The 56336-nt window shown below is 56.0% G+C and carries 59 protein-coding genes and 1 riboswitch (1 of these 60 running past the window's edge); of the genes, 30 read left to right on the forward strand and 29 right to left on the reverse strand.

Going from position 1 to position 56336, the window contains the following annotated elements; all coding sequences use genetic code 11:
* Positions 1-33 precede the first annotated feature (33 nt).
* The gene (locus NP603_RS16565) at positions 34-1473 is read right to left on the reverse strand and encodes a UbiA family prenyltransferase (RefSeq protein ID WP_256611999.1); all 1440 of its coding nucleotides are present in this window, start codon (positions 1471-1473) and stop codon (positions 34-36) included.
* Positions 1474-1767: 294 nt separating this feature from the next.
* Here NP603_RS16565 and NP603_RS16570 point away from each other — a divergent pair, with 294 nt between their 5' ends.
* Together NP603_RS16570 and NP603_RS16575 are read left to right on the forward strand one after the other, a co-directional pair.
* Positions 1768-2529, forward strand: coding sequence for a pentapeptide repeat-containing protein (locus NP603_RS16570; protein ID WP_256612000.1), 762 nt, complete (start codon positions 1768-1770; stop codon positions 2527-2529).
* A 12-nt stretch (positions 2530-2541) separates the two neighbouring features.
* On the forward strand, positions 2542-3933 hold the full coding sequence (locus NP603_RS16575; RefSeq protein ID WP_256612001.1) for an amino acid permease: 1392 nt from the start codon (positions 2542-2544) through the stop codon (positions 3931-3933).
* Positions 3934-4329: 396 nt separating this feature from the next.
* Here the strand turns inward: NP603_RS16575 and NP603_RS16580 are convergent, their stop codons facing one another.
* Positions 4330-4482, reverse strand: a complete 153-nt coding sequence (locus NP603_RS16580; RefSeq protein WP_256612002.1) for a hypothetical protein — start codon at positions 4480-4482, stop codon at positions 4330-4332.
* Between the two features lie 269 nt (positions 4483-4751).
* On the opposite strand from NP603_RS16580, the gene NP603_RS16585 reads away from it, so the two are divergent.
* Positions 4752-5468, forward strand: coding sequence for a YebC/PmpR family DNA-binding transcriptional regulator (locus NP603_RS16585; protein ID WP_256612003.1), 717 nt, complete (start codon positions 4752-4754; stop codon positions 5466-5468).
* A 3-nt stretch (positions 5469-5471) separates the two neighbouring features.
* Here the strand turns inward: NP603_RS16585 and NP603_RS16590 are convergent, their stop codons facing one another.
* From NP603_RS16590 to NP603_RS16625, 8 genes are all read right to left on the reverse strand, one after another.
* Positions 5472-6062: an LOG family protein gene (locus NP603_RS16590; protein WP_256612004.1), complete on the reverse strand. Its 591-nt coding sequence runs from the start codon at positions 6060-6062 to the stop codon at positions 5472-5474.
* Positions 6063-6363: 301 nt separating this feature from the next.
* Positions 6364-6831 carry a CBS domain-containing protein gene (locus NP603_RS16595; protein WP_256612005.1) on the reverse strand — a complete coding sequence of 156 codons (468 nt, stop codon included), beginning with the start codon at positions 6829-6831 and terminating at the stop codon, positions 6364-6366.
* Between the two features lie 181 nt (positions 6832-7012).
* The gene (locus NP603_RS16600) at positions 7013-7585 is read right to left on the reverse strand and encodes a M48 metallopeptidase family protein (RefSeq protein WP_256612006.1); all 573 of its coding nucleotides are present in this window, start codon (positions 7583-7585) and stop codon (positions 7013-7015) included.
* Positions 7576-7848, reverse strand: a complete 273-nt coding sequence (locus NP603_RS16605; protein WP_256612007.1) for a DUF5710 domain-containing protein — start codon at positions 7846-7848, stop codon at positions 7576-7578. Before NP603_RS16605 ends, NP603_RS16600 begins: the two co-directional genes overlap by 10 nt.
* Before the next feature lie 150 nt (positions 7849-7998).
* Positions 7999-8154 carry a hypothetical protein gene (locus NP603_RS16610; protein ID WP_172680373.1) on the reverse strand — a complete coding sequence of 52 codons (156 nt, stop codon included), beginning with the start codon at positions 8152-8154 and terminating at the stop codon, positions 7999-8001.
* A 151-nt stretch (positions 8155-8305) separates the two neighbouring features.
* Positions 8306-8785, reverse strand: a complete 480-nt coding sequence (locus NP603_RS16615) for a cupin domain-containing protein (protein WP_256612008.1) — start codon at positions 8783-8785, stop codon at positions 8306-8308.
* Positions 8786-8795: 10 nt separating this feature from the next.
* Positions 8796-9620, reverse strand: a complete 825-nt coding sequence (murI, locus tag NP603_RS16620; protein WP_256612009.1) for a glutamate racemase — start codon at positions 9618-9620, stop codon at positions 8796-8798.
* A gap of 94 nt (positions 9621-9714) precedes the next feature.
* Entirely contained in the window at positions 9715-10770 is a 1056-nt protein-coding gene (locus NP603_RS16625) for an NAD(P)-dependent alcohol dehydrogenase (protein ID WP_256612010.1), read from the reverse strand.
* A gap of 172 nt (positions 10771-10942) precedes the next feature.
* Here NP603_RS16625 and mutY point away from each other — a divergent pair, with 172 nt between their 5' ends.
* The 3 genes from mutY to NP603_RS16640 all read left to right on the forward strand — a co-directional run bounded on the left by mutY (position 10943) and on the right by NP603_RS16640 (position 12953).
* Positions 10943-12010, forward strand: coding sequence for an A/G-specific adenine glycosylase (gene mutY / locus NP603_RS16630; protein ID WP_256612011.1), 1068 nt, complete (start codon positions 10943-10945; stop codon positions 12008-12010).
* The gene (locus tag NP603_RS16635) at positions 11994-12266 is read left to right on the forward strand and encodes an oxidative damage protection protein (RefSeq protein ID WP_256612012.1); all 273 of its coding nucleotides are present in this window, start codon (positions 11994-11996) and stop codon (positions 12264-12266) included. The genes mutY and NP603_RS16635 overlap by 17 nt, the downstream gene beginning before the upstream one ends.
* Before the next feature lie 141 nt (positions 12267-12407).
* Positions 12408-12953, forward strand: a complete 546-nt coding sequence (locus tag NP603_RS16640; protein ID WP_256612013.1) for a globin family protein — start codon at positions 12408-12410, stop codon at positions 12951-12953.
* Between the two features lie 41 nt (positions 12954-12994).
* Here the strand turns inward: NP603_RS16640 and NP603_RS16645 are convergent, their stop codons facing one another.
* From NP603_RS16645 to NP603_RS16655, 3 genes are all read right to left on the reverse strand, one after another.
* Complete coding sequence (locus NP603_RS16645; RefSeq protein ID WP_256612014.1) at positions 12995-13531, reverse strand: hypothetical protein; 537 nt, start codon at positions 13529-13531, stop codon at positions 12995-12997.
* A gap of 36 nt (positions 13532-13567) precedes the next feature.
* The gene (gene lpdA / locus NP603_RS16650; RefSeq protein WP_256612015.1) at positions 13568-14983 is read right to left on the reverse strand and encodes a dihydrolipoyl dehydrogenase; all 1416 of its coding nucleotides are present in this window, start codon (positions 14981-14983) and stop codon (positions 13568-13570) included.
* Positions 14984-15192: 209 nt separating this feature from the next.
* Positions 15193-16287, reverse strand: coding sequence for a phosphatidylinositol-specific phospholipase C (locus tag NP603_RS16655; protein WP_256612016.1), 1095 nt, complete (start codon positions 16285-16287; stop codon positions 15193-15195).
* Between the two features lie 669 nt (positions 16288-16956).
* Here NP603_RS16655 and NP603_RS16660 point away from each other — a divergent pair.
* Positions 16957-17961, forward strand: coding sequence for a caspase family protein (locus NP603_RS16660; protein ID WP_256612017.1), 1005 nt, complete (start codon positions 16957-16959; stop codon positions 17959-17961).
* 67 nt (positions 17962-18028) lie between these two features.
* Here NP603_RS16660 and NP603_RS16665 read toward each other — a convergent pair whose 3' ends face one another.
* The 3 genes from NP603_RS16665 to NP603_RS16675 are packed head-to-tail and all read right to left on the reverse strand — an operon-like array spanning position 18029 to position 18856.
* A complete protein-coding gene (locus NP603_RS16665) occupies positions 18029-18376 on the reverse strand; it encodes a YkgJ family cysteine cluster protein (protein WP_256612018.1) in 348 nt (115 codons plus the stop codon).
* Positions 18377-18400: 24 nt separating this feature from the next.
* On the reverse strand, positions 18401-18562 hold the full coding sequence (locus tag NP603_RS16670) for a hypothetical protein (RefSeq protein ID WP_256612019.1): 162 nt from the start codon (positions 18560-18562) through the stop codon (positions 18401-18403).
* A 30-nt stretch (positions 18563-18592) separates the two neighbouring features.
* The gene (locus tag NP603_RS16675; protein WP_256612020.1) at positions 18593-18856 is read right to left on the reverse strand and encodes a hypothetical protein; all 264 of its coding nucleotides are present in this window, start codon (positions 18854-18856) and stop codon (positions 18593-18595) included.
* 923 nt (positions 18857-19779) lie between these two features.
* Here NP603_RS16675 and hisC point away from each other — a divergent pair.
* From hisC to NP603_RS16695, 4 genes are all read left to right on the forward strand, one after another.
* Entirely contained in the window at positions 19780-20859 is a 1080-nt protein-coding gene (gene hisC, locus NP603_RS16680) for a histidinol-phosphate transaminase (RefSeq protein WP_256612021.1), read from the forward strand.
* A 131-nt stretch (positions 20860-20990) separates the two neighbouring features.
* Positions 20991-21590: a ubiquinol-cytochrome c reductase iron-sulfur subunit gene (gene petA / locus NP603_RS16685; RefSeq protein WP_256612023.1), complete on the forward strand. Its 600-nt coding sequence runs from the start codon at positions 20991-20993 to the stop codon at positions 21588-21590.
* The gene (locus NP603_RS16690) at positions 21587-22984 is read left to right on the forward strand and encodes a cytochrome b (protein ID WP_256612024.1); all 1398 of its coding nucleotides are present in this window, start codon (positions 21587-21589) and stop codon (positions 22982-22984) included. Before petA ends, NP603_RS16690 begins: the two co-directional genes overlap by 4 nt.
* A 3-nt stretch (positions 22985-22987) precedes the next feature.
* The gene (locus NP603_RS16695) at positions 22988-23710 is read left to right on the forward strand and encodes a cytochrome c1 (RefSeq protein WP_256612025.1); all 723 of its coding nucleotides are present in this window, start codon (positions 22988-22990) and stop codon (positions 23708-23710) included.
* Positions 23711-23794: 84 nt separating this feature from the next.
* Here NP603_RS16695 and ftsH read toward each other — a convergent pair whose 3' ends face one another.
* Positions 23795-25708, reverse strand: a complete 1914-nt coding sequence (gene ftsH, locus NP603_RS16700; RefSeq protein ID WP_256612026.1) for an ATP-dependent zinc metalloprotease FtsH — start codon at positions 25706-25708, stop codon at positions 23795-23797.
* A gap of 583 nt (positions 25709-26291) precedes the next feature.
* On the opposite strand from ftsH, the gene lexA reads away from it, so the two are divergent.
* From lexA to NP603_RS16715, 3 genes are read left to right on the forward strand one after another with little or no spacing between them, the layout of a single operon-like run.
* Positions 26292-26921, forward strand: a complete 630-nt coding sequence (gene lexA, locus NP603_RS16705) for a transcriptional repressor LexA (protein WP_256612027.1) — start codon at positions 26292-26294, stop codon at positions 26919-26921.
* A 12-nt stretch (positions 26922-26933) separates the two neighbouring features.
* Positions 26934-27083 carry a hypothetical protein gene (locus NP603_RS16710; RefSeq protein ID WP_157198033.1) on the forward strand — a complete coding sequence of 50 codons (150 nt, stop codon included), beginning with the start codon at positions 26934-26936 and terminating at the stop codon, positions 27081-27083.
* A 45-nt stretch (positions 27084-27128) separates the two neighbouring features.
* Positions 27129-27452, forward strand: a complete 324-nt coding sequence (locus tag NP603_RS16715; RefSeq protein ID WP_256612028.1) for a YqfO family protein — start codon at positions 27129-27131, stop codon at positions 27450-27452.
* Between the two features lie 18 nt (positions 27453-27470).
* Here the strand turns inward: NP603_RS16715 and NP603_RS16720 are convergent, their stop codons facing one another.
* Entirely contained in the window at positions 27471-28625 is a 1155-nt protein-coding gene (locus tag NP603_RS16720) for a PilT/PilU family type 4a pilus ATPase (RefSeq protein WP_256612029.1), read from the reverse strand.
* A 160-nt stretch (positions 28626-28785) separates the two neighbouring features.
* Here NP603_RS16720 and NP603_RS16725 point away from each other — a divergent pair, with 160 nt between their 5' ends.
* The 8 genes from NP603_RS16725 to NP603_RS16760 all read left to right on the forward strand — a co-directional run bounded on the left by NP603_RS16725 (position 28786) and on the right by NP603_RS16760 (position 37940).
* Complete coding sequence (locus tag NP603_RS16725) at positions 28786-31398, forward strand: sensor histidine kinase (protein ID WP_256612030.1); 2613 nt, start codon at positions 28786-28788, stop codon at positions 31396-31398.
* Positions 31395-32027 carry a response regulator gene (locus tag NP603_RS16730; RefSeq protein ID WP_256612031.1) on the forward strand — a complete coding sequence of 211 codons (633 nt, stop codon included), beginning with the start codon at positions 31395-31397 and terminating at the stop codon, positions 32025-32027. Before NP603_RS16725 ends, NP603_RS16730 begins: the two co-directional genes overlap by 4 nt.
* Positions 32028-32194: 167 nt before the next feature.
* Positions 32195-33238: a tRNA (5-methylaminomethyl-2-thiouridylate)-methyltransferase gene (locus NP603_RS16735; RefSeq protein WP_256612032.1), complete on the forward strand. Its 1044-nt coding sequence runs from the start codon at positions 32195-32197 to the stop codon at positions 33236-33238.
* Positions 33235-33459, forward strand: coding sequence for a sulfurtransferase TusA family protein (locus tag NP603_RS16740; protein ID WP_256612033.1), 225 nt, complete (start codon positions 33235-33237; stop codon positions 33457-33459). The genes NP603_RS16735 and NP603_RS16740 overlap by 4 nt, the downstream gene beginning before the upstream one ends.
* A gap of 605 nt (positions 33460-34064) precedes the next feature.
* Positions 34065-34601, forward strand: coding sequence for a hypothetical protein (locus NP603_RS16745; protein WP_256612034.1), 537 nt, complete (start codon positions 34065-34067; stop codon positions 34599-34601).
* A 104-nt stretch (positions 34602-34705) separates the two neighbouring features.
* On the forward strand, positions 34706-35218 hold the full coding sequence (locus tag NP603_RS16750) for a hypothetical protein (protein WP_256612035.1): 513 nt from the start codon (positions 34706-34708) through the stop codon (positions 35216-35218).
* 560 nt (positions 35219-35778) lie between these two features.
* A complete protein-coding gene (gene argJ / locus NP603_RS16755) occupies positions 35779-36993 on the forward strand; it encodes a bifunctional glutamate N-acetyltransferase/amino-acid acetyltransferase ArgJ (RefSeq protein ID WP_256612036.1) in 1215 nt (404 codons plus the stop codon).
* An 8-nt stretch (positions 36994-37001) separates the two neighbouring features.
* Positions 37002-37940 (forward strand): Nudix family hydrolase, encoded by a 939-nt coding sequence (locus NP603_RS16760; RefSeq protein WP_256612037.1) that lies wholly within the window; start codon positions 37002-37004, stop codon positions 37938-37940.
* A 40-nt stretch (positions 37941-37980) separates the two neighbouring features.
* Here NP603_RS16760 and NP603_RS16765 read toward each other — a convergent pair whose 3' ends face one another.
* The 8 genes from NP603_RS16765 to thiC all read right to left on the reverse strand — a co-directional run bounded on the left by NP603_RS16765 (position 37981) and on the right by thiC (position 46289).
* Positions 37981-38766, reverse strand: a complete 786-nt coding sequence (locus tag NP603_RS16765; protein ID WP_256612038.1) for a class I SAM-dependent methyltransferase — start codon at positions 38764-38766, stop codon at positions 37981-37983.
* 25 nt (positions 38767-38791) lie between these two features.
* Positions 38792-39007 (reverse strand): DNA gyrase inhibitor YacG, encoded by a 216-nt coding sequence (locus NP603_RS16770; RefSeq protein ID WP_256612039.1) that lies wholly within the window; start codon positions 39005-39007, stop codon positions 38792-38794.
* A complete protein-coding gene (gene zapD / locus NP603_RS16775) occupies positions 39007-39780 on the reverse strand; it encodes a cell division protein ZapD (protein WP_256612040.1) in 774 nt (257 codons plus the stop codon). The genes NP603_RS16770 and zapD overlap by 1 nt, the downstream gene beginning before the upstream one ends.
* The gene (gene coaE / locus NP603_RS16780; protein WP_256612041.1) at positions 39777-40388 is read right to left on the reverse strand and encodes a dephospho-CoA kinase; all 612 of its coding nucleotides are present in this window, start codon (positions 40386-40388) and stop codon (positions 39777-39779) included. The genes zapD and coaE overlap by 4 nt, the downstream gene beginning before the upstream one ends.
* A gap of 3 nt (positions 40389-40391) precedes the next feature.
* Positions 40392-41258, reverse strand: coding sequence for a prepilin peptidase (locus NP603_RS16785; protein ID WP_256612042.1), 867 nt, complete (start codon positions 41256-41258; stop codon positions 40392-40394).
* A 59-nt stretch (positions 41259-41317) separates the two neighbouring features.
* Positions 41318-42535 carry a type II secretion system F family protein gene (locus tag NP603_RS16790; RefSeq protein ID WP_256612043.1) on the reverse strand — a complete coding sequence of 406 codons (1218 nt, stop codon included), beginning with the start codon at positions 42533-42535 and terminating at the stop codon, positions 41318-41320.
* A gap of 2 nt (positions 42536-42537) precedes the next feature.
* Positions 42538-44253: a type IV-A pilus assembly ATPase PilB gene (pilB, locus tag NP603_RS16795; protein ID WP_256612044.1), complete on the reverse strand. Its 1716-nt coding sequence runs from the start codon at positions 44251-44253 to the stop codon at positions 42538-42540.
* A gap of 167 nt (positions 44254-44420) precedes the next feature.
* Positions 44421-46289, reverse strand: a complete 1869-nt coding sequence (thiC, locus tag NP603_RS16800) for a phosphomethylpyrimidine synthase ThiC (RefSeq protein ID WP_256612046.1) — start codon at positions 46287-46289, stop codon at positions 44421-44423.
* Positions 46290-46322: 33 nt separating this feature from the next.
* A riboswitch (TPP riboswitch) is annotated at positions 46323-46428 on the reverse strand.
* Between the two features lie 153 nt (positions 46429-46581).
* On the opposite strand from thiC, the gene recD reads away from it, so the two are divergent.
* Positions 46582-48222, forward strand: coding sequence for an exodeoxyribonuclease V subunit alpha (recD, locus tag NP603_RS16805; RefSeq protein ID WP_256612047.1), 1641 nt, complete (start codon positions 46582-46584; stop codon positions 48220-48222).
* The gene (locus NP603_RS16810; protein ID WP_256612048.1) at positions 48219-48632 is read left to right on the forward strand and encodes a hypothetical protein; all 414 of its coding nucleotides are present in this window, start codon (positions 48219-48221) and stop codon (positions 48630-48632) included. Before recD ends, NP603_RS16810 begins: the two co-directional genes overlap by 4 nt.
* On the opposite strand, the gene ispB is transcribed toward NP603_RS16810, so the two are convergent.
* Positions 48629-49633 carry an octaprenyl diphosphate synthase gene (ispB, locus tag NP603_RS16815; protein WP_256612049.1) on the reverse strand — a complete coding sequence of 335 codons (1005 nt, stop codon included), beginning with the start codon at positions 49631-49633 and terminating at the stop codon, positions 48629-48631. The two genes, NP603_RS16810 and ispB, sit on opposite strands and share 4 nt — an antisense overlap.
* A 203-nt stretch (positions 49634-49836) precedes the next feature.
* Between ispB and rplU the strand changes: the two genes are divergently transcribed.
* From rplU to proB, 4 genes are all read left to right on the forward strand, one after another.
* On the forward strand, positions 49837-50148 hold the full coding sequence (rplU, locus tag NP603_RS16820) for a 50S ribosomal protein L21 (protein WP_256612062.1): 312 nt from the start codon (positions 49837-49839) through the stop codon (positions 50146-50148).
* 18 nt (positions 50149-50166) lie between these two features.
* Positions 50167-50424, forward strand: coding sequence for a 50S ribosomal protein L27 (gene rpmA / locus NP603_RS16825; protein ID WP_256612050.1), 258 nt, complete (start codon positions 50167-50169; stop codon positions 50422-50424).
* 78 nt (positions 50425-50502) lie between these two features.
* Positions 50503-51561, forward strand: coding sequence for an Obg family GTPase CgtA (cgtA, locus tag NP603_RS16830; RefSeq protein WP_256612051.1), 1059 nt, complete (start codon positions 50503-50505; stop codon positions 51559-51561).
* Positions 51548-52669 carry a glutamate 5-kinase gene (proB, locus tag NP603_RS16835; RefSeq protein ID WP_256612052.1) on the forward strand — a complete coding sequence of 374 codons (1122 nt, stop codon included), beginning with the start codon at positions 51548-51550 and terminating at the stop codon, positions 52667-52669. Before cgtA ends, proB begins: the two co-directional genes overlap by 14 nt.
* 44 nt (positions 52670-52713) lie before the next feature.
* Here proB and apbC read toward each other — a convergent pair whose 3' ends face one another.
* Positions 52714-53805, reverse strand: a complete 1092-nt coding sequence (gene apbC / locus NP603_RS16840; RefSeq protein ID WP_256612053.1) for an iron-sulfur cluster carrier protein ApbC — start codon at positions 53803-53805, stop codon at positions 52714-52716.
* Positions 53806-54155: 350 nt separating this feature from the next.
* Here apbC and NP603_RS16845 point away from each other — a divergent pair, with 350 nt between their 5' ends.
* Entirely contained in the window at positions 54156-55499 is a 1344-nt protein-coding gene (locus NP603_RS16845; RefSeq protein WP_256612054.1) for a L,D-transpeptidase family protein, read from the forward strand.
* A gap of 101 nt (positions 55500-55600) precedes the next feature.
* Here NP603_RS16845 and NP603_RS16850 read toward each other — a convergent pair whose 3' ends face one another.
* The gene (locus tag NP603_RS16850; RefSeq protein ID WP_256612055.1) at positions 55601-56233 is read right to left on the reverse strand and encodes a PilZ domain-containing protein; all 633 of its coding nucleotides are present in this window, start codon (positions 56231-56233) and stop codon (positions 55601-55603) included.
* A gap of 95 nt (positions 56234-56328) precedes the next feature.
* On the opposite strand from NP603_RS16850, the gene NP603_RS16855 reads away from it, so the two are divergent.
* Positions 56329-56336: the beginning of a transglycosylase SLT domain-containing protein gene (locus NP603_RS16855; protein ID WP_256612056.1), read on the forward strand. It continues 583 nt past the right edge of the window; 8 of the gene's 591 nt are visible here — the first part of the coding sequence; its start codon is at positions 56329-56331; its stop codon lies beyond the right edge, outside the window.

Consider the following 56336-nt stretch of genomic DNA (forward strand, 5'->3'; position numbering starts at 1 on the left):
GCTGCCTACGGCAATCAGTAGAATATGCATGGATTATCCCCAATTCAGAAATCTTGCTGCCAACGTGGCAGCGATCATCGCTGCGATCGTCACTCGACTGCCAAAATCGCGCACGGCAAATACTAACGGATCGTCATCCATCTCACCACGCGAAGTTTTTATCCACAAGCGAGAAAGCCAATAAGTAATGCCAACTGCCACCAACCATAACCCGTTCGGCGTCGCATATCTGGCTTGAGTCTCATTGGCGCAAATGAATAGTCCGAATACGACTACCGAACTTAGAGCCGAACCGACTCCCAACGGCCACAAGACCACCAAATCCGAAACCTGATAATCCCGACCATTGGTGCGTGACCGGCCTTGCTGTTCGAGTATTAACAACTCAGAGCAACGTTTGACCAATGCCAAGCTGAAAAAAATAAAAACGGAAAAGGCCAGCAGCCAGAAGCTTACTAAGACATCGGCCGCAACTGAACCGGCAAAAATGCGCAGGCTATACAGCAGGGATAACACCAGAACATCAATCAAGACATAGGTCTTCAGGCACCAGGTATAGCTGGTTGTGACGATCAGATACACTACCAAGATACTCATAAACGCAAGGGAAACTTTAAAAGCCAGCAACAGCCCCAACGAGAGAAATGCTGCCGCAACCACAAGACCTTGAATCAATGGCAGGCTCCCACAGGCGAACGGTCGCGATTTTTTGCGCGGATGCCGCCGATCGCTTTCCAGATCCCACATATCGTTTCCCATGTAGGTTGCCGAGGCTGCCAGGGAAAACGCAAAAAAACCGCAGAGGGCCATCGCTATCTTTTCATACTCCCGGAATGAAAAAGCCGTCAACAGCGGCACGAACAGTAACAAGTTTTTCAGCCACTGGTGAACCCGCATGGCCCTGATCCACAGATAAAACCGGTTACCGGTTTCAAAAAACTCGCGTTCGACGCTGCAGGTTGCTCGGACTACTCTGGCAACCCGCGCCGGTGAGTTAACCAAAATCGCAGCTTGAGCTTGTTGCCAAATCGGCAAATCCGCCCCGCTGTCGCCAGCGTAGACGAATTCGGGACCAACGCTGCTCTGAATTGCCGCAAGTTTGACACGCCCTTTCAAATTGACCGATCCATCACTCCCAAGAACCATGTCGAAGAAACCCAAATGAGCCGCAACTCGCTCTGCAACGGTTTTATGAGCCGCAGTCGCCAATATAAGATGCCGGCCGGTGTTCTTCGCGGCCTGCAGATACTCCAAAAGATCATCTCGGTAGGGTAAAAGCCGCACATCTAACTCGACAGAGTTGGCAATTCTGGATTTAAAGTAGGCTCGACCTGAGAGCAACCAAAACACCATGAGAATCAAGCACAGCGGCTTCCGCTTGAGAAGCAGAATAATCGATTCAACCAGGGTATCGGTTCGAATCAGTGTCCCATCCAAATCCACTACCAACGGCGCAAGGGCTGAATTAGTCACGTTAGGTTCCTGTTGCAGTTAAATGAGAGCCGGCCTTGAGCATCCCGACGGCTTGCCCGCACATGTTAACATCATCCCCGAGAGCCCCCACCGCCGCTCAATTGAATGATGCGAGCCCGGCCTGTCGACGCGCCTTCTGGAATCAAGGCCGCATAAAATTTCCGATTGAGTCTTCTGACCACCCTGTTACTATCCGGGTTTAAGCTGAGAGGACCTGAAACCTTGCAAAACTACTTGAATGCGAGGCTCGAGGCAGATGACTTAAAACCTAAAGCAAACTCTCCGGAGGCTTTCATGCATGGCTTACGAAAAACAAACATTTGGCTGGCTTTTTATCTCATAGCGGGTGCCAATTCAATACAAGCAGCCGAACTTAATCGAGCCCAAGTCGAGCAACTGCTCGCAAAGGCCGACAAGCAGCACCCGGCCGACCTGCGACGAAAGGATCTGACCGATCTGGACTTGTCCAACCTGGATTTTCGCAACGCCGACTTGTGGGGTGCGGATCTCAGACGTTCGAATTTGAACAAATGTAATCTGCAAGGCCTGACGCTAGACCTGACAGTGATGACCCGCATCCAGCTAAATGGCGCCAATCTGGCCAATACCAGCATTTTCGGAGTCAGTCTGATGCACGCTGACCTCAGCAACGCCGATATGAGCGGTAGCCGGGTCGTGGCGATCATGGACGGCGCCAACCTGAGCAACGCCAATCTCAGCAACGTGCAGTGGGCTGCCGACATGAAAAATCAATCGATGGGTTTGATGCGCGCCAGCTTGAAGGGTGCCAACCTAAGCGGAGCCAATTTACGCAACGCCCAACTCGGCCGAGCCATGTTGAAACATGCCAAATTAATTAAAGCCAATTTGCAAGATGCCGATCTGTATTCCGCCGAAATGGATGGCGCCGATATGACCGGTGCCGACCTAAGCAATGCCAATTTTGCCGAAGCAAAATTGCACGACGCAATTTTTACCGGCGCGATTTTGCAAGGCACCCGCTTCGACGGCGCCAAAAATCTGCCCGACTCCGTCAAATCCGCCCAAACCAAATAACCGAGATCTCCCATGCAAATTCCCAAGCAACTGCTGCAGCGTAAATCGGTCGACGCTTTGACCGATGTCGAGCACGGCCTGAAACAAACTCTGAACGCCAAAGACTTGACCGTTCTCGGCATCGGTGCGGTCATCGGCGCCGGTATCTTCGTGCTGACCGGCATCGCCGCGGCCAAATATGCCGGCCCGGCCATCGTCGTCTCGTTTATTTTGGCAGGTATCGCCTGCGGACTGGCGGCGATGTGTTACAGCGAATTGGCGTCGATGATCCCGGTGTCCGGCAGCGCCTACAGCTACGCCTACGCAACCATGGGCGAACTAATGGCCTGGATCATAGGCTGGGATTTAGTACTGGAATACGCACTGGCCAGCAGCACCGTAGCGATCGGCTGGGCCGGCTACTTGACTAGTTTCCTCGACGCGTTAGGCCTGCATCTACCCACTTATCTAACCACCGCTTATCTCGCCAACCCCGAAACCGGCTTCGTCAACCTGCCCGCCGCCGCAATCATTCTGCTGCTGACCGGCTTATTGGTGCTTGGCATCCGCCAATCGGCGATCTTCAATTTCGTCATGGTACTGATCAAATCGGCGGTGATCGTGGTCTTTATCGTTGCCGGCGCCGGCCATGTCGACACGGCGAATTGGTCTAATTTCGCACCGTTCGGCTTCGGCGGCGTCTTGACCGGAGCCGGCGTGATTTTTTTCGCTTACATTGGTTTCGATGCGGTATCCACCGCGGCCCAGGAAGCGATTAATCCGCAACGCGACGTCCCGATCGGCATCATCGGCTCGTTGGCGGTCTGCACCTTACTCTACATTTTGGTCGCCGGCGTACTGACCGGCATCATTTCCTATACCGAATTGAATGTACCGGCACCGATTGCACTGGCGGTCGATCATGTCGGCATGGGCTGGCTGTCGCCGATCATCAAAATCGCCGCCATCGCCGGCCTGACCTCGGTAATGCTGGTTCTGCTGATGGGCCAAAGCCGGATTTTCTTCTCGATGGCCAAAGACCAACTGCTGCCGCCTCTTTTCGCCCAAGTCCACCCGAAATTTCAAACCCCCCATTTATCGACCATCCTGGTTGGTGTGGCCGTATCCTTGCTGGCCGGATTCATGCCGATCGAAAAACTTGGAGAATTGGTCAGCATAGGCACCTTGTTCGCCTTCGTACTGGTCTGCGGCGGGGTCTGGATCCTACGCAACAGCCACCCGGAAATGGAACGCCATTTCAAATGCCCGGCGGTACCGTATGTGCCGATTGGCGGGATTTTGGTGTGCTTGAGCTTAATGGCGGGCCTGCCAATGGATACCTGGATCAGGTTGTTGGTTTGGCTACTGCTAGGGTTTTTGATTTATTTTGGGTATGGGGTGAAGCATAGCCAATTGCGGGAATAAAGCGGAATCGCCGGCGCTGGGTCAACGCCCTCGCGTTGCGGACGCCGTTGGCCGAGAGAGTCTAACGGCCCGACACCCATAATTTTCTGTGGAGCAAGAACGAATTCTCGCCGAGCCAGTCGCTAAAGGCAGCGAAACAGGCCGCCGATATCTAATATCGCCCGAAGCCTCGAAAACCGGCGGAGAAGCCACGTTCAATAAATTTCCAGGAGTTATTCCCAATGTCTGGCGGCATACTCCTGCCAAACGGCTGTTCGAAAAGGTCGGTTTTTGATCGGTGTCCGGTCTGCCAAGTATGGGGCAGACCAGACGCCTGCTGGAAATGATGGTGACAACCCGGCGCCGAGGAACCGGCAAGGGGGGCCGGCCGTTGGTTACGCGGAATTCATGCAGAAATTAGTAACGAAAATCCGGTAAAAATACCGATTTTGCCTTCCAGTTGTCGCTCCAGCGCTTGTAGGCCTCCCTGGCGGAATGGCCCGCGCCGATCGCCAGCGGGCAAGAGCAAACCCAGATATGTTTGATCAACTTCATCTTCGGTTTAGTCATGAGCAGATACTCCGTGTTATTTGCAATTTGTTCGGGCGGCATTCTGGCCGCACTGTCTTACAAATTGCTTAACGAAACGGAAAAAACGCCGACCTCTGTTCCGCGCCCGCCGGTAGCCGGTTGGCGAGCACACTCGACTGAATCGCTCGCCGCATCGCGGTTTCCGGCAACGGACACGCTTGAGGCGCCGAGTTAAAAGTTCCCCTGGTTAAAAACTGCCTGTAAAATCCGCGGACTTCATTACCGCGATTACCCGGAGCAGCGCAATCATGGGCAGAGCCTATCAAAACCGAAAAGTATCGATGGCCAAAACGGCCGACGCCAAAACCAAGATTTACAGCAAATACGGCCGCGAAATCTACGTGGTCGCCAAGTCCGGGGGCGTCGACCCGGCCGGCAATCTGACCTTGCGCGGTTTGATCGACCGAGCTAAGAAGGACCAAGTACCGTCCCACGTCATCGAGAAGGCGCTGGACAAGGCCAAGGGCGCCGGCGGCGAGGATTTCGCCCCGGCGCGTTACGAAGGCTTCGGTCCCGGCGGCTGCATGGTCATCGTCGACTGCCTAACCGACAACCCGAACCGTACCTTTAACGACGTCCGGCTTTGCTTCACCAAAACCAAAGCCAAGATCGGTACGCCGGGCACGGTCGGCCATATGTTCGACCACTCCGCGATTCTGGCTTTCAAGCACGACGACGAAGACGCTGTTTTGGAAGCCCTACTGAATGCCGACGTCGACATCAGCGACATGGAAAACGACAACGGCAAACTCACCGTTTTCACACCGCATTCGGATTATTTCAAGGCCAAGCAAGCCCTGTTGGACCTGCTGGGAGAGATCGACTTCGAAGCCGACGAGATTCAGTTTTTGCCGAAGGGATCGACACCGATCGGCGGAGACGACGTGGCGATGTTCGAAAAATTTCTGGATATGTTGAACGATCTGGACGACGTGCAAAACGTCTACCACGACGCCGAGTACTAAAGTTCAAGTCTGGCTGCGATCAAGCCAATGCTCGCCCGCCGGCGCCCGGTAGCCGGCGTAGCGATCTAGCAAAACCGCCGGCTCGGCTTCCACCATCAACATCGCCCGCTGCTGCGGCTTGACGAATTGTTCGGCGGCGACATGGTCCAGGAATCGAATTAGCGCATCGTAATAACCGCCGATATTCAGCACGCCGCAGGGTTTGTCGTGAAAGCCGAGCTGAGCCCAGGTCCAGATTTCGAACAGTTCTTCCAGCGTGCCGATACCGCCGGGCAACGCGACAAAGCCGTCGGCCAGTTCGGCCATCCGCATTTTGCGTTCGTGCATCGACGCCGTGACGTGCAGTTCGGTCAACCCGGGATGAGCCACTTCCTTGGTCGCCAGCGCTTGCGGAATCACGCCTACCACCTGGCCGCCGAGCTGTAACACCTGGTCCGCAACAATGCCCATCACGCCGATGCCGGCGCCGCCGTAAACCAAACGCAAATCGCGCTCGACCAGGGCTTCGGCCAGTTGCCGGGCGCCGGCGGCGTAAATTTCGCTACGGCCCGGACTGGAACCGCAGTAAACGCAGATACTGCGAATGACAGCCATTTTTCAAATCCCAAAATTGATTGTCCGCGCAAAAACGGGAGCAATGACCCGGGACACCTGGCCGGGCAGACGACGGTTAGCCACCGTCGTCGGGCTTATCGCTATCGCGGTTTTCCTTGGCCAAGACTTTGGTTGCAAAAAACAAACCGCCGACCAAGGCCAGCACCATCACCACCTCTAGCAACATTCTCATCATAACGGCGACCTCTTGGCTGAAGCTGACGAGACGGCACCCGGGCGGATGCCGCAGCCGAAGTTTTAGACTTCGGCCAAGCCGCTGTCAACCATTGCAGCAACAGGGTTATGCGCCGGCGTTACCCTGTTTCAGGTCCTTTTCCAGTTGTTCGTGCGCTCGCTCCAATTTGGCGAATACCCGCAAAATGTCGGTTGCCGAGAGAATGCCGACCAATTTGTCTTTCTCGACCACCGGCAGCGCGCCGATGCGGTGGTCGGCCATCATCGCCGCCGCGGCCGAAGCGGGGGTGTCGGGCGTCACGGTGTAGACACCGCGGTGCATTATGTGTACGACTTTTTGCGAGACCACATGCAACTGGGTGTTGTCCTTGTTGGCCTCGACGGCGTTGGAATTGCTTTTGGGGCCCAGAGCCTTATACAAATCGCGATCCGAGACGATACCGACCAGCTTACCTTTCTCGACCACCGGCAAATGGCGGATTTTTTCGTAGTGGATCAGGAAAAACACCCGGTCGATCAAGTCGTGGGGTTCTACGGTAAATACCTTGGTGGTCATCAATTCCGAAACTAGCATGTCGTTCTCCGATACGGGTTCAAGCTTATAAAAATTATTGGGTTATGGCTATCAAACCGGCTCCGATATCCCTGGCGCTCGGTTCGGTCTGAGTTTTCGCCGGGCCCCATACTCCAGGGTCACGCCGGCGAAATCTATTTCAAGGCCGAGCGGGTAATGGTCCGAGCATCGGCGACGAAAATCAAGCGCCGTTGCCGACGCCCGGCCGATACAGGGGGCCGAGCGCGTCCAAATGCGTCAGATACAGACGCATATCGAACTCCATCTGCCGATACCCGGGCTGCATATGCTCGCAAAGCTGGTAAAACGCCTTGTTGTGCTGCTTTTCGCGCAAATGGGCCAATTCGTGGACGACGACCGTGTCCAGCACCGGCAACGGCGCGATTTTGAAAACCGATCCGATGCGGATCTCGTTTTTGGATTTCAACCGCCCGCCCTGTACCCGCGAAACCGTGCTGTGTAAGCCCAAAGCCTGATGTTCGATATCGATCTTATCGTCGTACACGATCTTGCCGAGGGGAGCGGATTGTCGCAGGAAGCGGTTTTTCAAATCCATCGCATAGGTATAAAGCGCTTTGTCGGATTTGATGTCGTGGGCCAACGGATATTTTTGCAACAGAATTGCGGTCAGGCGACCGCTATCGAGCAAGCGGCCGACTTGATCCAGCACGTCGGCCGGATAGCCGGCCAGGTATTTCAGCGGCGGCATGCGCTGCAATCCAAAACCGTCAGCCAGCGCACCGGTCAGTCCCATGGAGGCGCGTCGCCGTCGTAAGCGACGAAGTTACTATCGGCCGGCAGGGTGATATTGGTCGGCGACACAGCGACAGTCGGTGCCGAATACGCCTTGACAGCGCCAGGCTCCGCAGGCGTCAGCCATTGGCCGAACGGCTCCGGGTCCTTGCCGGCCGGCACATACCATTTCTTGTTGGCGGCATCCCAACGCGCTCCAAGCGCTTTGGCAGCGTCCTTTTGGGCATAAGGTACGTTCAAGTAGGTTTTAGCGGCCGCTGTCATACTGCACGCGGCGAAGTGAAAGTCTCAATCATGCCGGCATTGTAAATGATTGGCCGCACAAGCCAAACCGCCAATCGTCGGGTTGGCGCAATCCTTTCGCCCGCGACACGAACCGGTTGGTCAAAACCGAACCGCGCCGGTAACAACCGCTCAGTCTTTCTGATTTTTCCGGTTTATGTTGATATTGCTGGCAAAGGTGGTCGTCGCGAACAACAGCGACGAAATGATGAATTCGCCGGACAAGAAACCGACGATTCCGGTGATGAAGGCCAAACCATTCAAAATGTCTTTTTGTACGTTAGTCATGGTCTACTCCAAAAGTTGAACACATGGCTAGACTATAGGGACGACCTGTTTAATTAACAATAGCGCAAAAAACAGACACATTGTTTTTCAATACAAAACAAACGCGCCAATTCCGCCGCATCCCGCTCCAGCGCTGCGGTTCCGTAAGGATTTAGTAAGGCGTTCCGTCTTTACGGGCGAAACGCCAGCGGCCTTCGACCCATGCCGCCTGCAAATCGTCGTCCGGATATTGGACCGAATCGCCGGGACTGCGGTTGCCGATTTCCAGATATTGCACCGGCTGCTCGGTTCGGTTCAGCAGATGGTGGGCATCGCCGCCACCGGCCTTGAATCCGGCGCACATACCCGGTGCCAGCGGCGTTTCGCCGGCATCGGTCACCAGCGTCGGGTGGCCTTGCAGCACATAGATGAATTCGTCTTGGTGCGCATGCGCATGCCGTAACGCCGAACGGGCGCCAGGTTGCAAAGTGGTCAGATTGACGCCGAAACGGCTCAAACCGAACAAGTCGCCGAGCGCGCGCTTTTCCCGGCCCGCCATCTGCGCATCAAAGGGCGCTGGATACGACGAGGCCTGGGTTCTGGGAGCAACGGCCTCGGCGAGAACGGCTATAGAGCTATCGGGGTTCCGCATATTCGTGCTGCTAGCCGGTGGCTGCGATTGGCCTGACCTGCACTGGCTCGACCACGACCGAACTGCCCCATAACGCGGAAACCACCGCGCTGGCGCTGGAGCCCGCCGCGCTGGAAAGGAAACGGGTCCGTGCCGGGTCCGGCCGGGAAGCGGGTGCGCGTTGGTTGCCCAGGCGCCGCGCCAATTCCTTGGCCACGGCGATGGCCGGATCGATGATAGCCCGATCGGGACCGACGATTTCTCTGACCAGCGGCAGCAAAAACGGATAATGGGTACAGCCCAAGACAATGGTATCGGCCCCGGCCGCCAGCAGCGGCGCCAGATAGGCTTCCAGCAAGGCTCGGCTGGCGGGGCTATCCAACTCGGCTTTCTCCACCTGCTCCACCAAGCCGGGGCAGGGCTGTAACAGAATATCGATGTCTTGGCCGTAAGCCGCGCACAACCGCGCCACGTTGGCGCTGGCCAGGGTTTGGCGAGTGGCCAGCACGCCGACCACGCCGGATCGGGTCATCCGCGCGGCGGGCTTTATCGCCGGCTCTATCGCCACCACCGGCAGCGGGCACCAGGCGCGCAGTTTCTCGATCGCCACCACGGTAGCGGTATTGCAGGCGACAACGATGGCCTTGACTCCCTCGTCCAGCAAAAAGCCGGCAATGGCCGCCGCCCGGTCTTCGATAAACCCGGCATCGCGGTCGCCGTAAGGCGCGTAACCGGAATCGGCCACGTACAGCAAATCTTCCGCAGGCAACTCGGCGCGAATCGCCCGCAACACGGACAAACCGCCGACACCGGAATCAAATACGCCGATAGGAGCGTCGGCGGCCGAGATACTCATGACAGAACAAGTTGCAAATTTGAATGGATAATCGCTAAAACAAGTAACTATACCAGCATCGCGGTAGCAACCGCTGCGGCGTCGACACCCCGGACTAACGTACCGCCGCCAGCGTCGCCATATCGATCACGAACCGGTATTTGACGTCGCTTTTCAGCATCCGCTGATAGGCGTCGTTGATGCCGGCCATTGGAATCAGCTCTATGTCGGAGACGATGCCGCGCTCGGCGCAAAAATCCAGCATTTCCTGGGTTTCGCGGATGCCGCCGATCAAGGACCCGGCCAGCACGCGTCGCTGGAATATCAGATTGCCGATATTCGGCGCCGGATGCGGCTTTTCCGGCACGCCGACCAGACACATCACCCCGTCGCGTTTCAGCAACGCCAGGTACGGATCCAGGTCGTGCGATGCCGCCACTGTATTCAATATGAAATCGAAGCGCTTCTGGTAGCCGCGCATCGCGTCCGGATCGCTAGAAACCACCACGTCGTCGGCGCCGAGCCGCCTGGCATCGGCCTCCTTGTCTGGCGAGGTGGTGAACAACACCGCCTCGGCAGAGAACGCCTTGGCGAATTTCAGCCCCATATGCCCCAAACCGCCCAAACCGACGATGCCGACCCGGTGGCCGGCGTCGATCCGCCAGCGCCGTAAAGGCGAATAAGTGGTGATGCCGGCGCAAAGCAACGGCGCGGTTGCCGCCAAATCGAGTGCAGGCGGTACCCGTAACACGAAATCCTGATCCACCACGATCTGATTTGAATAGCCGCCGTATGTCATTTTGCCGGTGTGCGGATCGGGACTGTTGTAGGTAAAAACTGCGTTTTCGCAAAATTGCTCCTGATGATCCAGGCAATCCGGACAGGAGCGGCAGGCATCGACCATGCATCCGACTCCGACCCGATCGCCCGGGCGAAACGCAGAGACCTCGGCGCCAACCTCGGTCACTCTACCGACGATTTCGTGACCCGGCACGATCGGAAAACTGCTGCCGTTCCATTCGTTGCGCGCCTGGTGCAAATCGCTGTGGCAGACGCCGCAGTAAAGAATTTCGATCAATACGTCGCGCGCGCCAGGCGTACGCCGCTCGAACTGGAACGAACGCAGCGGCGTCAGCGAGTTGTAGGCGGCATAACCATAACTTTTCAGCATCTCGGAGTCTCCTGATTCGAATCGGGCAAGCTGGGTAAACAGCGGATTTTTACCACAAATCCCGCTGCGGCAGGGCGGAAGCCTGGCCGGCCCCAACAAACAACGCCGCAACGGCCGACTCCGGTTCGTGCTAACGTAACGGCGATATCCGCACCAAACTCCGGTTACATCCATGTCTCCCGACCAATTCCAACGACAGCTACTGGCCTGGTTCGATAGCCACGGCCGCAAGGATTTGCCCTGGCAACGCGAAATCAGCCCTTACCGAGTCTGGATTTCCGAGATCATGCTGCAGCAGACTCAGGTTGCCAGCGTGATCGGTTATTTCGAGCGCTTCATGGCGCGCTTCCCGTCGGTGCAAAGCCTGGCCGCCGCCGAACTGGACGAGGTGCTGCAATACTGGTCCGGACTGGGCTATTACGCTCGCGCCCGCAACCTACATAAAGCCGCGCAAATCGTCGCGGCCGGCGGCGGCGAATTTCCGCAAACGCTGGCCGGCATGTGCGAATTGCCCGGCATCGGCCGCTCGACCGCCGGCGCCATTCTCAGCATCGCCTGCGGCCAGAGCCAGCCGATTCTGGACGGCAACGTCAAACGGGTACTGGCCCGCTACCACGCCGTGCCGGGCTGGCCGGGGGAAGCCCGCGTCGCGGAGCGGCTGTGGCAAATCGCAACGCAGTACACGCCGTCGCAGCGCACTGCGGCATACACCCAGGCCATAATGGACCTGGGCGCCACGCTGTGCACCCGCAGCAAACCTGTGTGTGCGATCTGCCCGGTCGCCGCCGGCTGCCAAGCCCGACAACAAGGCCTAACCCGCGAATTGCCGCAAGCCAAGCCGCGCAAGACCTTGCCGGTAAAGCAGAGCTATTGGCTATTGCTGCAAGACCCGGCAAAGCGGATCCTGCTGGAAAAGCGACCGCCAACCGGTATTTGGGGCGGCTTGTGGAGCCTGCCGGAATTCGACGACATCGCCGCCGCCGGCGACTGGTGCCGGCAGCATGGCTGGATGGTAAAGGCTCCGCAGGTTTTGTCGGCCGGGCGCCACACTTTTTCGCATTACCACCTGGATTACACACCGTTGCTGGCCGGCTTGGAAAACCCCATAAACAATGTTATGGAAGCAGACCGGGCGGTTTGGTATAAAGCCGCCGACTTTGCATTACTTGGCTTGCCGGCACCGGTCAAGCGCCTGCTGCAACAACATTATCCCGAGGATTATTATGACGAGAATGGTTAAATGCGTGAAACTTGGCATCGAAGCGGAAGGGCTGGATGCGCCGCCGTTTCCCGGCCCGAACGGCCAGCGCATTTTCGAGCACGTCTCGAAACAGGCTTGGAAAGACTGGCTGGCGATGCAGACGATGATCATCAACGAGCGCCGCCTGGCCAGCTTCGACCCAGCCGCGAAAAAGGTATTGGAAGCCGAACGCGAGAAATTTCTGTTCGCCGGCGGCTTCGAAATGCCGGAAGGTTACGTGCCGAAAAAAGATTGAGCCGACCATCGAAACGCCGAGCTTCCGACTCGCAAGCATTTTGCACAGGTTTTGCACAAACAACCCCTGTGCATACATTTGACAAGAAAGACGCAACTGGAACACTGGCGACGGTTACACCAACCGTGCCAGGAGACACCCATGAGCGCAACCGTAGCCCCGCAAGTCCAGTCCATGCGCGCCGCTCTCAGCGACGACAACTGGGTCGGCCGCATCGTCGACGTGTTTTACGCCAAGATGCTCGACGACTACCGCATCAACCGTTTTTTCTTCTCCCGCCCGGCCACGGAACAGGCCTCGGCGCTAAAAGCCTATCTTGCGGCTTATTTCAGTACTTTCAATAACAAGGACGAAAAGGTCATGGCCGCGCTGGACCACTACTTTACGGTGGCCTTCGCTCGCAGCAATACCAAGTCCGGTCCGGCCGGCGGCGCAGATTTCGCTTTCTCGCGGGATATCGCCGGCGGGCAGGAAACTAAAACCATCAAACTGCTATGCCCGGCGCACAGCTTTTTGATCAAGCTCGGCCCGGACGATTTTCATTACGACATCGTGTTGGAGCATCTCAACGCGGCGCTGCAACAACTGAATGTGGCCGACGATCTGGCCTACCAAATGCTGGCGCTGGCCGAAAAAGGCAGAAACGCTTTGTTGGGCCGCGCCAGCAAAAGCAACAGGACCGCCTAGCCGTCGGTAAACCCAACAACGCCGCTCGGCGATGAGGCATTTCAGCGCAGAATGTCGTCGCCCAAGGTTCTGGCGTAGTCTTCCGGGAAGGCGGTCTGAATATGGATTTGTTCGCGGCCGCTACCCGGCAATTTGCAGACCAGGATAAACAACTGCACGATATAGCCGTCGCCCTTATGAGTGGATAGCCAATCGAACGACATTTGGGCGCCTTTGGCTTTGGGGCGAAACACAGTAAATATGTCGAAATCCCGCCCCTTGCGCAGCACCACGCCGCGAATTTCGACTTTCTTGCATTGCGGATCGTTGAGCTTGGCCAACTCGATCTGGCCCGGCACCGAATTCAACACCTCGTGCACGGCCTGAACCAGATGCTTGCGCGAACCGAGCAAAATCGAATCTTTCGCCGGCAACTTGGCACCGCCGCGCGAGAAGAAATCCCGGCGCGCCTCGGTGTGTAACGAGATGGCGTGACCGGGCTTGGCGACAGCCGCCGCCAAGTCTGGCCGCGGCCGACGCTCGCTGTCGCACAATATCCGATTAACTTCGTCCAGACCGTAGGGACGGTTGTAAGCCATCGCTTGACTACTTTCCGAAACCGGCCGGCTCGAACTTTACTTCTTCACATACAAGTCGGTGATCGTGCCTTCGATCATCTCCGCCGCAAAGGCAAAGGTTTCCGACAAGGTCGGATGCGGATGGATGCTGAGGCTGATGTCGGTGGCATCGGCGCCCATTTCCAACGCCAACACCGCTTCGGCCACCAACTCGCCGGCGCCGGGGCCGGTAAAACCGGCACCGAGGATGCGTCCCGTGGCTTTGTCGGTCAGGATTTTGGTCAAGCCTTCGCTACGGCCCAAGGCCAGCGATCGGCCAGATGCGGCCCAAGGGAAGGTGGCTTTCTCGTATTCGACGCCCTGTTGTTGAGCCTGGGTTTCGGTCAAGCCCATCCAGGCCACTTCCGGGTCGGTGTAAGCCACCGACGGAATCGTCAATGCATCGAAACCGGCCTTGTGGCCGGCGATGGTTTCGGCGGCGATTTTGCCTTCGTGAGTGGCTTTGTGGGCCAGCATCGGGTTCCCGACGATGTCGCCGATCGCAAAAATATGGCTGACGTTGGTGCGGCCTTGCTTATCGACCGGAATGAAACCGCGTTCGTCAACCGTAACGCCGGCTTGCTCGGCGGCTATCAATTTGCCGTTCGGCCGGCGGCCGACCGCGACCAACACCGCGTCGAAAGTTTCGCTTTCCGGCGCGCCCTTGCCTTCCATCGTGACTTTAATGCCGGCATCGGTCGGCTCCATGGCCTTGACGCTGGTTTGCAGCCACAAATTGTCGTATTGCTTCTTGATCTTGCGCTGCAGCGGCGTAACCAGATCCTTGTCGCAACCGGGAATGATCTGATCCATCAACTCGACCACGCTGATTTTCGAACCCAATGCATGGTAAACCGTCGCCATTTCCAGGCCGATGATGCCGCCGCCGACGATCAGCAATTTTTCCGGGACGCAGTTCAGATTCAAGGCGTCGGTAGAGTCCCAAACCCGCGGATCGTCGTGCGGGAAGCCGGGAATTTTGGTCGGCTGCGAGCCGGCGGCGATGATGGCATTATCGAAGGTCACAGTCTGGGAGCCGGACTCGTTGCTGACCGTCAGGCTGTTGGCGCCGGCGAATTTGCCCTCGCCGTGAATCACGGTGACCTTGCGTTGTTTGGCCAATTTGGCCAGACCGCCGTTCAGGGTTTCGGTAACGCTCTGCTTCCAGCTTCTGACTTTGTCCAGATCGATTTGCGGCTTACCGAAACTAACGCCGTGCGCGGCCATGTCCTCGGCTTCGTGGATGATTTGCGCGACGTGCAACAACGCTTTGGACGGAATGCAGCCGACGTTCAGACAAACGCCGCCTAATACCGGATGGCGTTCGACCAAGACCACTTGCTTGCCCAGATCGGCGGCGCGAAACGCGGCGGTATACCCGCCCGGGCCGCCGCCCAAAACCAGAACTTCGGCGTGAGTTTGTGTATTGCTCATGAAATGGAACTCCCTGAATGGTGAAATCGGTTACCGCCGCCTTCGGCAAGCTGGCACATAGCGTATGCGACGATTTTACCGGTTACCGCGCAGGATAGAAAATTAATCGGCCCCGGCCAAGAATCCGCTGATTCGGCAGGGGCGATTGGCTGGGAATTCGGGACGGTAGCCGCAGCTCGGTCGACCTGCGGCGCGTGTTGCCAAAGACCCTATTTATTCATCGCGATGATGTTGTTAATCAAGCTCTTGCCCGGAAAATCCATCATCACCATACCGACCCGCTTGCTGACCCGGATATTGATATTCAGGGTTTGGTAAACCTGATTCAATGCTGCGTAATTGGCACGCAGATTTCGCAAAAATTGGCTGCTCAGCGGATTGGTGCCGAGAAAGGCGATCGAACACAGCTTGCCCAGGCAATTCACCCGCGGAAAATCCGGATAGGTGTTGGGATTGGTCAACGTGGTCAAGCCGGTCATCAACTGCGGCGCATCGGTTTGCGGCGAACTTTTGCCGCTGGCGGCGAAGTACGGAAAACCGCCGGTGGAACCGGTCAGACAGCGGTTAATATAGATTTTGTCCTGGTCGCCACTGGCGGCAGCCATGAATTGGGTCTTGGCCTTTTCCCAAACCCCGTACAAGTCCCAATTGCTATTTAAAGGGCAATCGTCCGGCGCGGTACCCTGCCGCTCCAGCTCCTTAAAGTTGATACCCTGCCGGGTCGATTCCGCGAAGTTTTGCAGCAGCACGACCTTGCCGCGTACCGAACCCAGCGCCGGATTGAAGCTGCCGCCGGGTTGCCAGAACAGGCCGGGATATTTGGCGGTAATCGCGTCGTAGGTCTGACGGAATTCGCGGGTATTGCCGGTCGGAGTCGATTCTTCCTTGACCCGCATCACCACGGTTTCGCCGGGGTGTTGGGTCAAAAACGCCTGCACCACGTCGAGCACGTCGGTAAAACCGGCTTTTTGGTAAACCGATCCGTGGTAAATCAAAAAATTATCGTTAACGTGGCGGCAACGGATATCCAATACCCGAATGCCGGCTTCGAGTTGTTCGCGCAAATCCATGGCTTGGGTTTGCGGAATATCGCCGCCGTACAAAGACATCGTATCGTGAGTGCCCGGTAAGGATAGCTGGCTTAGTTTCAGCGTATCCGGCAATTCGGCCAGCCAATCCGGGTTATAGGCGCCGCTATCGGCGTCGTGGGAATATGCTTCGCGGTCGATTGCGGTGGCGGCTTCGGCGTTGACGGCGATCAGGCCGGCGATGGCTAATGCGGTTAATGTGACGGTGAATTTCATGGCTATCTCCTGGTTACGGTTATCGAGTGCCGAAGTTCAACTTCGGTTAACCGATAACAGTCAAACCGCGTGCCAATTCATCCGAATCATGGCAAGGCATTGATTTATTTTGGCTAATTTAAAATTAGCCGCCAATTCTTCCGAGAGTTAGTTAATTCAAAAATACGACATATCGTAAATCCACCGTATATCGTATCGGGTTTCCAAAAGAGGCCGAGGGAAAATACCATGCTCAATTTGACAGAACTAGTCAAAAGGGTATGCAATTTGGACTCTCGTTTATATTCGTACCGTTCGTGGATCAGTTTTCGGCAATCTATCTGAATTTTACTGATAAAAATAAACAATACCGGTTTTAGGTGCGCTATATTTATTCAATGCCCAATAGCAAGAAATTTCATAAGTTATGGCATTAAAAACAAATTCGCCGCTAATCACGAAACAGCACTGCCTAGGAAACATATCGACCACTCTCGATGCCCTTAAAATTACTCAACTGCCCCAATATTCAATTGCTGTTTTTTTATTTTACACAAACAACTGTATGCAGCCATGTATAAATTATCATCGATTCGTTCATTTATATTGATTGGAGCTATAATATGTTTAGGAGCAGTTGGATGCATCGCGTACCAGCATGGTTATAGCACCGCTCGGTATACAAATCTAATGCTCCCTACCTCATCCGAATATGGCGCAGATCGCCTGCGACTGGAGCGAGGCTATGATTCTACTGTAGACACAATTATAAATGCGGTAGGCACCCCTTCTTATATTCTGGTTAATTCTCGAACTGAGCTGAAAATTTTCTATATTCAACTTGATAGAGCTTATGCGTTTAAGCGCAGCTTTTTACCCGAAGGGCAAGTTTCGGTAATCCAGGGCATTCCAGACGAATATATAACCCAATTTCTCCCTATCGATCAAAATCTTCTAAAGAATCTAAGATCATCGGCAAAATCACAAGTCGGTATTTCACAGGTGGACACAACGGCTCCGAATCGATTCGCATTAATAATTGGCAATAGCAATTATCAAAAAGGAGCGACTTTACGTAATCCTGCCAATGATGCGCAAAGTATTGCCACCGCCCTTAAATCGCTGCATTTCCAAGTAATTATCAAGGAAGATGCAACCAAACGTGAAATGGATGATTCAATTCGCAATTTCAGCGAGAAACTAAACGGCGATGATATAGGCCTTTTTTACTTTGCCGGACATGGCATGCAAGTCGAAGGTGAAAATTATCTAGTTCCAGTTGATTCATATCCAAGTAATATTGCCGATGTTCAGTACATGACAGTACCAATGAACTGGATACTAAAAACTATGGAGGCGGCAAAAAACGGGGTAAATATAATTATTTTCGATGCGTGCCGTACCAATCCATTTCCTCAATCACAAAGATCGGCAAGTCGAGGATTAGCCCTAGTATCGGAAGTTCACGGCTCACTGATCGCTTTCTCCACATCTCCCGGCAAAGTTGCAGAAGATGGAAGTGGGCACAATAGTCCTTATGCCAAAGCCCTAATTGAGTATGTACAGACCCCAGGAGTTTCAATCGAACAAATGTTCAAACAAGTTCGTATCTCTGTTATGAACGATACACACGGCTACCAAACCCCCTGGGAGCTATCCTCTTTAGTTAACGATTTCTATTTTGCTGGGCGCTAATTTCAGATGCAGAGAACCTGGCAACTCAGCCCCTAGACACACAGTTTCTCGAAACCGCGACACATCATTATTTCAACGCTGGGGTTTCAATCTCCTCGTTTGGGAGAACCGAGGAAGCGCAGGTAAACCATTCCGTCAAGGCCCAGGTTTCGCCCATGGCCTGCAGCCGGCGGTCGACAGCGTCGTGATTGCCCCAAACCACATCGTTCAGCGCGCCGTGGCCGACTTGAGTTTCGATGTCTTTGCAATACAAGCCCTTATCGCGTTGAACGTAGAAACCGTAAGTGCGGCAGGCGACCGGGCGCTGGAGATAGACGCGGCAACTGCCGGTAGCGCGATCGAGCATGGGGCAGACGATAGGGCGGACGCTTTGTTCGGCCAGCGCAGCGACGTCTCGCGCTATCGTCCGCAACATTTCGCCGGGGAGCGAGACCAGCCCCTAGGCCAGTAGCCGCCATTCGGCCTGGCTGAGCCTCGGAATTTCGGCCAAACGGTGGCAGCAACCCTGGCAACCTTGCCGGCACAGCCATTCTGGCCGTTCGGCGCGGATAGCATCGACCCTGGCGTCGATGTCGGCGTGCAAGCGTTCGAGCGGCGTCATCGGCAGTTAAGGTAATAGCGGGCGGCCTGGTTATTGCGCTACGTCGTCGCCTGGCCCCGCCTCGGCGGCAGTCGGCCGACTGGTGCCAAGCTGTCGATTTTTCCATTTGGCGTACAAGTAAGCCATGCCGGAAACGGTGCCGGCCACCGTCGCCACCGTTCCCAGGATCGGCGCGGCGGTGACGATTAAAGGCGGGCTGACGATACCCAACCAGACGCCGACCGCAGTCAACCCGGTGGGTGCCGCGACGACTGCGCCGGCGGCGGCGATACCGGCCGCAACGCCGGTTGCCATAGAAACGCTTTCGGTCCGGTTAGCGAGTTTTTCGGGATCCATTTGCTTAACCTGCTGTGCTATGGGTTGGATTTGGCTTTCGGGGGTAAGCCGGTACGGCTTCCCATTGTGGTCCGGCCGCGAAAACCCTGTCAATGCACCTTACCCATACAGCTTTCTGCAAAGCGCTTTAAGAAACATTGCGGTCACCGGGCCGCTATTTGTCTGCTGCCGCTCCATGATCGAATGCCGGTACAATGCCAGTTTGAAGGCCCCATCGTTCCGGCAGGGATGCCCTTCGCGCTCCAACGGATGCCGTAAACGAAACACCATGGTCGCGATTGCTCCCCTTGCCCTGGCGGATAGCACACCGGCAATCCCTATCGTTATGGCGACTTGATCTTATTATGAAAGTTCTGTTTTAACCCTTTGGCATAACAAACGCCAAGCTGTTGATTCTATGACGGCAAACTTATCGGCTCATCACCGTTCGCACGGCATGCTCCTCATCGAGCATGGGTGCGTTTTTGTTCCGCTTCGTCGCCGAACTCCTTGTAAAAACTCCGGGAAATCTTGGCCATCGCCCTCGCAATCTACTCCGTCAGTTTGGCGGCGCCGGTGCCGTGGACCGTCATTCTTATCGGGATTCTGCATGCCAAGCTAGTTGTCGAAAACCATTTTGCTTCCCTCTCGGCTCAGCCGTACCTGTGCTGCAGACCCTTCGATTGCGCCAAATTTTGGCGTCCGCAAAGCGGCCGACGGTGCTAGAATGGTGAGGTTGGCCCGCGCCGCTGCGGGCGAATCACGTCAACGGGGACGCTGGATGGCTGGTTTGCAAGGTTATGCTTTCGTCCCTCGCTTTGTTAAAATCCGCCGACTTTTTGCCCCGCGGCTGCCCGGTTCACAGCCAATGCCGCCCGTTTCAACTCCGCCGGATTTACACTATGCCGCTCCCACCGCTTGAAACTCTGTTCCGCCGCGAAGTACTCGCGATGTCGGCGTATCATGTCGCCGACGCCAGCAATTACATCAAACTCGACGCGATGGAAAATCCCTACACTTGGCCGGCAGATATCCAACAAGCCTGGCTGGAACACCTGAAGTCCTGCCCTTTGAACCGCTATCCGGACCCGGAAGCCAAGGCTCTGGCGGACGCCGTGCGCCGCAGCAACGCCATTCCGGATGCGTCCGCCATCCTGCTTGGCAACGGTTCCGATGAGATCATTCAAATTCTGCTGATGGCCCTGCCCAGCACGGCTGCCGTGTTGGCGCCCGAGCCCGGCTTCGTCATGTATAAACAAATCGCCCTCAGCCTGGGTTTACGCTACCGGGGCGTGCCGCTGGCGGCAGAAAGTTTCGATCTCGATTTGCCAGCCGTGCTGGCCGCGATCGAAGCCGAAAAACCGGCAGCGATTTTCCTGGCCTATCCGAACAACCCGACCGGCAACCTGTTCGATCCCGCGGCGATCGAAGCCATACTGGCCGCCGCGCCGGGAGTAGTGGTGGTGGACGAAGCTTATGCGCCGTTTGCCGACGCCAGTTTCATCGAACAGTTGCCGCAACACGACAATCTATTGGTAATGCGCACCGTTTCCAAGCTGGGCCTGGCCGGTTTGCGGCTGGGTTTTCTGGCCGGTCCGCCGGCCTTGCTGGAACAACTGAACAAGGTCCGCCTGCCTTACAACATCAACTGCTTGACCCAGGCCACGGCCGGTTTCGCGCTGGAGCATCCTCAATTTCTGTTGGACCAGACCCGGCTGATTCGCGAGCAGCGCAGCGTCGTGATGCAGGCCTTGCAAGCGATCGATTCGGTCAAGGCCTACCCCAGCGCGGCCAATTTCATTTTATTCCGCACGCTGACGAAACCGGCGGATGCGGTATTTGCCAGCTTGAAGCAGCATGGAGTGCTGATCAAGAACCTGTCTCCGCAAGGCGGATTGCTGGAAAATTGCTTGCGGGCAACGATAGGCAAACCGGAAGAAAACCAGGCCTTCCTGCAAGCCCTCAAAGCCGCGCTAGCCTAGGCCGGCAGGCGCCGCAGCCCCGGCGCAATAACAGTTTCAATAAACAGTGCCAGTAAGGTATATTTGCCAAACAATTATAAAAATTGATGTAGCTCTAAAAAATACATCGTCACGCAACAGGAGTATGTTCTATGAATCAAGAAGGCGTCGATACGTCAAAGCGCCAATTTCTGACCTCGGCGCTGTCGGTGGTTGGAGCCGTGGGTGCCGGTTATCTGGCGGTGCCCTTCCTCTCACAAATGCAGCCCAGCGCCAAAGCCATGGCGGCGGGCGCGCCGGTCGAGGTCGACATCAGTAAAATGGAACCCGGCCAGTTGATCCGGGTGGCTTGGCGCGGCAAACCGGTATGGATCCTGAACCGTACCCCGGAAGTGCTGACGACGCTGGCCACGCTGGACAGTAAACTGGCCGATCCGGTATCCAACGAATCCCTGCAACCCGATAACAGCAAAAACCCGGTGCGTTCGATCAAGCCGGAGATTTTTGTCGCAATCGGCCTGTGTACCCATTTGGGCTGCTCGCCCACCTTCCGCCCGGAAATCGCCCCCGCCGATTTAGGCAACGACTGGAAAGGCGGTTTCTTCTGCCCCTGCCACGGCTCCTGGTTCGATTTGGCCGGACGCGTGTTCCGCGGCGTACCCGCGCCGACCAATCTGGAAATTCCGCCCTACCGGTATGAAACCGACAATCTGATCGTCATCGGCGAAGACAGCGAGGCTAAAGCAGCATGAAGCAAAAAATGAATCAATACAGCGACTGGCTGTTGGAGCGCTTTCCACTCTCCGATTTGTGGAACGAACACATGGCGCATTACTACGCGCCGAAAAACTTTAACATCTGGTACTTTTTCGGCTCGCTGGCGCTGTTCGTTCTGGTTAACCAGTTCGTCACCGGCATCCTGCTGACGATGAACTACAAACCGGACGCCAAACTGGCGTTCGACTCGGTCGAATACATCATGCGCGACGTCAACTGGGGCTGGCTGGTGCGCTACATGCACTCCACCGGCGCCTCGGCGTTCTTCATCGTGGTTTATCTGCACATGTTCCGCGGCTTGGTTTACGGCTCGTTCAAGCAACCGCGCGAATTGATCTGGATCTTCGGCATGCTGATTTTCGTCTGCTTGATGGCCGAAGCCTTCATGGGCTATCTGCTGCCGTGGGGTCAGATGTCTTATTGGGGCGCGCAGGTAATCATCTCGCTGTTCAGCGCAATTCCGGTGATCGGCGACGAATTGTCGCTGTGGATACGCGGCGACTACGTGGTATCCGATGCGACGTTGAACCGCTTCTTCGCATTCCACGTCATCGCCGTGCCGCTGGTTTTGCTGATCCTGGTGTTCCTGCACATCGTCGCGCTGCATGAGGTAGGTTCTAACAACCCGGACGGCGTCGAGATCAAGAAAAACCTGAACTGGAAAGGCAACCCGATCGACGGCATTCCGTTCCATCCTTACTACACCGTCAAGGATATCGTCGGCGTCGGCGTGTTCATGTTCTTCTTCGCCACGGTGATTTTCTACATGCCGGAAATGGGCGGCTTCTTCCTGGAACACGCCAACTTCATTCCGGCCGATCCGTTGAAAACACCGGAACATATCGCCCCGGTCTGGTATTTCACGCCGTTTTACGCGATTTTGCGTGCGGTGCCGGATAAGTTCGCCGGCGTCATCGCCATGGGCGGCGCCATCGTCGTGCTGTTCATGCTGCCTTGGCTGGACCGCAGCCCGGTCAAATCCATCCGCTACCGTGGCGGCCTGTTCAAAAAAGCGGTGCTATTGTTCGTCATCGCCTTCTTGGGTTTGGGCTATCTGGGCACGCAACCGGCCACGCCCGGCGCGACAATGGTAGCCCGGGTATTCACCGCGGTTTATTTCGGCTTCTTCCTGTTGATGCCGTTGTATACCCGTTGGGAAAAAACCAAGCCGGTACCGGAGCATCTGACTCCGCAACCGACGCTGGAAGACAGGATTCCGGCAATCAAAGCCTTGATCGAAGAAGTGGTGGAAGTCCGTCAGGTTCCCGATAATTTGGGCGGTACGATTCCGAAAAAAGGCCCGAACTGGCCCGGTATTCAAGCCGTGCTGATTCGTTTTGCAAAAAACCTGAAAAAGAGCCTGGACTAAGCCATGAAAAAGACACTCTACACTCTTTTGTTTTTGCTGCCTTTCAACGTACTGGCCAGCGGCGGCGGTATGAAGTTGGACAGCGCCGATATCGACCTGAGCGACATCCAATCCCTGGAACGCGGCGCCAAACATTATGTGACCTACTGCTTGGGCTGCCATTCGGCCAAACACATCCGCTACAAACGTATCGCGCTGGATTTGAAACTGGACGAAGCGGAAATCCTGAAAAACGTCGCTCCGCTTGGCGCCGGCATCTACGATCAGATGCATTCGGCGATGAACGCGCACGACGCGGAAAAATGGTTCGGCACCACACCGCCGGATTTATCGCTGATCGCCCGCTCTCGCGGCGCAGATTGGCTGTATAGCTATTTGCGTAGCTTCTACAACGATCCGTCGAAACCGTTGGGCGTCAATAATGCGGTGTTCAAAGATGTGGGCATGCCCAACGTGTTCTGGCAGTTGCAGGGCACGCAAGCCGCCGAAATCCATAAAGTGGAAGGCCAGGACGTAGTCACCGGTTTACGGCTGGAACAACCGGGACAATTGTCGCCGAAAGAGTTCGACAAATTGGTCAACGACCTGGTCAATTTCCTGGTCTACGTCGGCGAACCGGTACAACTGGAACGGCAGCAAATGGGTAAATACGTGCTGTTCTTCATCTTGATGTTCATCGTCTTGGCCTACCTGCTGAAGAAGGAATACTGGAAAGACGTGCACTAAGCGTCGGCCCCGGAGCGCAAAAAACCGGTATCGGCTACCGATACCGGTTTTTTTATGCCTTGCTTTCGGGCTAAACCGGCAACGCTAATCGGCCTGGAACGGACGCCGACCGAAGGCGGGCACTCCAGGTAGTGACCCGGCCGACCCCGGATCGCTCCAAACAGTACTGGTTTTACCGGTTTTGGCCCGATCGAGCGCAGCCTTGGGAGGCGCGATTTTTTTACCGCCCATCAATTGGTCGATCTGGCCTTTATCCAGAGTTTCCCAATCCAACAAGGCCTGAGCCATGTTGTGCAATATGTCGATATGCGTTTTCAGTATGGTTTCGGCGCGTTGGTAATTGCCGGACAGCATTCGCCGGATTTCCTTGTCGACGAACAAGGCCATCTGCTCCGACATCGGTTTGGCTTGCGGCCCGAAATAGCCGCTATCGCTGTCGCCGCAATCCATCGGCCCCAAGCGGTCGGACAAACCCCATTTGGTCACCATATTTCGCGCCAGTTGGGTGGCACGCTGGATATCGTTGGAAGCGCCGGTGGTGACTTTATCCTTACCGTAAATCAAAGCCTCGGCAATCCGGCCGCCGAACAGGCTGGAAATTTGCCCTTCCAGTTTCGCCTTGCTCGCGCTGTATTGGTCGCGTTCCGGAAGGAACATCGTGATGCCCAGCGCGCCGCCGCGCGGCATGATGCTGACTTTGTAAACCGGGTCGTGTTCCGGCACCAGCCGGCCGACGATGGCGTGGCCGGCTTCGTGGTAGGCCGTCATCAACAGTTCTTCCCGGCTCATGATCATCGTGCGTTTTTCCGCACCCATGATGGTTTTGTCGCGCGCCTTGTCCAGGTCGTTCATGGTCACTTCCCGCTGGTTGTTGCGAGCGGCAAACAACGCGCCTTCATTGATCAGATTGGCCAATTCGGCACCGGAAAATCCGGGGGTGCCGCGCGCCAGAGCGTTGATGTCGACGTCGGCGGCCAGCGGAACCCGGGCGGCATGCACTTTCAAGATTTGCTCGCGGCCTTTGATGTCCGGCAAGCCGACCTGCACCTGGCGGTCGAAGCGGCCTGGCCGCAGCAAGGCTTTGTCCAAAACGTCGGCGCGGTTGGTGGCGGCGATAACGATAATGCCCTCGTTGCCGCTGAAACCGTCCATTTCCACCAACAATTGGTTCAATGTTTGTTCGCGCTCCTCGGTGCCGCCCATGTTACCGCTGCTGCGGGCCCGACCCACCGCATCGATTTCGTCGATAAAAATGATGCACGGTGCGCGCTTCTTGGCATTGTCGAACAAGTCGCGGACGCGCGAGGCGCCGACACCGACGAACATTTCGACGAAATCGGAACCGGAAATCGAGAAGAACGGCACGCCCGCCTCGCCGGCAATGGCTCTTGCAATCAAGGTTTTACCGGTGCCGGGAGGTCCGACCATCAATACGCCGCGCGGAATTTTGCCACCCAGCGCTTCATATTTCCCGGGATCTTTCAAGAAATCCACCAACTCCGCCACTTCCTGTTTGGCTTCTTCGGCGCCGGCCACATCGTCGAAACGCACCTTGACCTGATCCTCGGTCATCAATTTGGCCCGGCTTTTGCCGAAAGCGTTTTGGCCGCCGGCACCCTGCTGCTGCTTGCGCATGAAGTAAACCAAGACGGCAATCAGCAATAGTGTCGGGATCCACGAATAGAAAATTTGCAGAAAGCTCATTTCGTTTTCCGGCCGCTCGACCTTAATCTTGACGCCGTATTCCAGCAGATCGTCGATCATCCGCGGATCGCCCGGATTATAAGTACTGAACTCGCTACCGTTATGGCGCCGGCCGTTGATGGAACGACCGTCGAGTACGACCTCCGCCACCGATTTGCTACGGACATCGAGAATGAAATCGGAATAAGACTCGTCGTTTTGGTTGCGGTAGGCGGAAGATGTCGGATTGAAAGCGGCAAACAATGCAATCGCGATACCGGCCAGTACGAACAGCGGAATGAGGATTTTTTTCATGGTAGGCCTCCTGATGAGGATGCAAGCCGCGGCAGCGGCGGAAAAACAGCCGACCTTCTGAGCCGTCGATTGTTTATCCCTATCATGCAAATTTCAGTCCAGGCTCGCGATTGGTGCGTATTCCCTTAACAATTCCGCGCTATCGTAGCTTTCGCCAGCGGCCAGTCGCACTTTGGGTTAGGCGTTACGCCCGGTATCGGCGCTATCGGATCGGCCGGCCTGATAGCGCTGTCGAAGCTGCACCGGGCGCCGCACGCCCGGATATCCGAGCTCCCGCGACAGCCATGGTCCATTCCGGATAACGTACCGTCGTCGCTTGCCGTCGGCCACAATCGCCCCAGCGTAAAACCATCAATCCGCGGCATCCCCAAACCGGGCAACTCCGAACCAAAATGGTGCAACGCAGCCGGAGCCGCTCGCATTCCGGCCAGCCTTGTCGCATTTGCGACAATTTCGTCACCCTCTGCACGACTTTTGCCACCCTGGTTTGCTGCAAAACGGACAAAGATTGGCAACCGAAAAAATAATTTGTTTTGCATTTGTTTTATGTGTATTATTTTTTCAAAACAAATACAGAACAAATATGAGCCTGACCCGTAAACAACAAGAAATTTTCGACTTCCTGCTGCAAAACCAGGATCAGTTCAACCATCCGCCAACGCTGGAGGAACTCTGCGCGGCGATGGGTTTGAAATCGCGCGGTTCGCTACACAGCCAGATCAAGGCTTTGATCGACGCCAATCTAGTCGAAGCGCCGGAGCGCAAACAGCGCGGCATCCGTTTGACAGAATTCGCCAAGACGCTGGCCAAGCCGGCCGAGCAATCCGATCTATTGCCGTTCGTCGGTTACATCGCCGCCGGCAAGCCGATCGAAGCCATCGAAAACATTGCCTACATGGCGGTACCGGAGCAGTTGAAAACCGGCAAATCCTGTTACGTGTTGCAGGTCAAGGGCGATTCGATGTTGGAGGAAGGTATTTTCGACGGCGACTGGGTCGTTATCGAACAACGCAGCCACGCCCGTAACGGCGAGATTGTCGTGGCCTTGGTCGACAAAGCCGAAGCCACCTTGAAATTCATTGAGCAATATCCGCACGAAACCTTGCTGATACCCGCCAATTCCACGATGCAGGCCATGCGCTACAAACCCGAGCAAGTGGAAATCCAAGGCGTATTGGTCGGGCAAATGCGGAGTTATACCCACCACCATTAATGAGGAAACGTTATGCCGCGCCAATCAGTCCATATGCGAGACCAAAAAGCCAACCAATTAGCCATGCACATTCGTGCCGACCGCCAGGCGGCACTGAACATGATCGAGGAAATCACGCTGGTCATCGTGTTGTGGGGCGTATTTCTGCTGGCGGCCGGCTGATGCGGTTTGCCGATAGCGGGTTTCGCCGGGAGCGGCCGGCGCGCAATGTATAAACTTTGTTTCTACGCGCCGGCCAGCCACGTCGAAACCATCAAACAAGCCTTGTTCGAAAAGGGCGCCGGCCATTTCGGCGATTACGACCGCTGTTGCTGGCAAATGCTGGGCCAGGGCCAGTTCCGCCCGTTAGCCGGCAGCGAGCCGTATCTCGGCACGATCGGTCGGCTGCAAACCGTCGCCGAGTACAAGGTGGAAATGGTGTGCGCCGACCATGTTATCAAAACCGCCGTGCAGACCCTGCTGGCCTGCCATCCCTACCAACAACCAGCCTACGAAGTTTATAAAATTCTGAATCCGGAAGATTTGCCATAACCCGGCCGCTACGGGGCATCAATGGCCTTCGTCGCCGTCCTCGCCTTCCTTCTTGCTGATCTCTTCCAACGCCAGACTACCGAGCGCTCCGGTTTGTTTGGTGGCCGACCCCAAACCCTCGCTCAAATTGATTTTCAGCTTCAGATTGTTCGGCGAATCGGAATTGCGCAGCGCTTCTTCCAACGAAATCACGCCGCTTTTGTACAGCTTCAACAGATGGCTGTCGAAGGTCTGCATACCGATATTTTCCGACTTTTCCATCGCTTCCTTGATGGCGTGAATGTCGCCCTTGTGGATCAAATCGCTGACCAGTTTGGTACCCAACAGGATTTCGATCGCCGCGACCCGCTTGCCGTCTATGGTCGGCACCAGGCGTTGCGAGACGAAGGCCTGCAAATTCAACGACAAATCCATCAACAATTGCGGCCGGCGTTCTTCGGGAAAGAAGTTGATGATCCGGTCCAGCGCCTGGTTGGCGTTGTTGGCATGCAAGGTCGACAGGCATAGATGCCCGGTTTCGGCAAACGCCAACGCATGCTCCATCGTTTCCTGGCTGCGGATTTCGCCGATCAGGATCACGTCGGGCGCCTGGCGCAGCGTATTCTTCAACGCGTCCTCGTAGCTCAGCGTGTCCACCCCGACTTCACGCTGGTTGACCAACGAGCGCTTATGCGGATGCACGAATTCGATCGGATCTTCGATGGTGATGATATGGCCCGACGAATTGCTGTTGCGGTAATCGATCAAGGCCGCCAACGAGGTCGATTTACCGGAGCCGGTGCCGCCGACGAACAAAATCAGGCCGCGCTTCTCCATGATTTTGTCTTTCAAAATCTGCGGCAAACCCAGAACATCGGCATTCGGAATATCCACCTTAATGTTGCGAATTACTAAGGCGTAACAGTTGCGCTGTTTGAAAATATTGACCCGGAATCGGCCGATACCTTCCTCGGTAATGGCCAGATTCATCTCCGGCACGTGCTCGAAACTGGCGCGCTGCTCGTGGTCCATCACGCTGTCGGCGATTTGCTTGATCCGCTCCGGGGTAAGCTTGACGTTTTCCAGCGGCTTCAGGGTACCTTGGAATTTGGCGGCCGGCGGCGCGCCGGCCGTCAAATACAAATCGGAACCGTCGTGCTGCACCAGGATCTTCAAATAGTCTCTAAATTCCATACCGGCCAATCTCGCGTTGAAAAATGTCCAAAGTTTAGGCCAATCGGCCGACAAGTGAAGCCCGCCAAGCACCGACCCGGCCGAATCGCTGCGAGAAATTCCTTGCCCGCGCCGCCGATTACTCGTTTATCCTTGCGGTTTTTGCAATGCTGCCAACGCCATGCCCCACACCCGATTTAAGCTGAATGACCCGTATGCCGAAATCGACTGGCTATACGGCATCGTCGCGAGTATCGACGATGCCGTGTTGGTACTGGCCGCCGATCGACGCATTCTGTACGCCAATGCCGCCGCGACGGAACTATTCGGGTTTGCTGACGCCGATTGGGAGTTCATCGGCGATTGGCAACCACCCCTGTTTTACCCTGATCGGATGCAGCGGTGCAACATCGGCGAATTGTTACTCCAGGTTGCGGCCACCCCGGCGGCTGCAATCGATCTCTGCCTAGCCACATCGAACGGTTCCAGCAAGCCGCTGTCGCTGAAAATTCGCCGGCTCGACAGCCGGCAAGGCCAAGCCCAATTGTTATTGTTTTCGTCCCGTTCGCCAAGTCCGCCTCTTCCGCCAGCTGAATCCGCCGCAGAACTGCTGGAACACAGCCCAAATTTGAGCGCGGTGCTGGATCACATGCCGGCCATGATCGGCTACTGGGACCGCGATCTGCGCAACCGCTTCGGCAACACCGCCTACGAGGAATGGTTCGGGTTTACGCCGAGCAGCATGCTCGGCAAGCACATCCGCGAGGTGATCGGCGACAAATTGTATGGGTTGAACAAGCCTTATCTGGATGCGGTGTTGGCAGGCGAACCTCAGTTTTTCGAACGCACCATCGTCGACGTTTCCGGCAGAGAGCGCTATACCCAGGCAGCCTACTTGCCCGATTACGCCGACGGCCGGGTCAACGGTTTTTTCGTACTGGTGACCGATGTAACCGAATTGAAATCCGCACAAAAAAGGATCAGCGAATCGGCCGCCAGCCTGCGGGCGATCTACGACAACCTGCCGTTCCTGGCCTGGATGAAAGACCGCGACGGCCGTTACCTGCAAGCCAACAAGCATTGGTTGCAAGCGGTCGGCATCAATGAACTGCAGGCCCTAGACGGTATTACCGATTACGACATCTGGCCGCGAGAACTCGCCGAACATTACCTGGCGGTGGACCGGGAGGTCATGCAGAACCGCCGGCAAATTCAGCTCACCGAACCCGCATTCGACGCCGGCCGCGAAACCTGGACCGAAACCATCAAATCGCCGGTGATCGGCGAAAACGGCGAAGTGCTCGGCACCGCCGGCCTAGCCAGAGACATTACCGACCAACGCATCGCCGAAGAAACGCTGCGCAACTACAGCGAGCGCTTGCGCCTGGCTACCCAGGCCTCGGCGATCGGCATCTGCGAATGGGACATCGGCAGCGGCCAGGCCGACTGGGACCCGCGCATGTACCAGATATTCGGTATCGCGCCAGGCACGCCGATAAACTACGACATCTGGGCGGAACTTGTCGTCCCGGAAGACTTGGCGCGCTGCAAAGCCAAACTGCGCAAATTGATCCACCACAAGCGCGAGCAACATTGGGAATTTCGCATCCGGCGCAGAAGCGACGGCGCCTTGTGTTACATCCAGGCAGCCGCGATCGTCGGCAGTTGCCCTAACGCTTCGCAACAAAAAATCGTCGGCGTCAATATCGATATCACTCGTTACAAGACCATAGAAAATGCATTGCGCGATAGCGAAGCTCACTTGGCGCAAGCGCAGGCGCAGGCGCATCTTGGCAGTTGGCGGCTGGACGCCGACCGGGCTTCCTTGCATTGGTCGGACGAAAATTACCGGATATTCGGTACCCCGCTTGGGACCGAAGTGACTTACCAACACTTTTTGTATTGCGTACATCCGGACGACCGAGCATTTGTCGATTGCGCCTGGCAGGCGGCAATGGAAGGCGCATCTTACGACATCCAGCACCGCATTCTGGTTAACGGCCAGATCAAGTGGTTGCGGGAACGGGCCGAGCTGGATTTCGACAGCCAGGGCCGATTTTTGCGTGCGGTGGGCACCTCGCAAGACATTACCGAATTGAAAGAGATAGAACGCGACCTGGAACACTCGCGATACCGGCTGCGACAACTCTACGCCCGCCGCGAAACCGCTCGCGAAGAGGAACGCAAACGCATCGCCCGCGAAATACACGACGAACTCGGCCAGATGCTAACTGCGCTGCGCATGCAAATTTCGCTGATGCGGCTGCGCTTTGCCGGCGACAACGCCGCGCTGGCGGAGAAGATTCAGGATACGATGGTACTGCTTGACAAAACCATCGAAGTCACCCGCGACGTAGCAACCTCGCTGCGACCGTCGGCAATTGAAATGGGCATCGTCCCGGCACTGGAATGGCAAATCAGAAAATTCTCCGACCAGTCAGGCATCGCTTGCGATTTCATCCATCCCGAACAAGGACTGGAAATGGACGAGGAATGCGCGATGGCGGTATTCCGCATCGTCCAGGAATCGTTGACCAACGTGCTAAAGCATTCCGGCGCGGATCGGGTTAAAATCCGCATCGATATCGAAGCGAGCCATTACTTGGTGGAAGTTTTCGATAACGGCCGCGGTTTCGACGCATCGGACGCCAGGAAAACCCAATCGTTCGGTTTGATCGGCATCCAAGAGCGCGCCATCATGCTCGGCGGCGTAACCGAAATACTCAGTACCCCAGAGGCAGGCACCGCCGTTCGCGTCAGAATCCCGGCCGCCCTAAACAGAAACGTCTTATGATTCGACTGGTGATAGCCGACGACCACGCCATCGTGCGTAGCGGGCTCAAACAATTGTTCGCTCTGAATGCGGACATCGAAATTAGCGGCGAAGCCGAAAACAGCGAGCAACTGCTGGACTGCCTACGACACTGCGCAGTGGACTTGGTTCTGCTGGATTTGAACATGCCCGGCCCGGGCGGTTGCGAGGCGATCGGACGGATTCGGCGGGAATTCCCGGCTTTACCGATACTGGTGCTGAGCATGCACAACGAACTGCAAATCGTCGGCTTAGCATTGAAGGCTGGCGCCAACGGCTACCTGACCAAGGACAGCGATCCGGAAACGCTGATGGCCGCAATCCGTAGAGTCGCGGCCGGCCAGCGCTTCATCGATCCCAAACTGGCCGAGAAAATCGTGTTCGCCGACGAAGCCGAGACCGAAAAAAAACCGCACCAGAAGCTATCGGCCCGCGAGTTTCAAATCATGCAATTGCTGGCCAGCGGCAAGGGCATCAACGAAATCAGCCAGGAACTGGGGATCAGCAACAAAACCGTCAGTACATACAAATCCCGTCTGTGCGATAAGCTGCAAATCAAAAATACGGCGGAATTGATCCGTTATTACGACGCCCAAGTCTGGCAGCCGTAACCCAGGCCATCCGCTCGCCTTCCGCGCTCGGCCCGGCGACGCGGCAACGGCTACATTCGCAAGCCCTTGTTATGTGTGGGCTTTTACAACCCGTCGCTGCACTCGACCTAACCCGGAACGCCCAATCCACAGTATAATGCTGCGTTTTTTCCGTTAATCCCCCCGTTATGAGTCAACAACGAAAAGCCGTGGCGCTGATTTCCGGCGGCCTGGATTCCATGCTGGCCTGCCAGACCATCATGAACCAGGGCATCCATGTCGAAGGCATCAACTTCTTTACCGGATTTTGCGTCGAAGGCCACACCCACGCCATCCGCAAGCAGGACGCCGACAAGGTCAAGCGTAACAACGCGCTGTGGGTAGCCGAACAACTCGGCATCAAGCTGCACATCATCGATATCATCGAGGAATACAAACAGGTGTTGCTGAACCCCAAACACGGCTACGGCGCCAATCTGAACCCGTGCCTGGACTGCAAGATCTTCATGGTCAACAAGGCCAAGCAGTGGATGCAGGAAAACGGCTTCGATTTCATCATCACCGGCGAAGTGGTCGGCCAACGGCCCATGTCGCAACGCAAGCAAACCATGCCTATCGTTGCTGCCGAATCCGGAGCCGACGACCTGCTGGTGCGGCCGCTGTCGGCGCAAAATCTGCCCGCCACCTTGCCGGAACGCGAGGGCTGGATCAGCCGCGACAAGATGTTCGGCTTCAGCGGCCGCTCCCGCAAACCGCAAATGGCTTTGGCCAAAGAATTCGGTTTTGCCGACTACGCCCAACCGGCCGGTGGCTGCTGCTTCCTGACCGACGAAAGTTATTCGTTAAAATTGACCGACCTGTGGCAGGCCCGCGGCAAACGCGATTACGATCTGGACGACATCATGCTGTTGAAAGTCGGCCGCCATATTCGCCCGCGCCCGCATTTCAAGATCATCGTTGCCCGCGAGGACGGCGAGGCCCGCTTCATGAGCGGCTATAAAAAAGAGTTCGTCAGTATGCATTGCGCCAGCCACCGCGGGCCGTTGGTGCTGATCGACGGCGAAGTCGGCGAAGACGATTTGGCCTTGGCCGGGCAAATCCTGGCGCGTTACGGCCAGGGCCGCGACGCCGAACAAGTCGAAGTGACGATACGCGACCGCGCCGGCGCCGAACGCAATATTTTCGTCAAACCGTTGCCGGCCGAGCAAATCCGCGAGGAGTGGTTCGTATGAGCGAATTCACGTTAAACGCACGCCGGCTGCTGTGCCCGTTGCCGGTGATCCGCACCCAGGACAAGGTCAAGAGTTTACAGCCCGGCGACATATTGACCGTGGAATGCACCGATCCCGGCGTAATGCAGGACATTCCGGCCTGGTGTCGGATTAATGGGCATCAGGTGTTGGAGACTCGGGCGGGTGATGGGGAGTATGTGGTTGTTTTGGAAGTGGGTTGAGTTGTTTGCGGTTGTCTGACTATTAACCCGGCCTTTAAACAACTTTCGCCTTTTGCCCTTGAGGGTGCTGAACGAAGGCCGTCATTCCGGCATGGATTGCCAGAGCCCTAGACCACGAAGCGAATCTAGGCTCCATGGACGGTCGAAGCCCGCCATCCATGGCACTGGATACCCGGTCTTGTGCCCTTTGGGTAGCCCGGCTGGTATGACGGCTTTTCTTCTAATCTGACAAAGTAGAATTAGAGCCGAGTTAACAATTGAGTCGCTATCGCGACGGATTTTTTTAATGTCGGTTCGCGGACCGACAACCGCGATACTTTTCTTTGCTTGTCCAAAGAAAAGTATCCAAAAGAAATGACACCCGGACGCCGCTTATTCCCTGCGCTCCTCGCTTTCGACGGGGATCGACAGAAGGGGCTCCTGCCCCTCTGTCGATGTGCGGCATCCATGCCGCACCCCTGCGGGCTATTCCCGCCGAAAGCTCCGGTGCTCGGCGCGGCATACGGGGAAAACCCTCGCTATAAAAAGCAACTGTTTTATTTGTTGATTTGGATGACATACAGTAACTATCTAATAACGTGTTAGTCGTCTTTTGGAAAGTAAGCATGGCTTTTGATTCACACCCCCCAGAATTAGAATTATTTATTGAGAAAGCCGATAAGCTTGAAAATAGCGGTTTTGTGAAAAAAATAAAAGAAGAATTCACTTTGGATATAAGCATTGACTTATCCCGTGAAGACCCATTAAACATCAGAAGCATCAGGCCAAACCAAGAAAATATCGATGCCTTTATATTGACTTTCCGGTTTTTCATACAAGACAATGAAGCAACTTCAATCAGAAACTTACAAAAATTTTTTGATTCTGAATTTGTAACTAGTGAAGAGAAAAATAAGTTCAATTCTGCACGAAACAATCTGAATTCCTTCCTGTCGGAAAGCACTAACTTGATATTCAAAGACGAAAATATTTCAAACCAAATGTTAATGGATATATTTATATATGGCGAGCTGTCTCATGCCAAAAAGTCGAAAAAGGAAAAGTTTGATTTATGGATGAGCAGAGACGATGCGCAAGAATTCTTCTGGCATAAATTTTCACATTTTTGCAATCAATTCAATATATTAAGAATATTCTTTTAACTGTAATAGCAAGAAATAAAAATTCCTAAGATTGCGCTCAAAGGGAAGCTCGGCTTCGCGCCCCTTAGCTTTACGTTAAGCGAACCAAAGAGGACAGACACATCATGGCTTATCGATTCCAAATTTCCGCAAATTTATTGACTTGGCCACGAAAATGCGCCTGTTGTGGTGATTCGGCAGATAAACATCTTAAAGCATCAGCATCAAGAACGACTGGAAAAAGGGTTCGTACAACTAAAACTTCTTGGTGGGAAGTACCATATTGTTCGTCTTGTTTAAACCATAAAGCAAGCTTTGAGAGTGCCGGCAGTTGGCTTTTAGCTGGTTTTCTGTTTGGAATTGTTACTTGGTATTTTGCTGCAAGTGCGTCGAACAGTGGTCTGATAGGTTTTATTGCTGGAGTGATACTTTTGTTGTTGAGTTTTTGGCCTTATAGGCAAGCGGTAAAGGTTGCTAAATTAAAAATGAAGCCGGGGTGCTGTTCGCCAGGTGCTGCAGTGCAATACATTGAATGGCACGGGACCATGCATACTTTCGTTTTCAAAAACAAGTCATACCTTGATAGCTTCCTGAGTAGTAATTCTGGAAAGAAAAGGTCTGACATAAAAGAAATATAAAGGGAGTGGATTAGGAGTTTACTTTCTGGCCTAACCATCGCATCAACTCGGACTACCCAATATGCTACGTTGTGGACAGCAAGTAGCCTCGATGGAACGAAGTGGAATCGAGGGCAATTGAAGTCGTCAATTCCTCGATTTCGTTTCACTACATCGAGGCTACATTTACGGACAATCAAGGTGGCCTTCAAATTCCGGGATGGTTTTGTCCCGTATGCCGCGCCGAGCACCGGAGCTTTCGGCGGGAACAGCCCGCAGGGGTGCGGCATGGATGCCGCACATCGACAGAGGGGCAGGAGCCCCTTCTGTCGATCCCCGTCGAAAGCGAGGAGCGCAGGACAAATCGGCAGGATAGCCGATTTGCATGCATTGCACCCGTAGGGCGAGGCACATGGATGTGCCGAGTGAGCTAAGCGACGTCCGGGTCGCCTTTTCTTTGGATACTTTCTTTTGGCGACGCAAAAGAAAGTATCGCGGCTGTCGGTCCGCGAACCGACATTAAAACACTCGTCGCGATAGCGACACAAACTAAAGCGACTAATCAAAATCAGGTTACACCAATGGCAGTAGGACAAATCGACTTCCCCACCATGCATGCCGTAAAAGGCATCAAACTCGGCTCCAGTAACGCCGGCATCAAACAAACCGTGCGCGACGACATCTTGGTCATCGAAATGGCCGAAGGCGGCAGTTGCGCGGCGGTATTCACCCAAAACGCCTTTTGCGCGGCGCCGGTACAGGTCGCCAAGGCGCATTTGCCGATGAACCCGCGCTGGCTGCTGGTCAATTCCGGCAATGCCAATGCCGGCACCGGCAAACAAGGCTTGCAGGACGCTTTTGCTTGCTGCGCCGGTTTGGCCGGGGAAGTCGATGCGCTGGCGCAGCAAGTGCTGCCGTTTTCGACCGGCGTGATCGGCGAACCTCTGCCGGTGGAAAAACTGGCGGCGGCGCTGCCGGCCGCGGTCGCCAATCTGGCGGAATCGCACTGGGACCGGGCGGCGCGAGCAATCATGACCACCGACACCTTTCCGAAAGGCGCATCGTTGAAGCTCGACATCGGCGGCCATCCGGTCGCCATTACCGGCATTTCCAAAGGCGCCGGTATGATCCAGCCCAATATGGCGACGATGCTGGGCTTTATCGCCACCGACGCCAAAATCGAGCAGGGTCTGCTGCAAGAGTGCCTGAATACGGCGGTCGAGCAATCGTTTAACCGGATCACCGTCGACGGCGATACTTCGACCAACGACGCCTGCGTGGTATTGGCCAGCGGCTGCAGCGACGCGCCGGAGATTCTGCCGGGCAGCGAGCATCTGGCGACGTTCAGCGCAGCCTTGGCCTCGGTCTGCAAACGGCTGGCGGAGTTGATCATTCGCGACGGCGAAGGCGCCACCAAGCTGATGCGCATCATCGTCGAGCAAGCCCACGACAGCGGCGAAGCGCTGCAAGTGGCAAAAACCATTGCCCATTCGCCGCTGGTCAAAACCGCGTTCTTCGCCAGCGACCCGAACTGGGGCCGGATATTGGCCGCCGTGGGCCGGGCCGGCGTCGAAAATATGGAGTTGGAGAAAATCGAGATTTACCTGGGTACGGTCTGCATCGTCGAAAACGGCGGCCGCGCGCCGTCTTACACCGAACAGGACGGCCAGCGGGTCATGAGCCAGCAGGAAATCGACGTCACGGTGCGTTTGGGCCGCGGCACGGCCAGCGAACAGGTGTTGACCTGCGACTTCTCCTACGATTACGTCAAAATCAACGCCGAATACCGCACTTAATTCCGCCCATGCTCCAGCCAAATAACGTGGTTCACGTCGCGGTCGGCGTCGTTCGCGACACGTCCGGCCGGATACTGATCGCCCGACGCGCTCAACACGCCCACCAGGGCGGCTTGTGGGAATTTCCCGGCGGCAAGCTGGAACCCGGCGAGCCGGTGCTGCAGGCTCTAGCCCGGGAATTGGAGGAAGAGGTCGGGATTCGGGTCGCCGCAGCCGAGCCTTTGATCAAAATCCACCACGATTACGGCGACCGCCGGGTGTTGCTGGACGTCTGGAACGTCAACTCGTTCAGCGGCGAAGCCCGGCCCTGCGAAGGCCAGGCCATGCAATGGGTTAGCGCCTACCAGCTTTCCGACTTCGCCTTTCCGGCCGCCAACCTGCCTATCATCGCCGCCGCGCGGCTGCCGGCGTATTACGCCATCCTGGAAGGCGCAGATGCGGAATCGATCGTGACGAATTGCCGACGCATAATCGACAGCGGCGTCAAATTAGTGCAATTCCGGGCCAAAACGCTAACCGCAAACGACAAACAAACCGTGCTCGAACGGGTATTGCAACAATGCCGGCACCATGCCGTCGAAGTGCTGGTCAATGCCGATCTGGATTTGGATATTAGTCAGGCGCAAGGCATCCATTTGAGCAGCCGGGCGTTACTAAGACTGGATCGACGCCCGGCCGGAATGCGCTGGGTCGCAGCGTCTTGCCACACTGCAGCGGAACTGCAGCATGCGCTGGCGATTGGGGTCGATTTTGCGGTGTTGGCGCCGGTCATGCCGACCGCATCGCACCCCGACACGCCGCCTTTAGGCTGGCAACGCTTCAGCGAACTGCTGGAGAACGCCAACTTGCCGGTCTTCGCTTTGGGCGGATTGAGCCGGCAGGATTTGGTGCGGGCGCAAGCCGCCGGCGCTCAGGGTATAGCCGGCATCAGCAGCTTTTTGGCTTGAAGCGGCCTCACGGCCGCTAATGCCAAATCGGGCCGGCCGGCTAACCGCGCCGGGACAGGCGATTGCCGATTTTTCTGCCGGCCCTGCGCAGTTCCTTGCCGATGGAAGCCAGCAACGCACCGGGCGACCGGTTCATCTTTTCCCGTAACGTCCGGCCGCGCTTTTTCGCGACTTCGTACAGCTCGGGATGCACGCAATTCATAAACGCCAAATTCTCCAGTTCATGAAAGCCCTTACCAAGCAAGTCCCGGTACAACGGATGGGCTTTGTTCACGTACAGGAAGGTGTTCTGTACATAGCAGGTATCGATGCCGGCTTTACCCCAGAACACCGGCCGGAACAGATCGAAAATCGCGTAGCCGCGCTGGCGGAACATCGCCCCCCAATCGCTATGCATACGTTCGTTAATATGGTTGGTCCCGCCCTGGCCAAGGTAGGCCGCACCGAACAACACCACGTCGGATAAGGCCGCCAGCGACTCGACGAAATTTTCCGACACGGCCGGTTCCAGATGCTCGGCCACTTCCAGCGACATTGCCAACTCGAATCTTTCCGGCACGGAAACAGTTTGGTTCAGATCGACCGGATTGAAGCGGATTCTGGCGTCGACCATATTCTGCTGGCTATTCCAGACGCCATCGTAGCCCACCACTGTTTCCGCGCCCAAATCCGCTGCCGCCTTCAGCCAGGTGCCGGCACCGCAGCCCAGATCGACGACCGAGCGCGGCGCATGGAAACCCCAGAGGTAACCGAGATATTGTTCGGCCGACAGCAAGCTGCCGGTCTTTTGCGAATCGTAAAAGGCTTGGTCGTAGTACTGCTTCATCGGTCTTTATGTTGCTGGAGTGAAATTAAAACGGCTGACCGTCGTCGGCATCCGACCGGCCGGGAGTTTCGTTATCCCAGACCGGCGGACCGGGAATCTTGTGCGCTTCGGTCGCCCAATCGCCAAGGTCGATCAACTTGCAGCGTTCCGAGCAAAACGGTTTGAATTTTTCGGCGGCAACCCAGGCCACCGGTTTACGGCAGGTAGGGCAGGCGACTTGCGGCGGGGACTGCGCGGCCATCAGAACATGCAGCGGGTCAAATGGAATTCGACATCGTCCTGGGTTTGGCACGGCCGGTTCTCATCGGCCGACGGGATCATGAAGCGAATGCTGAAGCGGTGTTTGCCGCCGCTGATCTCGGCGAAACAGCGCTGCTCCGGTTGCAAAGCCACGCGCAGCAACTGCACCGGATGGTTTTTGTTGTCGAGCGCCAATTGAAAAAAACCGGCTTTGGCAACCTCCGGGGTCGGAATACTGCTTTGGCGGATGAAGCCTAAAATCAGGTCGATCGCCACCCGAATATCGACAAACGGTTGGGTCCAGCGCTCCAAATCCTTTTGCTGCTCGATTTCGTCCTGCTCCAACCAGTAATGAAACGCCGGCAGATCGAACGAGCAACTGCCACCGGGTATCGAATTGCGCTGCGAGATACTCTGAAACAAATCGCTTTCCATCACGCTGATACCGATCTTGCCGTTGGCGCTGTATAAATTGCGGCTGGCCTGGTTCAAGTCGGCCAGAATTTCCTGCAGTTTTTCGTCGTCGACGCCGTGGTTATGGGCCAATTGGTTCAACACCTTGGTGTGGCGGTCCAATTCTTTGATCAATTCGGATTTAAGATCGCTGCGGCTGAAGATGGTCAGAATATCCAACAAGACGGAGATGGCGGCGCGTTTGTCGAACACGGAAGCGCCCAACATAAAATGGCTGAGCTGTTGAAAGAGCTGCTCCAAGCGCATAAACACACGAATTCGTTCGTTGAGCGGAAATTCGTAGACTATTTGTGTATTCAAGCCGATGGTGTCCTGGCGGTGGCTAAAAAAATGTAGGAATTGTGCAGGCTTTTAACCTGTTCTGCAAGCAGCTCCGGCCCGGCGCTATTGTCGATCACGTCGTCGGCGCGGGCCAGCCGTTCCAGCCTCGGCATCTGGCTGGCGACGATGGCCTGAGCCTGCTCGGCGCTGAGTTTGTCCCGGGTTACGACCCGTTCGATCTGCACGGGTTGCGGGCAATCGACGACCAGGATCCGGTCCACAACATACGGATTTTTCGATTCAAGGAGCAACGGCACCGCAATCAGGCAGTAATCGGAGTGCAATGCCGCCACGTCGGCAGCGATGCGGGCATAGACCCGCGGATGCATGATGGCGTCCAGCCGCCGCCTTTGCTCCGGATCGGCAAAGATCGCCTCGCGCAATTTGGGCCGATCCAGGCTGCCGTCGGTTTTCAACATGTCGGCACCGAATGCCTGGACGATGGCTTGCAAGGCCGGCTCGCCCGGCTCCACCAGGCGGCGGGCGATCAAATCGGCATCCACCACCGGCACATCCAGTTCGGCAAACAAGCGGCATACCGTGGTTTTGCCGCAGCCGATGCCGCCGGTCAAACCGACTTTCAACATCGGTCACAGACCTGCAAGCCGCAGATACCAGGCATTGATCTGTTCGCCCCACAACAACGCCAGCCAGCCGGCCATAGCCAGATACGGCCCGAACGGAATCGGCTTGGCCGCATCGCGCCGGCAGAACACGATCATCGCGACACCGACCGCTGCGCCGACCAGCGAAGACAACAATACGATCAACGGCAAGTATTGCCAGCCCAGCCAAGCTCCGAATACGGCCAGTAATTTGAAATCGCCGTAGCCCATGCCTTCCTTGCCGGTCAATAATTTAAAACCGTGGTACACGCTCCACAAACTCAAATAACCGGCCACCGCGCCGACGATGCTGTCGCGGCTGTCGGCGAAAATGCCGAACACGCTGAGCAGCAAGCCCAGCCACACCAAAGGCAGCGTAATGGAGTCCGGCAGCAATTGCTGGTCGATGTCGATAAAGCTCAAGGCGATCAGGCACCAGGTCAACGGCAACGCCAGCGCCAGCGCCCAGCCGTAACCCAATCGCCAAGCGACCAGCGCCGAACAGATGCCGGTGAAAGCCTCGATCATGGGATAGCGCCAGCCGATTTTGCTACCGCAGTTGGCGCACTTGCCGCCGAGCAGCAAATAGCTCAGGACCGGGATGTTTTGGTAGGCTTTGATTTCGGCTTTGCACGCCGGACAGTGCGAAGCCGGCAATAACAAATCGAAACGTTCAGCCGGAGCTTCGGCCGGCAATTCCAGGAATTCGCGGCATTCGCGCCGCCAAGCGGCTTGCATCATTAACGGCAGCCGGTAAATCACCACGTTCAAAAAACTACCGACCAGCAGGCCGAGTACTAAAACGCTTCCGATCAAAAAACCGGGAGATTGTGCTAAGGCATTAGACAACATAGTAAGCAGGAAAGATTAGCCGGCTCCGCCGCCTGTAACAGGCCGGAACCGGCAACACGTTAGATAGCGGCGCCCAATTTGAAGATCGGCAAATACATTGCCACGATCAAACCGCCGACCAAAATACCCAAGATCACCATGATGATCGGCTCCATCAAACTGCTCAAGTTATCGACCAGATTATCGACCTCTTCTTCGTAAAAATCGGCGACCTTATCCAGCATGGCGTCGATCGAACCGGATTCCTCGCCGATGGCCACCATTTGCACCACCATATTCGGAAATATGCCGGTGGTTTCCAAGGCAAACTTCAGTTGCTGGCCGGTAGCGACGTCGTCGCGCACTCTCATTACCGCATCGTAGAATAGGATATTGCCGCAAGCACCGGCCACCGACACCAAGGCTTCGACCAACGGCACACCGGCGGCCGACATGGTCGATAGGGTTCTTGCGAAGCGGGCAATCGCCGATTTCTGCAAAATCATGCCGACCACCGGAATTTTCAGCAACAGCCGATCCAGAAAATGGTTGAACGCCTTGGAGCGTTTCTTGAAATACATGAAGGTGTAGCCGCCTATAAACAGCACGCCGACCACGGCCCACCACCATTCCTGCACCCAGGCCGACAACTCGATGACGAATTGGGTAAAAGCCGGCAAATCGGCGCCGAAACCTTTAAACAAATCCTCGAACACCGGCACCACGAACACCAACAAAATGGCCGTAACGATGAAGGCCACCACCAATACCGCTACCGGATAGGTCAGGGCCTTTTTGACTTTTTTCTTGATCGATTCGGTCTTTTCCTTATATGTGGCAATCTTATCCAGCAGGGTTTCCAATACCCCGGCATGCTCGCCAGCTTCGACCAGATTGCAAAACAAGGCGTCGAAATACAGCGGCTTGCGGCCCAACGCTTGCGCCAGCGTATCGCCGCCCTCGACGTCGGCTTTGATCGACAGCAGCATTTCCGACATGCTGGCGTTGTCGTGGCCCTTGCCGATGATATCGAACGACTGTACCAACGGCACGCCAGCCGCCAGCATGGTCGCCAATTGGCGGGCAAAGACGGCAATGTCGCCGGGCGTGATTTTTTGCACCCGCGGACTGAACAACGGTTTCGCCTTGGGCTTGATGCCGATCACCCGGATGCCCATCCGCCGCAATTCGGCGCGGGCGATCACCTCGCTCTTGGCGCTGATGGTGCCCTTGGTCTTACGGTTCTGTTTGTCGAAACCGTCCCAGTTAAACTCGATTTGCTCTTCTTGTTTTGCCATGGTTATTCCGTGGTAACGCGGTCAATTTCTTCCAGCGAGGTAATGCCCTGGCGGACTTTCAACAGGCCGGAGGCGCGCAGGTCGTTAATGCCCTCGCTGCGCGACAATTCGGCCATCTCCATCGCATTGCCACCGCGCAGGATCAAGGCCCGCATTTTTTCGGTGATCGGCATCACCTGATAAATACCGACTCGCCCTTTATAGCCGTTGTTACAATGTTCGCAGCCCACCGGACCGAAAATCTTGAAGCTGCCGAGTTCCTCCTTTTTGAAACCGGCCGAGACCAGCGCGCTTTCCGGGTAATCCATTTCTTTCTTGCAATGCTCGCACAAGCGCCGCGCCAGACGTTGCGCCATGATCAGCAACACCGCCGAGACGATGTTGAACGGCTCTATGCCCATTTGCACCAGACGGTTGATAGTTTGCGGTGCGTCGTTGGTATGCAGCGTCGACAACACCAAGTGACCGGTTTGCGCCGCTTTGACCGCAATACTGGCAGTTTCGTAATCGCGAATCTCGCCGACCATGATGATGTCCGGGTCCTGACGCAAGAATGCCTTGAGCGCTTCGGCAAAAGTCAGACCGGCTTTGGGGTTGACGTTAACCTGGTTGATGCCTTCCACGGTGATCTCGACCGGATCTTCCGCAGTGGAAATGTTACGCTCGACGCTGTTCAGTATATTCAGGCCGGTGTATAGCGATACCGTCTTACCGCTACCGGTCGGGCCGGTTACCAGCACCATGCCGTAGGGTTTGTGGATCGCTTCCAGAAAGTTTTTCTGCTGTTCGGGTTCGAAACCGAGTTTTTCGATACCGATTTGGGCGCTGGTCGGATCGAGAATCCGCAATACCACTTTTTCGCCGAACAAGGTCGGACAGGTATTGACCCGGAAATCGATGGCGCGGTTTTTCGAAATCTGCATCTTGATCCGTCCGTCCTGCGGCACCCTACGTTCGGCGATGTCCATTTTCGACATGACTTTCAGCCGGGAGATGATCCGGTTGGCGATACCGACCGGCGGGCTCGCTACTTCAGACAGAATACCGTCGGCGCGGAAGCGGATGCGGAAGCGCTTCTCGAACGGTTCCATGTGAATATCCGAAACGCCGCGCTTGATCGAATCCAGCAGAATCTTGTTGACGAAGCGGACGATAGGCGCGTCGTCGATATCCGAACCGGTGGTTTCTTCTGCCGGCTTGACCTCGTCGCCGGCGGAAATATCGATATTATCCAGATCGTCGTCGAGCAAATCCTTCATCGACGTATCGGCGGCTTCCAGCGCCGTGTCGATCATCCTGATCAACTTGTCTTCTTCGACCAGAATGTTTTCGGTGTTATGCCGGGTGTGGAACTTGATCTCGTCCAGAGCCTGGAAGTTGGTCGGATCGGCCGTCGCGACGAACAAGCGGTTGCCGCGTTTGAACAAGGGCAGCGCATGGTGCTGGCGAATCAATTTTTCGCTGACCATTTTGATCGGCAAAAACGACGGATCGATCGCGTCCAGATCGAGGAACGGCACGCCGAATTCGGCCGAAGCCAGCGTCGCAATGGTTTTGCTATCCGCGTATTTGTGTTCGACCAGGTAACTGATAAACGCCTGTTTGCGCTTTTGCGCCTCCTGCAAACAGGTCGCGGCCGACTCTTCGGTCAGCAGCCCCTTTTGAATCAGGCACTTAACCAGACCGCTGAAATGAATGTTGGAAGGTGCTGTCGCCATGAAAAAAGGTCAAGATTGGTTTTACTGCAGCTTTGTGCTGCAAATATAGATGAAGTAAGGATTTTATCCAAACTCGACGCTACGTATTGACCGGCTGACGGCGGGGGGACAGATGCGAAAGGGGAGCGCAGCCGCCGCGCATGATGGCGGCTGCGATTTCTAGCGACTTAAACTTCGTGATAAATCGCGGCGCCTTCTTCCAGGAACTGCTTGGACTTCTCTTCCATGCCTATTTTCAAGGCTTCCGCTTCTTCCAAACCTTTTTGCTCGGCGTAGTTGCGCACATCCTGAGTGATTTTCATCGAGCAGAAATGCGGGCCGCACATCGAGCAGAAGTGGGCGACCTTGGCCGATTCTTTCGGCAGGGTTTCGTCGTGGAAGGAACGGGCTTTTTCCGGGTCCAGCGCCAAGTTGAACTGGTCTTCCCAACGGAATTCGAAACGAGCCTTGGACATCGCGTTGTCGCGAATCTGCGCGCCGGGATGACCTTTGGCAAGATCGGCGGCGTGAGCGGCGATCTTATAGGTGACGATGCCCTCGCGCACGTCCTGCTTGTTGGGCAGGCCCAGATGCTCTTTCTGGGTCACGTAGCACAGCATCGCGCAACCGTACCAACCGATGTTGGCGGCACCGATCGCCGAGGTGATGTGGTCATAGCCGGGAGCGATGTCGGTGGTCAGCGGACCCAGGGTATAGAACGGCGCTTCGAAGCAGTCTTCCAGCTGTTTGTCCATATTGACCTTGATCATTTGCAGCGGCACGTGGCCGGGGCCTTCGATCATGGTTTGCACGTCGTGCTTCCAGGCGATTTGAGTCAGTTCACCCAGTGTTTCCAATTCGCCGAACTGGGCGGCGTCGTTGGCATCGTAAATCGAGCCCGGACGCAGGCCGTCGCCCAGCGAGAACGATACGTCGTAGGCTTTCATGATTTCGCAGATTTCTTCGAAATGCGTGTAGAGGAAGCTCTCGGTATGATGAGCCAAACACCATTTGGCCATGATCGAACCGCCGCGCGAGACGATGCCGGTTAGGCGTTTGGCCGTCAGCGGCACATGGTGCAGGCGCACGCCGGCGTGGATCGTAAAATAGTCGACGCCTTGCTCGGCTTGCTCGATCAAAGTGTCGCGGAAAATTTCCCAGGTCAGTTCCTCGGCCTTGCCGTCGACTTTTTCCAGAGCTTGGTAGATCGGTACAGTGCCGATCGGCACCGGCGAATTGCGTAGAATCCATTCGCGGGTTTCGTGGATGTTTTTGCCGGTCGACAAGTCCATGATGGTATCGGCACCCCAACGGATGCCCCACAGCATTTTTTCGACTTCTTCTTCAATCGAGGAAGTGATCGCCGAATTGCCCAAGTTGCCGTTGATCTTGACCAGGAAATTGCGGCCAATGATCATCGGCTCCAGTTCCGGGTGGTTGATATTGGCCGGGATGATGGCGCGGCCGCGCGCGACTTCGGAACGGACGAATTCCGGAGTAATGTACGATTGGATATTGGCGCCGTAGGAAAAACCCGGATGCTGGCCTTGGTAACGGTCGCGCATCGCTTCCAGATTCTGGTTCTCGCGGATGGCGATGTATTCCATCTCGGGCGTGATGATACCTTTGCGGGCATAGTGCATCTGGCTGACGTTGTGGCCGGACTTGGCGCGGCGCGGGTTGCGGGTCAGTTCGAAACGAAGATGCGCAGTCTTGGGGTCGTGCAGCCGCTCGTGGCCGTATTTTGAGGTCGGGCCGCTCAGCACTTCGGTGTCGCCGCGTTCTTCTATCCATTTGCCGCGCACCGAACCCAAGCCTTGGTGCAGGTTGATGTCGACGTTGGGATCGGTATAAGGGCCGGAAGTGTCGTAGACGAAAATCGGCGGATTTTTCTCGGCGCCGAAATGGGCCGGGGTATCGGACAGGTTGATCTGCCGCATCGGCACCCGCATGTCGGCGCGGCTGCCCTGGATATAGACTTTTTCCGAGGCGGGGTAGGAATCGATTCTTATGCTACTGCCGGTGTCGGTAGTAATTTCATTGCGGACAGCGCTCATGCTTATCTCCAAAAATCAGAATAAATCGCGAGCGCAGGGAAGGATTGGCTTTCCTACGCCGGCATTAACCGGATCAGGTTCGAAGGGTTTTTCTCAGCTTCCGCTCAGGAATTGGGCGGAAACACCCCTAGCCTTTTAGGTAGCCGGTACGTTAAATGATAATCCCGCCAATTGCAAGCTCGGAAAACGCAACGATTAGCGTAAAAAGCTTATAAAACAATAGGTTTTATCGCGCCGCCGCCAATCGCAGGCAAATTGCTATGATACCCGACACCTAGCCAGCCATTCTGCCATGACCGACGAACAAGCCTTCACCGATCTCGACCGCGGATTCGCCCGCTTCCTCGCCGAACGCAGCCGCTTGAGCGGCTCGAAAAAAAACCGTTTCGAAACCTTGCTGCTGCAGTTATCGGCCCAACAAGGCGCCGGCCATAGCTGCATCGCGATCGGCGCGGAAGACCGGGAAATCGTGCTGGCCTCCGGCCTGGCCTCGGCGGACCGGGTGACGCCCTTGATCGCCGAAGCCGACCGCTTGTATCTACATCGCTACTGGCATTACGAGGAACGCCTGGCTCGGCAACTCGGGGCGCTGACCCGGCAACAATTCGATACCGGACATCTCGAAGCTCACCTGGAACGCTATTTCCCGAGCCAAGGCAACGAAATCGATTGGCAGAAAACCGCAGCAGAAGCGGCAGTCGGCCAGGCCTTGAGCATCATTACCGGCGGCCCCGGAACCGGAAAAACCACCACGGTGCTGAAAATTTTGGCCTTATTGCTGGAAACCAGCCGCCAAGCGCTACATATCGCGCTGGCCGCTCCCACCGGCAAAGCCGCGATGCGCCTGCAAGAGTCGATCGTCGCCAACAAACCCGGGCTGGATTGCGCCGCCGACGTGAAAACCCGAATTCCGGAGCAGGCCAACACGTTGCACCGCCTGCTCGGCGCCAAGCCTCCCACGCCATATTTCCGTCACGATGCCGGCAATCCGCTGCCGTACGATGTCGTCGTGGTGGACGAAACCTCGATGGTCGATCTGGCGCTGATGAGTAAACTGGTCGACGCACTGAAACCGGAGTCGCGCTTGATTTTGCTGGGAGACAAAGACCAACTGGCCTCGGTCGAGTCCGGCTCGGTCTTGGCCGACCTTTCCGCCGGCCTGGCCGAACGCACGGTGGAATTGCAAAAATCGCATCGGTTTCAAGGCCGCATCAAACAACTGGCCGTCGCCGTCAACCGCCAGGATGCCGATCTAGCCTGGCAACTGTTGCAGGAACCGAATCCGGCAGTGCGGCGCCTGAACGGCGACCCGATCGACTGGATCATCGAAAATTATGCCGAGTATTTGCAAGCAATTTCGGACGGCGCCGACCCGGCTCGAATTTTCGCCGCGTTCAACCGCTTTCGGGTGCTTTGCAGCAACCAACGCGGGCATAACTCGGTCGGCGAGATCAATCGGCGGGTAGAGCTGGAGCTGGCAAACCGCGGCACAATTCGGCCGGGAGCGGCATGGTACGCCGGCAAACCGGTCATGATTACCGCCAACCACGCCAGCATGCAACTCTACAATGGCGACATCGGCCTGTGCCTGAACGACCCGGAACACGGCGGCCAGCTTCGGGTATTTTTCCCGCGCGGCGAGCAATTCCGTAAATTGTTACCGGCCCGCCTGCCGCCCTGGGAGACGGTGTTTGCGATGACGATACATAAAAGCCAGGGCTCGGAGTTCGAAAACATATTGATTGCGTTACCCGACGCCGTTAATCCGGTTCTGAGCAAGGAACTGTTGTACACGGCAATCACCCGCGCCAAGCAATCATTAGCCGTCAGTGCGAGCCAAACCATTTTCGAGGCTTGCATCCGCCATCGCGTCGTCAGACACAGCGGCCTGACCGCAAAATTAAAAACTTACGCATCCGGATCAAGCCCATGAAATCGATCAAAAAACGCAGCAAACGCTTACTGGCCGACATCAAAACCGCAGCGGACCGGTTAGCGTTCTTGAGTGCAGACTTGGAGCTTTTACAAGGTTTATTCGAAACGGCCAGCCAAATTAGCGATTGCGCTGTCACGATCGCCGAACGAATATCCGATGCACATAAAACCGAAGCGGCTTCGGTTCTGGCTCAATCGCCAGAACTGGCCAGACTGGGAGATTTTGCCGATCTGGACGCGATCAGTCTGCTTGAAGAGCGCCTATTTACGGCGCAGGCCAATCTGGCGGAAGGGGAGGCCGGCCGATTTTTTCAACAACTGCTGGAAAAATCGGAGACGCTGTATGCGGGGCTTTCGGAGAGCGTCCAGCAACTGCTGGCACTAGCAGAAGACGCTGATGAAGGTTAGTGGCTGCGCTGCACTGAAAAGTGCGCCAGCGCTTCCAGGGCCTGTTTGTATTCTGAATCCGGCAGGCAATCCAATGCGGCAATCGCCAGTGCCGCGGCGCGCTCGGCGCATTGTTCGGTATACTCGATCGCATTGGTAGCTTTCACGACCTCGTAAACCTCGTTGAAAGCTTCGCGCGAACCCTGCCGGATCGCGTCGACCACGATTTGCGACTGGCGCTCGTCGCCGTGCTGGATGGCGTAAATCAGCGGCAGGGTCGGCTTACCCTCGGCGAGATCGTCGCCCAGATTTTTGCCCAACTCCTCGCTATTGGCCTTGTAATCCAAAGCGTCGTCGATCAATTGAAACGCCACACCCAGTTGTTGGCCGTAAACCGCCAAAGCGTCTTCGGTGGCGGCATCCGCCCCAGAAACCACTGCCGCCAACCGAGTCGCGGTGCTGAATAGAATCGCGGTTTTACGGGCGATCACTTCCAGGTATTTGGCTTCGCTGGTCTCCGGGTTGTTACAGTTCAACAACTGCAATACCTCGCCTTCAGCGATTGCGGTAGTGGTCTTGGACATGATGTCCATCACCCGCATGTTGTCGGTCCGCACCATCATTTCGAACGCGCTGGAATATAAATAGTCGCCGACCAAGACGCTGGCCGCATTCCCCCAAACCGCATTGGCGGACTCTTTACCGCGCCGCAATTCGGATTCGTCGACCACGTCGTCGTGCAACAAGGTAGCGGTATGGATAAACTCGATCACGGCTGCCAACGTCAAATGCCGCTCGTCGATCTGACCCAGGGCCTTTGCCGCCAGCAACAGCAACATCGGCCGCAACCGCTTACCGCCGTTGCCGATGATGTAGTGACCGATTTGATTGATCAGCACAACATCGGAGCTCAGTTCGTTTAAAATCAACCGGTCGACGGCCAGAGTCTCGGCGGTGGTTAAATTTTTAATCGAATCGAAATCTATAGGGGCTGAAGCTGGCGTTGAAACTTTAGCTATCATGAAGTTTTGGGCTAATCGCCTGTCGACGCGTGACGTAAATAACCGGTCATGCTATGAATAATCGCAGATAGTGTCAATAGCACTCGACCGAAACGGCACCACCGCTGTATTACTATCAGTAATTTAGGTTTGACGTAAACCTTGTTAAAAAATATAATCTGCTGTTCACTTTTAACAGATTATGCTTGATGGAGCTTACGCTGATGTATGCGGTAATTCAAACAGGTGGTAAACAGTATCGAGTCGCAGAGGGTACTACCTTAAAAATAGAAAAACTTGAGTTGGGCGCCGGCGACAGCGTTGAGTTCGACAAAGTGCTGATGGTTCAATCCGGCGACTCTGTAAAAGTAGGTCAGCCTTACGTCGAAGGCGGCAAAGTGACTGCAACCGTAGTCTCTCAAGGCCGGCACAAAAAAGTCAGAATCATCAAATTCAGAAGACGTAAGCACCACATGAAACAACAAGGTCATCGTCAATATTACACTGAAGTGCAAATCACCGGCATTTCGGCATAACTTATCCGAGGATAGAAAATGGCTCACAAGAAAGCAGGCGGTAGTACCCGCAACGGTCGCGACTCCAATGCTCAACGCCTGGGCGTCAAGCGTTTCGGCGGTCAAGTCGTGAAGGCTGGCAACATCCTGGTTCGCCAACGCGGCACCAAATTCCACGCTGGCGACAATGTCGGTGTCGGCAAAGACCACACCTTGTTCGCCCTGACCGACGGCAAAGTGGTTTTCGTTGAAAAAGGCCCGCAAAACCGTAAATACGTCAGTATTGCAGCAGCGTAAATTCTGATTGTGCCTTGGCACATTCGACCCGAAAAGCCTCGTTTCATAGCGGGGCTTTTTTGTTTATACCGGTAGATTATGAGATTTGTTGACGAAGCGGAAATCCGCGTAGAAGCAGGCGACGGCGGCAACGGCAAAGCCTCGTTCCGCCGCGAAAAATACATCCCCCTCGGCGGCCCGGACGGCGGCGACGGCGGCGACGGAGGTAGCGTTTACCTGGTCGCCACCGAAAACGTCAACACCCTGGTAGATTTCCGCTACCACTCCGTGCACCGCGCCCAACGCGGCGAAAACGGTGGCAGCCGCGATTGCACCGGCAAAAAGGGCGAAGATTGCTTCGTCGCGGTACCGCCGGGAACCATAGTCTACGAAGCCAACACCGGCGAGAAAATCGGCGACCTGACCAAACCCGGCCAACAATTGCTGGTAGCCAAAGGCGGCTTTCACGGCCTGGGCAACACCCGCTTCAAAAGCAGCATTAATCGCGCCCCGCAACAGACCAGCAAGGGCTCGCCCGGCGAACATCGCATGCTACGCCTGGAATTGATGGTCATCGCCGACGTTGGCTTACTCGGCATGCCGAATGCCGGCAAGTCCAGCCTGATTCGCACCGTATCCTCGGCCAGGCCCAAAGTCGCCGATTATCCGTTCACGACGCTGCATCCCAATTTGGGCGTAGTACGGGTCGACGACCTGCGCAGTTTCGTCATCGCCGACATCCCCGGCGTCATTGAAGGCGCCGCCGAAGGCGCCGGCCTGGGTTTACAGTTTTTGAAACACCTGTCACGCACCGGTTTGCTGTTGCACATGGTGGACATCGCCCCTTACGAAAGCGACGAAACGCCGGTCAGCGCCGCCCGCAAGATCATTCGCGAAGTGGAAAAATGGAGCGACGAACTGGCGCACAAGCCACGCTGGCTGGTGCTGAATAAAATCGATAACGTGCCGGACGACGAAGTCGACGCCCTCAGCCAAAGCATCATCGCCGAATTGGGCTGGACCGGGCCGGTATTTCTGATTTCCGCCCTGAAAAACCAGGGCACCCAAGCCTTGATGTACGCCATCATGGATTTCCTGGAACAACAAAGAGCCCGCACAGAAGATACGCAACAGGAGTTGCCCAGTGAGCCGTTCTGATTTTTGCCAAGCCAAACGCGTTGTCGTCAAAATCGGCAGCTCCCTGCTTACCGACGGCGGCCGCGGCCTGAACAAGCCCGCCATCGCCAACTGGGTCGCGCAAATGGCCGCACTCAGGCAGCGCGGCGTCGACGTGGTGTTAGTCTCATCCGGCTCCGTCGCCGAAGGCATGGTGCGTTTAAAGCTGAAAGCCCGCCCCAAGACCCTGCACGAACTGCAAGCTGCCGCCTCCGTCGGACAAATGGGCTTGGTGCGCCGCTTCGAAGACGAATTCCAGCTTCACGAACTGCTCGCCGCCCAAGTGCTGCTGACCCACGATGATCTATCCGACCGCCAACGCTACCTCAACGCCCGCAGCACCTTGCTGACCCTGCTGCAATTCGGCGTAGTGCCGGTGATTAACGAGAACGACGCGGTCGCCACCGAAGAAATCCGCTTCGGCGACAACGACACCCTGGGCGCCTTAGTCGCGAACTTGGTCGAAGCCGACCTGTTGATCATCCTAACTGACCAGACCGGTTTATTCGATGCCAATCCCAGCCTGAATCCGGACGCCAAACTGATTGCGGAAATCAGCGTCAACGCAAGCCTGCTGGATGAAGTTGCCGGCGGCAGCATCAGCGGCCTGGGTCGCGGCGGCATGTACACCAAGGTGCGCGCCGCGCGTCTGGCGGCGCGTTCCGGCGCCGCCACCGTCATCGTCTCCGGCAAGATCGACAACGTGATTCCGGCGGTATTCGAAGGCGCCGAACTCGGCACCTACCTGATCCCGAACATCGCGCCACTGGCGGCGCGCAAACAATGGCTGGCCGGCCAATTACAGCTCAAAGGCAGCGTCACTCTGGATGACGGCGCCGTCAAAATCCTGAAAGAAGCCGGCAAAAGCCTGCTGGCGGTCGGCGTCAAAGCCGTTAATGGCGGCTTCCAACGCGGCGATTTAGTGTCCTGCCTCGACCTGCGGGGCAATGAAATCGCCCGCGGCCTGATCAATTACGGCGCCGAAGACGCCGCCAAAATTGCCGGCAAAGCCAGTAGCGAATTCGAAGCGCTCCTCGGCTACGCCGACGACGCCGAACTGATCCACCGCGACAATCTGGTCTTGATCTAAAACGGGCCGGATTGGCAAAGTCGCCAAGCCGGCCTGACACCAGCTTAAGTATTCTGAATCACAATGTTCGGAAAACGGCCGCTGTAATCTTTGGTCCGCATTGCCAATTTGGCGGCCATTTTGCGGGCGATGGCTTTGTAAATTTGCGCCGGCCGCCCGTCCGGATCGGCCACCACCGACGGTCGACCGCTATCGGCATATTCGCGGATATGGATATCCAAGGGCAATGCACCAAGCATATCCACCTTGTTTTTCGCCGCCATCGCCACCCCGCCGCCCTGGCCGAAAATCGCTTCCTCATGTCCGCAATTGCTGCAGATGTGCATACTCATGTTCTCGACCAGTCCCAGAATCGGCACATTCACCTTTTCGAACATGCCCAAACCGCGCTGGGCATCGATCAACGCGATATCCTGCGGCGTGGTGACGACCACGGCCCCGCTGACCGGAATTTGTTGCGCCAGCGTCAGTTGAATATCGCCGGTGCCCGGCGGCAGGTCGATGATCAAATAGTCCACGCTGTCCCATTGGGTCTGCGTCAGCAACTGCTGTAGCGCGCCGGTCACCATCGGTCCGCGCCAGATCATGGGCTGGTCGGGATCGACCAAATAACCGATGGACATGGTCTGGATACCGAAGGAAATCTTCGGCTTCAGCATTTTGCCGTCCTCGCTGTCCGGCTTACCGGACAAACCCAGCATGGTCGGAATGCTCGGTCCGTAAATATCGGCATCGAGAATGCCGACGTTGGCACCCTCGGCGGCCAGCGCCAACGCCAGATTGACCGACGTGGTGGACTTGCCGACGCCCCCCTTGCCGGACGCCACTGCAATAATGTTCTTAACGTTCAGTAGTGGCTTCAGCGTTTTTTGTACCGCATGAGACACGATATTGACGTTGACTACAACATCGACTTTGCCCACGCCAGGCAGGGCTTGCAGGCGCTGCGTCAACGTTTCCCGCAATTCTTCCAGATAGCTTTTGGCCGGATAACCCAGTTCGATCGCCACACTGACATCTTGGCCTTCCACAATGATCTTCTTGACCGATTTGGCCGAAACCAGGTCGGTTTCGACATTCGGATCGATGAAACCTTTCAGTAAATTCTCGACAACCGCCTTGTCAATGCTCGCCATGCAAAACTCCGGATCAAATAGGTAATAACCGAGTAGTTTACTGCGAATTCACAACCGCTCAAGCCCTTTCTCCTGCGCCGGCCCGACAAACATTGCCCGCAAACCAAGTTGCCACACATCCGGTCGCCTCAAGCCGTTGCATCGCCAAGCCGACGGCTTAACGTCATCACTTCAAACAAACCACAGCAACATAAAAAATAAATTTTACTTTTATAATAGAAAGTTATAGAAATAACCTAATACTTGAGATTAAATTTATTCATCTTAATTCGCTCTTAATTACGGCCTCATCTGACTTTAATTTGCATCGTTTAGTGTCAACCACCTGATTTTGAACATTTAACAGACACATGACTCGACCCGCCGCCACGCCAAACCGCATCGCATCGCCCAAAGCGTTAGCCATCTCGGCACTGCTATTGAGCCAATTGCTGTCAGGCTGCCAAAGCTTGCAGATTTTCCAGCAGCCCGAGCCGGAAACCATCGTCTGGAACAGCAAAGCCGAAGACGTACCGATACACGAATTCAGCCTGAACCCGGGCCAAAACATGGTCGGCGAGTTGGCCAGCATCACCAGCGCCGAAAACGACACGCTGTCCGACATCGGCCGCCACTACGGCCTGGGCTTCAACGACATCGCCAACGCCAATGCCGGTGTCGATCCCTGGACGTTGTCCTCGGGCCAGAACGTGTTGCTGCCGCTCAGCTTCATTCTGCCGGACGCTCCACGCAAGGGCATCGTGCTGAACCTGGCCAACATGCGCATGTTTTATTTCCCGAAAAACGCGACCAACAGCGTGCTGACCTACCCGGTCGGCATCGGCCGTCAAGGCTGGCATACGCCGCTGGGGCAAACCCAGATCGTCGCCAAGAAAGCCAATCCCGACTGGACCGTGCCGACATCGATCCAACGGGAACACCAAGCGCAAGGCACGCCGTTACCCAAAGTCGTGCGCTCGGGGCCGGACAACCCTCTAGGCGATTACGCCATGCCGCTGGGTTTCAGCGGTTACCTGATCCACGGCACCAACAAACCCTACGGCATCGGCATGCAAGTCAGCCACGGCTGCGTGCAACTCTACCCGGAAGACATCGAAACCCTGTTCGGCAAGGTCGAGATAGGCACGCAGGTCAATATCGTCCACCAACCTTATCTGGCAGCCTGGCGCGACGACATGCTGTATCTGGAAGCGCATCCGCCGCTGGACAAATGGGAGAAGCAAAAAAAGCAGTTGCAAAAAGACATTCGTAAGAAACTACAACAACTGGCCGCCGCCAAAGGCGCAGAGGTGGATTGGAGCAAGACCGACCGCATCCTGCAGCGAGCCGACGGCATTGCCACGCCGGTACTGGCCGGCAGCCCGGACCTGGCGGAACTGAAAGCCAACGCAATTCCGCTGGCCCGTCCGGATCGGCTATACGGCCAACCAATTCCATCGGAATTGAGCGATAACGATTGGGCTATTCTCGCCGCCATTTTCGACAACGAAACCGATGCGCAGAAATTGGCGGCGATGCTGAACCACCAGGGTCCGCCGATCCCGGCTCGCAAAGTCGCCAAAGACGGCAATTATCAAGTCGTGGTGGGGCCTTTGAAGAACAAGAAAGAAGTGAAAAGCGTCGCCCAACGCATCAAACAGAATTTCGATATGGACGTTACCACGCTGGCTCCGAGGCAAGCCGCGAAAAACTGACTCGGCAGAATAAGCCCGCGGATTGCACCACCGACTCCGCCCAAGCGGTGCGCGAAGTTTTGCAGATTGAGCGGGCACCTACTGAAACAAGAAGGGCGTCTTTAGGCCAACTTCAGAACAGGCTGCGAAAATTTAGGCACGCCGACGATTTCGCCGCGCTGCAAATGCAAATACTGCAAGCCCATCAGCGTCGAAATTTCGTCGTACTCAATCCAGACCACCTTCGCCTCGCCCTCCACGCCGAGTTCATGAAAATCGAAGCTGGCAATAGTTCCTTCCGCGACTTCGATCCTGCCCAGCATGCGGATCATGATGCCGTCTATCGACACGTTCTCGGTATTGAACGCATAATCGGTGTTGTTGAGCACGATATGGCCGGCAGTCGAAATGTTTTTCCGGTATGCGCGGCGGCTGTAGAGCAAATTGTCGACGTCGTAAGACAGGTTGCGGAATTCGACCGCAATCTGGAATCCGGCGTGGACCGACTCGGCCCTGACCACTTCCGCCTCGCCCGCCAAGTTGATGTCCGGCAGGTAAAAATCGACGATAGGCGAAACTTGCAAGGCCCGAAATATGTCTTTGATGCCGGCCAACGAAGGTTTGACCTTTAATAGCGCCAACAGACCGGTTATCGACAGATTGACCACCACGATTTCATGCTCCTCCTGGCCTAGGTACAAAAGTCCGTGGCTGGCAAGGCTTTTTCGGTAGGCGCGGTTTTTGGTAGCGAACATGCTGTAATCCTTGTCTGACGGCGTGCTTTACAGGCTGCTAACGCTGAAAGCAGCAGCGCAAGACCTTATGTTTTTGTTATGGATTGAGACCGGGTATGTTAAA

Origin of the sequence: Methylomonas aurea, from assembly GCF_024505045.1 — a bacterium.
Classification (GTDB): Bacteria; Pseudomonadota; Gammaproteobacteria; order Methylococcales; family Methylomonadaceae; genus Methylomonas; species Methylomonas aurea.

Coding starts and splice junctions, on each gene's coding strand:
- NP603_RS16570 (WP_256612000.1), top strand. CDS start 1,768: ATGCATGGCTTACGAAAAACAAACATTTGGCTGGCTTTTTATCTCATA.
- NP603_RS16575 (WP_256612001.1), top strand. CDS start 2,542: ATGCAAATTCCCAAGCAACTGCTGCAGCGTAAATCGGTCGACGCTTTG.
- NP603_RS16580 (WP_256612002.1), bottom strand. CDS start 4,482: ATGACTAAACCGAAGATGAAGTTGATCAAACATATCTGGGTTTGCTCT.
- NP603_RS16585 (WP_256612003.1), top strand. CDS start 4,752: ATGGGCAGAGCCTATCAAAACCGAAAAGTATCGATGGCCAAAACGGCC.
- NP603_RS16590 (WP_256612004.1), bottom strand. CDS start 6,062: ATGGCTGTCATTCGCAGTATCTGCGTTTACTGCGGTTCCAGTCCGGGC.
- NP603_RS16595 (WP_256612005.1), bottom strand. CDS start 6,831: ATGCTAGTTTCGGAATTGATGACCACCAAGGTATTTACCGTAGAACCC.
- NP603_RS16600 (WP_256612006.1), bottom strand. CDS start 7,585: ATGGGACTGACCGGTGCGCTGGCTGACGGTTTTGGATTGCAGCGCATG.
- NP603_RS16605 (WP_256612007.1), bottom strand. CDS start 7,848: ATGACAGCGGCCGCTAAAACCTACTTGAACGTACCTTATGCCCAAAAG.
- NP603_RS16610 (WP_172680373.1), bottom strand. CDS start 8,154: ATGACTAACGTACAAAAAGACATTTTGAATGGTTTGGCCTTCATCACC.
- NP603_RS16615 (WP_256612008.1), bottom strand. CDS start 8,785: ATGCGGAACCCCGATAGCTCTATAGCCGTTCTCGCCGAGGCCGTTGCT.
- murI (WP_256612009.1), bottom strand. CDS start 9,620: ATGAGTATCTCGGCCGCCGACGCTCCTATCGGCGTATTTGATTCCGGT.
- NP603_RS16625 (WP_256612010.1), bottom strand. CDS start 10,770: ATGCTGAAAAGTTATGGTTATGCCGCCTACAACTCGCTGACGCCGCTG.
- mutY (WP_256612011.1), top strand. CDS start 10,943: ATGTCTCCCGACCAATTCCAACGACAGCTACTGGCCTGGTTCGATAGC.
- NP603_RS16635 (WP_256612012.1), top strand. CDS start 11,994: ATGACGAGAATGGTTAAATGCGTGAAACTTGGCATCGAAGCGGAAGGG.
- NP603_RS16640 (WP_256612013.1), top strand. CDS start 12,408: ATGAGCGCAACCGTAGCCCCGCAAGTCCAGTCCATGCGCGCCGCTCTC.
- NP603_RS16645 (WP_256612014.1), bottom strand. CDS start 13,531: ATGGCTTACAACCGTCCCTACGGTCTGGACGAAGTTAATCGGATATTG.
- lpdA (WP_256612015.1), bottom strand. CDS start 14,983: ATGAGCAATACACAAACTCACGCCGAAGTTCTGGTTTTGGGCGGCGGC.
- NP603_RS16655 (WP_256612016.1), bottom strand. CDS start 16,287: ATGAAATTCACCGTCACATTAACCGCATTAGCCATCGCCGGCCTGATC.
- NP603_RS16660 (WP_256612017.1), top strand. CDS start 16,957: ATGCTCCCTACCTCATCCGAATATGGCGCAGATCGCCTGCGACTGGAG.
- NP603_RS16665 (WP_256612018.1), bottom strand. CDS start 18,376: ATGTTGCGGACGATAGCGCGAGACGTCGCTGCGCTGGCCGAACAAAGC.
- NP603_RS16670 (WP_256612019.1), bottom strand. CDS start 18,562: ATGACGCCGCTCGAACGCTTGCACGCCGACATCGACGCCAGGGTCGAT.
- NP603_RS16675 (WP_256612020.1), bottom strand. CDS start 18,856: ATGGCAACCGGCGTTGCGGCCGGTATCGCCGCCGCCGGCGCAGTCGTC.
- hisC (WP_256612021.1), top strand. CDS start 19,780: ATGCCGCTCCCACCGCTTGAAACTCTGTTCCGCCGCGAAGTACTCGCG.
- petA (WP_256612023.1), top strand. CDS start 20,991: ATGAATCAAGAAGGCGTCGATACGTCAAAGCGCCAATTTCTGACCTCG.
- NP603_RS16690 (WP_256612024.1), top strand. CDS start 21,587: ATGAAGCAAAAAATGAATCAATACAGCGACTGGCTGTTGGAGCGCTTT.
- NP603_RS16695 (WP_256612025.1), top strand. CDS start 22,988: ATGAAAAAGACACTCTACACTCTTTTGTTTTTGCTGCCTTTCAACGTA.
- ftsH (WP_256612026.1), bottom strand. CDS start 25,708: ATGAAAAAAATCCTCATTCCGCTGTTCGTACTGGCCGGTATCGCGATT.
- lexA (WP_256612027.1), top strand. CDS start 26,292: ATGAGCCTGACCCGTAAACAACAAGAAATTTTCGACTTCCTGCTGCAA.
- NP603_RS16710 (WP_157198033.1), top strand. CDS start 26,934: ATGCCGCGCCAATCAGTCCATATGCGAGACCAAAAAGCCAACCAATTA.
- NP603_RS16715 (WP_256612028.1), top strand. CDS start 27,129: ATGTATAAACTTTGTTTCTACGCGCCGGCCAGCCACGTCGAAACCATC.
- NP603_RS16720 (WP_256612029.1), bottom strand. CDS start 28,625: ATGGAATTTAGAGACTATTTGAAGATCCTGGTGCAGCACGACGGTTCC.
- NP603_RS16725 (WP_256612030.1), top strand. CDS start 28,786: ATGCCCCACACCCGATTTAAGCTGAATGACCCGTATGCCGAAATCGAC.
- NP603_RS16730 (WP_256612031.1), top strand. CDS start 31,395: ATGATTCGACTGGTGATAGCCGACGACCACGCCATCGTGCGTAGCGGG.
- NP603_RS16735 (WP_256612032.1), top strand. CDS start 32,195: ATGAGTCAACAACGAAAAGCCGTGGCGCTGATTTCCGGCGGCCTGGAT.
- NP603_RS16740 (WP_256612033.1), top strand. CDS start 33,235: ATGAGCGAATTCACGTTAAACGCACGCCGGCTGCTGTGCCCGTTGCCG.
- NP603_RS16745 (WP_256612034.1), top strand. CDS start 34,065: ATGGCTTTTGATTCACACCCCCCAGAATTAGAATTATTTATTGAGAAA.
- NP603_RS16750 (WP_256612035.1), top strand. CDS start 34,706: ATGGCTTATCGATTCCAAATTTCCGCAAATTTATTGACTTGGCCACGA.
- argJ (WP_256612036.1), top strand. CDS start 35,779: ATGGCAGTAGGACAAATCGACTTCCCCACCATGCATGCCGTAAAAGGC.
- NP603_RS16760 (WP_256612037.1), top strand. CDS start 37,002: ATGCTCCAGCCAAATAACGTGGTTCACGTCGCGGTCGGCGTCGTTCGC.
- NP603_RS16765 (WP_256612038.1), bottom strand. CDS start 38,766: ATGAAGCAGTACTACGACCAAGCCTTTTACGATTCGCAAAAGACCGGC.
- NP603_RS16770 (WP_256612039.1), bottom strand. CDS start 39,007: ATGGCCGCGCAGTCCCCGCCGCAAGTCGCCTGCCCTACCTGCCGTAAA.
- coaE (WP_256612041.1), bottom strand. CDS start 40,388: ATGTTGAAAGTCGGTTTGACCGGCGGCATCGGCTGCGGCAAAACCACG.
- NP603_RS16785 (WP_256612042.1), bottom strand. CDS start 41,258: ATGTTGTCTAATGCCTTAGCACAATCTCCCGGTTTTTTGATCGGAAGC.
- NP603_RS16790 (WP_256612043.1), bottom strand. CDS start 42,535: ATGGCAAAACAAGAAGAGCAAATCGAGTTTAACTGGGACGGTTTCGAC.
- pilB (WP_256612044.1), bottom strand. CDS start 44,253: ATGGCGACAGCACCTTCCAACATTCATTTCAGCGGTCTGGTTAAGTGC.
- thiC (WP_256612046.1), bottom strand. CDS start 46,289: ATGAGCGCTGTCCGCAATGAAATTACTACCGACACCGGCAGTAGCATA.
- recD (WP_256612047.1), top strand. CDS start 46,582: ATGACCGACGAACAAGCCTTCACCGATCTCGACCGCGGATTCGCCCGC.
- NP603_RS16810 (WP_256612048.1), top strand. CDS start 48,219: ATGAAATCGATCAAAAAACGCAGCAAACGCTTACTGGCCGACATCAAA.
- ispB (WP_256612049.1), bottom strand. CDS start 49,633: ATGATAGCTAAAGTTTCAACGCCAGCTTCAGCCCCTATAGATTTCGAT.
- rplU (WP_256612062.1), top strand. CDS start 49,837: ATGTATGCGGTAATTCAAACAGGTGGTAAACAGTATCGAGTCGCAGAG.
- rpmA (WP_256612050.1), top strand. CDS start 50,167: ATGGCTCACAAGAAAGCAGGCGGTAGTACCCGCAACGGTCGCGACTCC.
- cgtA (WP_256612051.1), top strand. CDS start 50,503: ATGAGATTTGTTGACGAAGCGGAAATCCGCGTAGAAGCAGGCGACGGC.
- apbC (WP_256612053.1), bottom strand. CDS start 53,805: ATGGCGAGCATTGACAAGGCGGTTGTCGAGAATTTACTGAAAGGTTTC.
- NP603_RS16845 (WP_256612054.1), top strand. CDS start 54,156: ATGACTCGACCCGCCGCCACGCCAAACCGCATCGCATCGCCCAAAGCG.
- NP603_RS16850 (WP_256612055.1), bottom strand. CDS start 56,233: ATGTTCGCTACCAAAAACCGCGCCTACCGAAAAAGCCTTGCCAGCCAC.